At 35.1% G+C, this 45,421-nt stretch carries 39 protein-coding genes; 23 read left to right on the plus strand and 16 right to left on the minus strand.

Translation table 11 applies throughout. The annotated features are described in order from the left end of the window. Positions 1–327 precede the first annotated feature (327 nt). The 3 genes from WBY99_RS05245 to msrA all read left to right on the plus strand — a co-directional run bounded on the left by WBY99_RS05245 (position 328) and on the right by msrA (position 3,414). The gene (locus tag WBY99_RS05245; RefSeq protein WP_423975283.1) at positions 328–1,458 is read left to right on the plus strand and encodes a hypothetical protein; all 1,131 of its coding nucleotides are present in this window, start codon (positions 328–330) and stop codon (positions 1,456–1,458) included. A gap of 142 nt (positions 1,459–1,600) precedes the next feature. Continuing rightward, complete coding sequence (locus WBY99_RS05250) at positions 1,601–2,512, plus strand: T9SS type A sorting domain-containing protein (RefSeq protein ID WP_423975284.1); 912 nt, start codon at positions 1,601–1,603, stop codon at positions 2,510–2,512. A 347-nt stretch (positions 2,513–2,859) separates the two neighbouring features. After that, positions 2,860–3,414: a peptide-methionine (S)-S-oxide reductase MsrA gene (gene msrA, locus WBY99_RS05255; RefSeq protein WP_423975285.1), complete on the plus strand. Its 555-nt coding sequence runs from the start codon at positions 2,860–2,862 to the stop codon at positions 3,412–3,414. Positions 3,415–3,504: 90 nt separating this feature from the next. Here the strand turns inward: msrA and WBY99_RS05260 are convergent, their stop codons facing one another. From WBY99_RS05260 to WBY99_RS05280, 5 genes are all read right to left on the minus strand, one after another. Next, complete coding sequence (locus WBY99_RS05260; protein ID WP_423975286.1) at positions 3,505–5,643, minus strand: S46 family peptidase; 2,139 nt, start codon at positions 5,641–5,643, stop codon at positions 3,505–3,507. A 113-nt stretch (positions 5,644–5,756) separates the two neighbouring features. Further along, positions 5,757–7,106 (minus strand): T9SS type A sorting domain-containing protein, encoded by a 1,350-nt coding sequence (locus WBY99_RS05265; RefSeq protein WP_423975287.1) that lies wholly within the window; start codon positions 7,104–7,106, stop codon positions 5,757–5,759. A 163-nt stretch (positions 7,107–7,269) separates the two neighbouring features. Beyond that, positions 7,270–7,719, minus strand: a complete 450-nt coding sequence (locus WBY99_RS05270; RefSeq protein WP_423975288.1) for a GNAT family N-acetyltransferase — start codon at positions 7,717–7,719, stop codon at positions 7,270–7,272. 25 nt (positions 7,720–7,744) lie between these two features. Beyond that, positions 7,745–8,362, minus strand: a complete 618-nt coding sequence (yihA, locus tag WBY99_RS05275) for a ribosome biogenesis GTP-binding protein YihA/YsxC (protein ID WP_423975289.1) — start codon at positions 8,360–8,362, stop codon at positions 7,745–7,747. A 59-nt stretch (positions 8,363–8,421) separates the two neighbouring features. After that, complete coding sequence (locus tag WBY99_RS05280) at positions 8,422–9,186, minus strand: alpha/beta fold hydrolase (RefSeq protein WP_423975290.1); 765 nt, start codon at positions 9,184–9,186, stop codon at positions 8,422–8,424. Between the two features lie 248 nt (positions 9,187–9,434). Between WBY99_RS05280 and mraZ the strand changes: the two genes are divergently transcribed. From mraZ to WBY99_RS05360, 16 genes are all read left to right on the plus strand, one after another. Next, positions 9,435–9,902 (plus strand): division/cell wall cluster transcriptional repressor MraZ, encoded by a 468-nt coding sequence (gene mraZ / locus WBY99_RS05285; RefSeq protein ID WP_423975291.1) that lies wholly within the window; start codon positions 9,435–9,437, stop codon positions 9,900–9,902. 40 nt (positions 9,903–9,942) lie between these two features. Next, a complete protein-coding gene (rsmH, locus tag WBY99_RS05290; RefSeq protein ID WP_423975292.1) occupies positions 9,943–10,836 on the plus strand; it encodes a 16S rRNA (cytosine(1402)-N(4))-methyltransferase RsmH in 894 nt (297 codons plus the stop codon). 61 nt (positions 10,837–10,897) lie between these two features. Next, on the plus strand, positions 10,898–11,263 hold the full coding sequence (locus tag WBY99_RS05295; RefSeq protein ID WP_423975320.1) for an FtsL-like putative cell division protein: 366 nt from the start codon (positions 10,898–10,900) through the stop codon (positions 11,261–11,263). After that, on the plus strand, positions 11,247–13,238 hold the full coding sequence (locus WBY99_RS05300; protein WP_423975293.1) for a penicillin-binding transpeptidase domain-containing protein: 1,992 nt from the start codon (positions 11,247–11,249) through the stop codon (positions 13,236–13,238). Before WBY99_RS05295 ends, WBY99_RS05300 begins: the two co-directional genes overlap by 17 nt. A gap of 41 nt (positions 13,239–13,279) precedes the next feature. Further along, complete coding sequence (locus WBY99_RS05305; protein ID WP_423975294.1) at positions 13,280–14,740, plus strand: UDP-N-acetylmuramoyl-L-alanyl-D-glutamate--2,6-diaminopimelate ligase; 1,461 nt, start codon at positions 13,280–13,282, stop codon at positions 14,738–14,740. Between the two features lie 29 nt (positions 14,741–14,769). Then, the gene (gene mraY, locus WBY99_RS05310) at positions 14,770–16,011 is read left to right on the plus strand and encodes a phospho-N-acetylmuramoyl-pentapeptide-transferase (RefSeq protein ID WP_423975295.1); all 1,242 of its coding nucleotides are present in this window, start codon (positions 14,770–14,772) and stop codon (positions 16,009–16,011) included. Between the two features lie 93 nt (positions 16,012–16,104). Beyond that, positions 16,105–17,436 (plus strand): UDP-N-acetylmuramoyl-L-alanine--D-glutamate ligase, encoded by a 1,332-nt coding sequence (gene murD / locus WBY99_RS05315; protein WP_423975296.1) that lies wholly within the window; start codon positions 16,105–16,107, stop codon positions 17,434–17,436. Positions 17,437–17,456: 20 nt separating this feature from the next. Then, the gene (locus WBY99_RS05320) at positions 17,457–18,680 is read left to right on the plus strand and encodes an FtsW/RodA/SpoVE family cell cycle protein (RefSeq protein WP_423975297.1); all 1,224 of its coding nucleotides are present in this window, start codon (positions 17,457–17,459) and stop codon (positions 18,678–18,680) included. Between the two features lie 51 nt (positions 18,681–18,731). Further along, positions 18,732–19,889, plus strand: coding sequence for an undecaprenyldiphospho-muramoylpentapeptide beta-N-acetylglucosaminyltransferase (gene murG / locus WBY99_RS05325; protein WP_423975321.1), 1,158 nt, complete (start codon positions 18,732–18,734; stop codon positions 19,887–19,889). Between the two features lie 138 nt (positions 19,890–20,027). Next, complete coding sequence (murC, locus tag WBY99_RS05330; protein WP_423975298.1) at positions 20,028–21,395, plus strand: UDP-N-acetylmuramate--L-alanine ligase; 1,368 nt, start codon at positions 20,028–20,030, stop codon at positions 21,393–21,395. 33 nt (positions 21,396–21,428) lie between these two features. Then, positions 21,429–22,265, plus strand: a complete 837-nt coding sequence (locus WBY99_RS05335; protein WP_423975299.1) for a cell division protein FtsQ/DivIB — start codon at positions 21,429–21,431, stop codon at positions 22,263–22,265. 123 nt (positions 22,266–22,388) lie between these two features. Further along, positions 22,389–23,762, plus strand: a complete 1,374-nt coding sequence (gene ftsA, locus WBY99_RS05340) for a cell division protein FtsA (RefSeq protein ID WP_423975300.1) — start codon at positions 22,389–22,391, stop codon at positions 23,760–23,762. A 17-nt stretch (positions 23,763–23,779) separates the two neighbouring features. Further along, positions 23,780–25,600 carry a cell division protein FtsZ gene (gene ftsZ / locus WBY99_RS05345; protein ID WP_423975301.1) on the plus strand — a complete coding sequence of 607 codons (1,821 nt, stop codon included), beginning with the start codon at positions 23,780–23,782 and terminating at the stop codon, positions 25,598–25,600. A 92-nt stretch (positions 25,601–25,692) separates the two neighbouring features. Next, the gene (locus WBY99_RS05350) at positions 25,693–26,139 is read left to right on the plus strand and encodes a GatB/YqeY domain-containing protein (RefSeq protein ID WP_423975302.1); all 447 of its coding nucleotides are present in this window, start codon (positions 25,693–25,695) and stop codon (positions 26,137–26,139) included. Between the two features lie 276 nt (positions 26,140–26,415). After that, positions 26,416–26,826, plus strand: coding sequence for a BrxA/BrxB family bacilliredoxin (locus WBY99_RS05355; RefSeq protein WP_423975303.1), 411 nt, complete (start codon positions 26,416–26,418; stop codon positions 26,824–26,826). Positions 26,827–26,931: 105 nt separating this feature from the next. Then, positions 26,932–28,446 carry a GH3 auxin-responsive promoter family protein gene (locus tag WBY99_RS05360; RefSeq protein ID WP_423975304.1) on the plus strand — a complete coding sequence of 505 codons (1,515 nt, stop codon included), beginning with the start codon at positions 26,932–26,934 and terminating at the stop codon, positions 28,444–28,446. A 31-nt stretch (positions 28,447–28,477) separates the two neighbouring features. On the opposite strand, the gene WBY99_RS05365 is transcribed toward WBY99_RS05360, so the two are convergent. From WBY99_RS05365 to WBY99_RS05395, 7 genes are all read right to left on the minus strand, one after another. After that, positions 28,478–28,822: a hypothetical protein gene (locus WBY99_RS05365; RefSeq protein WP_423975305.1), complete on the minus strand. Its 345-nt coding sequence runs from the start codon at positions 28,820–28,822 to the stop codon at positions 28,478–28,480. A gap of 55 nt (positions 28,823–28,877) precedes the next feature. Beyond that, entirely contained in the window at positions 28,878–29,243 is a 366-nt protein-coding gene (locus WBY99_RS05370; protein WP_423975306.1) for a hypothetical protein, read from the minus strand. Between the two features lies 1 nt (position 29,244). Continuing rightward, positions 29,245–30,225 (minus strand): endonuclease/exonuclease/phosphatase family protein, encoded by a 981-nt coding sequence (locus tag WBY99_RS05375; RefSeq protein ID WP_423975307.1) that lies wholly within the window; start codon positions 30,223–30,225, stop codon positions 29,245–29,247. 10 nt (positions 30,226–30,235) lie between these two features. Further along, a complete protein-coding gene (locus tag WBY99_RS05380) occupies positions 30,236–30,880 on the minus strand; it encodes a rhomboid family intramembrane serine protease (RefSeq protein ID WP_423975308.1) in 645 nt (214 codons plus the stop codon). A 5-nt stretch (positions 30,881–30,885) separates the two neighbouring features. Further along, the gene (gene mutL / locus WBY99_RS05385) at positions 30,886–32,649 is read right to left on the minus strand and encodes a DNA mismatch repair endonuclease MutL (RefSeq protein ID WP_423975309.1); all 1,764 of its coding nucleotides are present in this window, start codon (positions 32,647–32,649) and stop codon (positions 30,886–30,888) included. Between the two features lie 200 nt (positions 32,650–32,849). Continuing rightward, complete coding sequence (locus tag WBY99_RS05390) at positions 32,850–33,491, minus strand: hypothetical protein (RefSeq protein ID WP_423975310.1); 642 nt, start codon at positions 33,489–33,491, stop codon at positions 32,850–32,852. Positions 33,492–33,603: 112 nt separating this feature from the next. Then, positions 33,604–35,823, minus strand: a complete 2,220-nt coding sequence (locus WBY99_RS05395; RefSeq protein ID WP_423975311.1) for a TonB-dependent receptor — start codon at positions 35,821–35,823, stop codon at positions 33,604–33,606. A gap of 152 nt (positions 35,824–35,975) precedes the next feature. Between WBY99_RS05395 and WBY99_RS05400 the strand changes: the two genes are divergently transcribed. Next, positions 35,976–36,479, plus strand: coding sequence for a superoxide dismutase family protein (locus WBY99_RS05400; RefSeq protein WP_423975312.1), 504 nt, complete (start codon positions 35,976–35,978; stop codon positions 36,477–36,479). Positions 36,480–36,556: 77 nt separating this feature from the next. On the opposite strand, the gene WBY99_RS05405 is transcribed toward WBY99_RS05400, so the two are convergent. Beyond that, the gene (locus tag WBY99_RS05405; protein WP_423975313.1) at positions 36,557–39,076 is read right to left on the minus strand and encodes an ATP-dependent Clp protease ATP-binding subunit; all 2,520 of its coding nucleotides are present in this window, start codon (positions 39,074–39,076) and stop codon (positions 36,557–36,559) included. 318 nt (positions 39,077–39,394) lie between these two features. Between WBY99_RS05405 and WBY99_RS05410 the strand changes: the two genes are divergently transcribed. From WBY99_RS05410 to WBY99_RS05420, 3 genes are read left to right on the plus strand one after another with little or no spacing between them, the layout of a single operon-like run. Then, positions 39,395–40,492 (plus strand): glycosyltransferase, encoded by a 1,098-nt coding sequence (locus WBY99_RS05410; RefSeq protein ID WP_423975314.1) that lies wholly within the window; start codon positions 39,395–39,397, stop codon positions 40,490–40,492. Positions 40,493–40,530: 38 nt separating this feature from the next. Continuing rightward, positions 40,531–40,950, plus strand: coding sequence for a SufE family protein (locus WBY99_RS05415; RefSeq protein WP_423975315.1), 420 nt, complete (start codon positions 40,531–40,533; stop codon positions 40,948–40,950). Beyond that, positions 40,947–41,912, plus strand: coding sequence for a glycosyltransferase family 9 protein (locus tag WBY99_RS05420; protein ID WP_423975316.1), 966 nt, complete (start codon positions 40,947–40,949; stop codon positions 41,910–41,912). Before WBY99_RS05415 ends, WBY99_RS05420 begins: the two co-directional genes overlap by 4 nt. A gap of 60 nt (positions 41,913–41,972) precedes the next feature. Here the strand turns inward: WBY99_RS05420 and WBY99_RS05425 are convergent, their stop codons facing one another. The 3 genes from WBY99_RS05425 to WBY99_RS05435 all read right to left on the minus strand — a co-directional run bounded on the left by WBY99_RS05425 (position 41,973) and on the right by WBY99_RS05435 (position 45,073). Beyond that, positions 41,973–43,055, minus strand: a complete 1,083-nt coding sequence (locus WBY99_RS05425; RefSeq protein ID WP_423975317.1) for a mannose-1-phosphate guanylyltransferase — start codon at positions 43,053–43,055, stop codon at positions 41,973–41,975. 2 nt (positions 43,056–43,057) lie between these two features. After that, a complete protein-coding gene (locus tag WBY99_RS05430) occupies positions 43,058–43,648 on the minus strand; it encodes a SprT-like domain-containing protein (protein WP_423975318.1) in 591 nt (196 codons plus the stop codon). Positions 43,649–43,723: 75 nt separating this feature from the next. After that, positions 43,724–45,073, minus strand: a complete 1,350-nt coding sequence (locus WBY99_RS05435) for a TolC family protein (protein WP_423975319.1) — start codon at positions 45,071–45,073, stop codon at positions 43,724–43,726. Between the last annotated feature and the right edge of the window lie 348 nt (positions 45,074–45,421).

Consider the following 45,421-nt stretch of genomic DNA (forward strand, 5'->3'; position numbering starts at 1 on the left):
CTTGATTTTTCAAATAGTGAAAAAAAATATTAATTTTGGCGGAATATGAAAAAATATCTTAGCCTATTGATTTTGTTGTTTGGAACTGTGTGTTTTTCACAAGACTATACCGCAGAAAAAAAATTATTGATAAAAGCAGAAAAAAACAAACAATTACTGAAAACAGATCCCGAAAAGGCGTTTTTGGAGATTCAGGAAATTATAAAAGATTCGCGGAAAATTAATGCAAATGAAGCTGAGATTAGAGCACTGCGAAACCTATATAATTACTATAGAAATCAAAATGATTTCGAAAACATGATCACTACTGCCAATTCTTTATTCCAAGTGTCTGAAAAATACAAAAAGCCAATATATCAAGCTTTTGCTAAAAGATTCCTTTTTGAATCTTATGCTTTTAGTGGCTTACCAGACAAGGGATTTGAGGAATTGGAAAAAGCATTGGAATTTGTTAACAAATCAGAAATTAAAGATTCGCTTTATTTTATAACCAAAGCTGATATATATATTGATTTTACAAATTATTATTCAATAAAAGAAGACTATAAAAATCAACTTAAATTCCTCAAACTATCTAGGCTAGAATTTGATCAAAATCCAGATCAAAAGAATAGAGATAAATTATTATACACCCATTACTCCAACTTGGCAGTAGTTTATTACCAGATGAAAAAACAGGATTCGGCAAAACATTTTGCGCTTCTTTCTCTTTCGCTGGAAAGAAATTATAAAAATGCAAATGTGCAACTTAATAATTTTCAGGTTTTAGGAGAAATCGCAATGAAAGAGAAAATATACCACAAATCACTTGCATATTTTAAGGAAGCAGAAAAATTAGTCGGATATAAAAATCATAATAATAATGAAAATCTGTATAAGAAGATTATTGAAGTATATAGCTACTTGAAACAAGAAGACTCGGTAGTAATTTATAAAACAAAAATAGATTCTTTAAAATTAAACATCACTGAAAATCAAAATAAATCACTACATAAGTTACTGAATGAAAAGAGCAATATAGATAAAAATTATATATATCTATTTGCCTTTGTGTTGAGCGCCATGCCTATAGCATTATTTTTCTTTATCAGAAAAAACAGAATCTTGAGTCGGCAGGAAAAAATAAATCAAGAATATTTATTACAAGCTTCTACAAGCCAAAACAGTGAAGATTATTCCAAATTAATAGCCATGCTGAAAAATAAGGATTTGGCATTTATGGCTTTTTTTGAAGAGGTGTTTCCTGATTTCACTGCTAAAATTTTAAAAATTTATCCAGAAGCTATTCAGTCTGAAATAGAGTTTTTCGCACTCTTAAAATTGAAATTATCTACCAATGATATTGCAAAGTATAAATTTATCGAACCCAAAACCGTACGGAATAAAAAATACCTCACAAAAAAGAAATTAAAAATTTCAAAAGAAACAGATATTTATCAATGGTTCAACGACTTGTAACCAAACAGTTGCATCGCCGAAAACACAAAGGACGTTTATGGGTCATCGCAAAACAAAGGCTCGGGACGGTTTTGAGTTGGTTGATATTTTTTTTATAAATGATTAAGAAGTAAAATTGCTTCAAATAATTAAATAAATCATTATGAACAAATTTTACCTAACAAAATTACAACTTTTTGTTTTCCTTCTTTTTACAGCAAATGCATTCTCACAATCGATTATTGTAAATCATCCACCCAATCCATCTACTGCAATTAACTCCTCTATTGGAAATGATAACAAAGGAATCTTTAGTGCAGACTCATTTAGTATTCTGCAAGGTTCTTTAGCTTTAGGAGAACTAACGCTATATGGAGCTGACGGCATTGGAGGTTTAGAAGAAGGCATCACCGGTTTTAATATTTATATTTTTAAAAATAATATAAATACTCCTTTAGGAAATCCCTCCGATGCAGCTGATGCGGTGTATGCCATCAAAAACATTCCGCTCTCAGCCTTTACATGGGAAAAAGGAGAGGGCATGGATTTTAAATTTACAATTCCTATGACAGCAGCCAATGGAGGAAACCAAGTTGTTCTAAATCCTGGAGAATATTGGCTTAGTGCTTTCCCAACAGTGGGTTATCCTGTTACCCAAGGTGCTTTCTGGCATTGGTACGGTTCTGCAGGTGCTTCTAATGAATCTGTATTTATAGATCCTGATAATTTGGCCAATGGAGGTTTTACGCAATGGACCCAATTGAGCACAATACTCGGTTATAAAATTTATGGATTAGCTTGGAAGTTAACAAACGAAGCGTTATTGGGGGTTGAGCCAGCAAACCTTGCGTCTGTTTCTGTTTATCCTAATCCAGTAAAAGATGTATTAAATATTACTTCTCAAAAAAAGGTTGAATCTGTTGATGTTTTCAATTTAACTGGACAAAAAGTAATCAATAATACTAGAATAATCAATAATCAAATAAATCTAAGTAATTTAATTTCTGGAACTTATTTCTTCAGAATTATCTTAGAAGGTGGAAAGATTGAAACCGTCAAGATTATAAAAAACTAAATACTCAATCAGATGATTAAAAAAGGAGACTGCAAAAAGTCTTCTTTTTTTGGTTTAAAAATCAATAATTTTAAATTTTATCACATTGAAAATACTTCTCCTCTTCTTATTTGAAATTCAAATGAGATTAAAAGCGAATCGTTTCTGATTATCACAAAAAGACAAAATTAATTTATACAAAGGGTTCTGTTTTACTATAAAGCTCAAATCAATAAACCGTTAGTATAAATTTCAAATTGTGCCCCGACTTACCATTTGATGATTCTAAAAATTTATTACTAATTTTGGCAAGTTGTACTTTTCTCCAGCAACGAGAGAAAGAAGAACCTTTAATTTAAAATCAAAAAATGGACAAACAAAATTTAGAATATATCACCTTTGGTGGTGGATGTTTTTGGTGCGTTGACAGCGTACTTGATTTACTAAAAGGAGTAGAATCTACGACTTCAGGATATGCAGGCGGACATAAAGAAAACCCTACTTATGAAGAAGTTTGCACAGGAGACACAGGTCATGCCGAAGTGGTACAAATGACTTATGATCCCCAAATTATCTCTTACGAGCAGTTGATGGATGTTTTCTTTTTCCTGCATGACCCTACCCAATTGAACAGACAAGGAGAAGATATTGGAACGCAATACCGCTCAGTGATTTTTTATAAAGATGATGCTGAAAAAGCTAAAGCCGAAGAAGCAATGAAAATCTCAGAAGCTTCTGGAAAGTACAGTACAAAATATGTAACTGAAATTACAAAACTCGAAAAATTTTGGCCTGCCGAACAATACCATCAAGGATATTATGAGGCGAATCCTACGCAACCTTTTTGCAGTGCTGTAGTTGGACCAAAAGTTGCGAAATTCAAAAAACATTATGGCGAATTGGGAATGCTAAAGCCCGAATAAGAACAATAATAAACGGATTTCGGATAATAAATAATTGCACAAAAAGCCCACTGAAAATTCATTCAGTGGGCTTTTTATATTTGGATATTTTTATTTTACCAAAGTCATTTCACTAATTAAGTGACCTGCTTTTCCGTATTTTTCAATAGTCCAAAGAACCATTCTCACATCCACGTTTATGGTTTTTTGCCATTTTTTATCGAAGATAATATCTCCACTCAAGGCTTCGCTATTTCCATCGAATGCTAAACCTAGCAAATTACCTTCACCATCAAGAACTGGAGAACCAGAGTTTCCTCCTGTGATGTCATTATCCGTCAAGAAATTTACAGGCATAAACCCTTTTTTATCTTTATACTGACCGAAATCTTTTTTCTTCACCAAATCAAGGAATCTTTGAGGCAAATCAAATTCCTCATCACCTTTTTTATATTTAGCTACCATTCCGTTGATATCTGTGTAGTAGTTATTTTTTTCTTTGATTCCAAAGTAATTTCTATCAGTTCTTTCTGGAAGAGTTGTCACCTTACCAGTAGTCAATCTCATGGTAGAGTTCGCATCTGGATAGAACGCTGTGTTTGGTTGAGATTTTCTAAGACCGTCTAAAAACAATCTGCTATTTTTAGCAAAAGCATCATCAACTTTAGCAAATTTTTCACCGCTTAATTTTTGATCTGTAACAAAACCGTTAGCCAATTTCAATAATGGATCAGCGTCGATTTTCAAACGATCTGGATTATTTACAAAATCCATTGCAGATTCCTTAGTAGCAAAAATTGAAGAAAAAGCTACGTTCGAAAGGTTCTTTGCATCAGCAGCAAACAAGGTTGGTGAACCTACTTCTTTATTAACTCTTTGTTGATAAAGGCTTACCATAGCGTTCAACATATCACCTTCCAGCTTAATGTTTACACCATCATATAACCTATCAATTGCATCAGTTACTTTGGTTTTCATTGCAGCTTTCCCGGCTTCGTCTTGATCAGCATAAGTATGCATCAATGAACCTAATTGGTACGCAACTGTAATATATTTCGCATTTCTCTGCAACTGTGAAGAATAATTTCTTTCTACATTACGATCAGAAACTTGCGCATAGTTCGATTTAATATCTTGTAAAATCCCACCATATACTTCAATATTTTCTGGCATCAAAGCCCAAGTTTGGAATTTTTCTTCTAAAGCTTGTTTCTCTGCAATCGTACCGTTTTTGATCACTGCATCGATGGTACCTTGTCTGTTTTTCCAGTAATTGGCTACAGAAGCATATTGGGAAGCATAATCAAGTTTGGTTGCCTGATCTTTGTCCATGTAAACTTTCATTACATCCATGGCAACTTTAGAAGCTTCTACCCATGCCGGATAATCTTTAGTAACCATTTGTTCAATACCGAAAGAAGTCAAAAATCTATTTGTTCTTCCTGGATACCCTAAGATCATTGCAAAATCTCCTGGTTTATATCCTCTCATTGAAATAGGAAGCGCATGTTTTGGTGTCATTGGAACGTTGCTCGGAGAATATTCTGCAGGATTACCGTTCGCATCTGCATATACTCTGAACACAGAAAAATCTACCGTATGTCTTGGCCACTCCCAGTTATCGGTATCGCCACCAAATTTCCCTAATGCATTTGGAGGAGTTCCCACCAATCTAACATCTTTAAAATCCTGATAAACAAAATAATAGAATTCATTTCCGTTATAGAAATCTTTTACTACAACCGTATATTTTCCGTTTTCTGAGTTTTCAGCTTGGATTAATTTATACTCTGCGTTGATGATCGTATTTCTATCTTCGGCAGACATATTATTGTTGAGTTTGGCATTGATTCTTTTAGAAACATCGTCCATTCTTACCATAAATCTTACAGAAAGTCCTTTTGAAGGAAGTTCTTCGCTTTTTTTCATTGCCCAGAAACCATTGGTTAAATGGTCATTTTCTGGAGTTGAAAGCGCTGCAATATTTCCGTAGCCACAGTGGTGATTGGTAAATAACAATCCTTCTTTAGAAACCATTTCTGCAGTACAGCCTCCGCCGAACTGTACAATAGCGTCTTTTAAACTAGAATTGTTTACAGAGTAAATTTCTTCGGGAGTTAATTTTAAGCCTTCTCTTTTAAGATCTACTCCATTCAGTCTTTTGATCATGCTCAAAAGCCACATTCCCTCATCTGCTTTCAATTGCAGGAAACTCATCATAAATGTGAGTAATAAAAAAATTCTTTTCATTTAATAATTTATTTAAGGCGCTAATTTAAGAAATTCATTTTACTTGGTAGGTAACAAAAAAATGGATGAGATTTTTCTCATCCATTTAAATAAAAAATTAAATAATTTAATGATTAATTTTTAATCAATTTAGTGTTTTCAACAGCTCCATTACCGTAATACACTTGTAAAATATAAGTTCCTTTCGCTAAAGAAGAAACATTAACTTTCCCTGTTGTTTTGGTTGTTTGTACTCTTTTTCCTGAAAGGTCAATAATATTAACAGCCTGAATTTCTTTGTTTGAAGTAACAGTTACAACATCAGATGCTGGGTTTGGATAAACTTTTAAGCTTGATTTAACAGCATTATCAGCAACCGCTAAACTCAAATTACCATTAAATTTAAGGATTCCTTTTGTTCCTGTTGGACCATCAGAAAACTGACCTGCCCAACCTGTAGTAGCATTTAAGAATCCTAAAGTACCTCTTTGTTCACCACTATCAATGTTTATCCAGGTTTTACCACCGTCGGTTGAGTAAGCAGAACCCATGAACTCATCACTACTGGAATTGATTCCCGTTGTAACATAAGTATTTTCTGTTCCTGGGACATAAGTGATATCACCAAAATACCAAGTACCAGTAGTTTCAATTTCTACCCAATTCGCTCCTCCATCTGTACTCGAATAGATTCCTGCACTTGGAGTTGAGCCCGCTGTTTGACCGTCAACAGCAATTAAAATACCATTATTAGCATCTTTAAAAGCCATGCTTCCTGTAGATCCTGTAGTAATCACTCCACCGAAATCAAGAACTGGGCTATAATGTCCAGTCCAAGTAGTTCCACGGTTAGCAGAATGTAAAATACGACCAATACTTGTACCTACCCAAATATTATCTCCCACTACTTTTTTTAATCCTACATAAGTAAATTCATCATCATTCTCAGGTACAAGTGCTCCAGCAACAGATGTCCATGTTGTTCCACCATTGCTTGTTTTAAACATTTCGAATTTTCCATTTAAAGGATCCCCACTAGACCAGCCATTATTAGCATCCCAGAAATAAACATGGTTTGCAAATGAACCAGCAGTATAACCAATGGTTTGCTGAGACCAGCTCGTTCCTCCATTAGTTGTTTTCCACATTCTATTTGCATTACTTCCAGTATTAAACGGTGCAGTAACGACCCAAGCAGTATTACCATCAATTGCAGCAATATCAGAAACTAAAGCATTTGATCCTGGACCAGTAATATTGGTAGCAGTCCAAGTAGAACCGCCATTTGTAGTTCTAGTAACAATTTTAGGATAAGTTCCTCCGCCAGCTCCATCATAAGCAGATGCCCACACGGTATTTGCATCCACAACCACCACTTCTTTAACACCAGTATTAGCAGGGAATTTAGTAGCTTGATCCACCCAAGATTGCGCTTGTGATACCATAGAAACTAGTGCGAAACCAGTTAGTAAAATTTTCTTCATAATATTAAAAGTTAATTGATTTTTTGTAAAAGTATATATTTTACAAACAAAAACCAAAAATATATGTCACTTTTTTAATATTAAAAGAAAAACACTGAGAATGTAGCATTTTCAGTGTTTAAATATTCAAGAGCAAAACAACCTAATTAACAGCCTTTTAAAATTAAACTTTCAGCATTTCAGTATGTGGAATATCATCTTCTAAATAGCTTTTACCTGTCGAAATAAATCCAAATCCTGTATAAAAAGAAAGAAGATAGTCCTGTGCTGAAATCCGTATTGCATTTTTTGGATATCTCGCTTCAATAGTATTTATTGCAAACCTCATCAATGATTTTCCTAAATTCATCTTTCTAAATTTTTGATGAGTTAAGACCCGACCGATAGAACTTTCGGGATATTTTATTCCGGGCTCGAAAATTCTGCAATAAGCAACAACTTCACCTTTGCTTTCTGCCCAAAGATGAATCGCTTGGGAATCATAACCATCAACTTCTGGATAAGGACAGTTCTGTTCTACCACAAAAACATCGATTCTTACCTTTAAAATTTGATATAACTTCTTGGTTGAAAGTTGATCGAACGTCTTAATGTTCCAAATGAAATTCTCCATCTTTAAACTAGCAATAAGTTGATCGTTAAAATTTAATATGATTATGCATCAAGAATTCATTTGTTTTGGTAATGAAATCAAGTATCGCCTCACCTCCCGTTTTTTTCTCGGCAGAGGTCACATAGATTTCAGGCAGATCTTCCCAAGTCTTCAGAAGTTCCGATTTGTAGTGCTCAACATTTTTAGCGATTACCGTAGGCTTCAACTTATCCGCCTTGGTAAATACTATTGAAAAAGGTATTCCGTTTTCACCACACCATTCAATAAATTCAATATCGATAGCTTGGGGAGTATGTCGGGAATCAATTAAAATAAAAAGATTGACTAAGTTTTTTCGATTCAGTATATAATTGGTAATTAATTTTTCGAAATCTTTGCGCATACTTTTTGAAACCCTAGCATAACCATAACCTGGCAAATCGGTAAGAGACCAACTTTCATTAATGATAAAATTATTAATAAGTTGGGTTTTACCTGGAGTTCCAGAAGTTTTTGCTAAATACTTATGATTCATCAACGCATTAATTAGCGATGATTTCCCAACATTTGATCTTCCAATAAATGCATATTCTGGCATGGTTGGTTCAGGACAATCTTGCCATCTATCACTGCTTTTTACAAATTCTGCTGTCTTGATAATCATAATTAGTTTCTTAATAAAATGTAACTCAATAAAAAATGGAAGAATAAACTTCCATTCAACTATTTCTTTTGTTTTTGTAACCAAGAATACAATAGGTCATTAAATTCTTTTGGCTTTTCCATCATTGCCGCGTGTCCACATTCATCAATCCAATACAAGTCCGAGTTGGGTAATGATTTATGCATATCAATTGCCACTTCTGGCGGTGTCACGTTATCTTGCTTCCCCCAAATTAAACAAACTGGTGTTGTGATTTTTGGTAAATCATTCAACATATTGTGTTTAATGGCACTTCTTGCTAACATCACTGTTTTAATTCCTTTCATTCTGTCGTTCACCACAGCGAAAACCTCTTCTACCAACTCATTGGTTGCAACCTTTGGATCAAAAAAAACTTCTTCGGTTTTCTTTCTAATATAATCTTTATCGCTTTTTCGAGGAAAACTATCACCAAACGATCTTTCATATAAACCGGAACTACCAGTAAGGACTAAATTTTTAACCAATTCTGGTCTAGCCAAAGTAAGAATTAATCCTACATGACCTCCCATCGAATTACCCACTATTGTCGCTGGCCCCCCAACTTTTTCTTCAATAAATTTCGCAACATATTTTGCGATTGTTGTAAGATTGGTATTAAGAACCGGCAAATCATATATAGGGAGTACAGGAACAAAAACTTGGTATCCTCTCTCTGAAAAGTAATCAACAGTATCATCGAAATTACTTAAACCACCCATTAAACCATGTAATAAAATTACAGGGTCACCTTCTCCAGCTTCTATAAAAGCGAACTTCTTGTCCTTTTTTGTTTTAAATATCATAAATATTACGCTATAAGCGTTTGCAAAAATACAAATTAAACGCCAAAATCACTTTATTTAGCATTATTTATATATTAAATTTAAGATATTTTCACTGAACTACCAACTTTTACAAAAAAAAATCAAAACAACTTATTAACTTCTTTTTAATCAATACTTTAATCCTAAACCCAAAACTTATTAACATTAAGTCAAAAAGTGGGAAAAAGTGGGAGGCTTTGGAAATTTTTCTATAAATTTGTCACCAAATGAAGAATTTCATCGGAACATATGAATGCAGAATAGACGACAAAGGTCGGCTGAAACTCCCTTCATCACTGGTAAAACAGATGGAGGATTTTGGCGATGACTCCTTTGTGGTTAAACGCGCTGTATTTCAACCATGTCTTGAAGTTTACCCAATGAAAGGCTGGGAACAACTGATGAACAAACTCAATACACTTAACCGCTTCATTAAGAAAAACGCAGATTTTATCCGAATGTTTACGGCCGGAGTAAAAATCGTAGAACCTGATAATGCGGGTCGTTTACAAATCTCAAAAGACCTTACGCACTTTGCAAACCTTCGAAAAGAAATTGTAATTACCAGTGCAGGCGAACTTTTTGAAATCTGGGATAAAGAGGCGTATGAAAAAGTAATCACTACTTCAGAAGAAGATTTTGCAAAATTGGCTGAAGACGTGATGGGAACTATCAGTTTCGAAGAGGAACAGTAAAACGTTCGAAGAAATTTTTAATTAAAAACACCTAGAAAAAATGTATCACAATCCTGTTTTGCTGAAGAAAAGTGTCGATGATCTGGTAACAAATCCAGACGGCATCTACGTGGACTGTACTTTCGGTGGCGGAGGTCACTCGCGTGAAATCCTGAGCAGACTTTCTGAAAAAGGCAAATTGTACGCTTTCGACCAAGATTTGGATGCACTTAAAAATAATATCGATGACCCACGATTTACGCTTATTAATCAAAATTTCAGATTTTTAGAAAATGCATTAATGATGTATGGAGTTTCACAAGTTGATGGGATCTTAGCCGATTTCGGTGTTTCTTCTCATCAATTTGACGAAGCAGAAAGAGGCTTTTCGACAAGAAGCAATGCGCCACTCGATATGCGAATGAACGTGATGCAGCTTCTGGATGCCAAAAAAGTAATTAATGAATATGAAGAAGAGCATCTCGCCGACATTTTTTACCAATACGGTGAAATTCGGGAATCGCGTAAGCTTGCAAGAGAAATCGTTAACCATAGAAAACTGAAACCCATTGAAACGACAGAAGATTTAAAAAAACTCTTCAGTTACATTCCTCAGTTTAAGCAAAATAAAGTTTACGCACAGATTTTCCAAGCAATCAGAATCGAAGTTAACCAAGAACTGGAAGTCATAAAAGAATTGTTGGTTCAGGCACACAAAATATTGAAACCAGGCGGAAGATTAGTTGCGATTTCTTACCACTCTTTAGAAGATCGTTTAGTTAAAAGATTTCTGAAAAACGGAATGTTCGAAGGCGAACCAGCCCGAGATATTTATGGGAATTATCACAAGACATTTGATCTTTTGCAAACAAAAGCGATCGTTCCAGATGGTGAAGAAATTAAAGAAAACTCACGCGCAAGAAGTGCAAAATTAAGAACAGGTATAAAGATATAAGAAATTGGCAATAAGCGATCAGTAATATAATTACCCATTGCTAATGACTCATTACAGTGATATGGCAAAAAGACCAACAAATCGTCCACAGAAAAAACTCACTTTTATTGATATTGTAAAAGGGAATTTTTTGAATCGTGATGAAGTGACCATTCATTACAGGTATTTTTTGCTGGTGTTCTTTTTATTAATGATTATGATTTACAGCAATCACTTAGTAAGCAAGAAAATTGAACATGTTAATGTTTTAAAAGAGCAAACCGAAGAGTTTAAATCGAGAAATGCGTTTGCACAAAGCAGGCTCATTAAAGTAAAATTAGAATCAGAATTAGGAAAAGAAATGGTGCAGGATTCCTTGCTATCATTAGAAAATCATCCTCACAAAATATTGATAAAACTAGATAGTTTAGATGGCAGTACAAAATGAATTTGAAAAAAAACGCTCAAACACATTGAGATGGGGCTACCTTTTTACAGGGTTTGCCTTCGTTTTGTTTGTGGTGTTTCTTGCTAGAATTCTATTTTTACAAAACACCAATGTACAGGAAATCAAAGATGATTACATCAATAAAAATTATCGCGAAGCTACTTTAAAAGCAGCTCGCGGAAATCTCTATGCTTCGGACGGCTCCATCCTAGCGACTACCGTAATGCGTTATGATGTTTATCTGGATTTTAAAATCATTAAAGACACTGTTTACTCAAACAATATTAGCGCTTTAACAGATTCATTATCAAAAATGTTTGGCAAGCCAAGAAGCTATTTCAGAGATCGATTTGATCAGCAGAAAAAAGCAAAAAATCAATACTACCCTTTGGTTAAAGGACTTGATTTTGATGATTACGATCGAATTCGCCAATTCCCAATTTTTAAGAAAGGTAAAAACAGAGGTGGTTTTATCGTTGATCGAAATTATAAAAGAGAATTAGCAACCACCCAAATTGGAGCGGGAACCATCGGGATGGATAATAATATTTCAAAATCAGGTCTTGAAGGTGCTTTTTCTAAATTCTTGACTGGAACCGACGGAACACGATTAGAGCAACGAGTTAATTCCAGCCAATGGAAACCAATCGATTATTGGAAAGTTAATGAACCAATCGATGGCCAGGATGTTTACACCACTATTGACATCCGAATTCAAGATATTGTTCATTCTGCTTTAGAAAAACAATTGGTAAAATTTGAAGCAGAACACGGTACCGTTTTGGTTATGGAAGTCGCCACCGGAAAAATTAAAGCCATGGTAAATCTTCGAAGAACAGAACCAGGGATTTATGTGGATGCTTACAATTACGCGATAAAAGATAATATCGAACCGGGATCTACTTTTAAAACCATTTCATTATTAGCCGCAATGGATGATGGTTTCATAAATGAACATACCACCGTAAACGTTGGAAACGGCGTTTGGACTTACGCTAAACAAAGAATTTCTGATGGACATGGTGGAGGAACTTATGAAATTTCAGATGTTCTGGCAAAATCAAGCAACGTAGGAACAGCTAAGTTGATTACTCAATATTATGCGGATAAACCACAGGTATTTTTAGATCACTTGCGCCGTTGGAAACTCTTTGATAAAATGGACATTGAACTTCCAGGAATTACAAAACCAAGAATTTTAACTCCTAAAAGTACAACTTGGAATGCTGCAACCTTGGCTTCAATTTCTTACGGATACGCAACCAATATTAATCTTTTACAGTTAACCACCTTTTACAATGGTATTGCAAATAAAGGCAAAATGCTGGAACCTCTTTTTATAGAAAAAATAGCAAAAGACGGCAGAACACTTTATGAAGCGAAACCCAAAGTAATGGTCAATAAAATGGCTTCGGAAAATGCGATTAAAATGATGACAAACGCATTAACGCAAGCCGTAGAGAAAGGAACAGGAAAAAGTATTTTCACACCAAATTTAAAAATGGCAGGAAAAACAGGAACTGCAAGATTTGAATATTGGCTTCCTGGACCTATGAAATACCGCGCTTCTTTCGCTGGATTTTATCCTGCCGATAATCCAAAATATACTTGCTATGTAATGATTAGCGAGCCCAATACTTCAATAAGTTTTTATGGAGCAACCGTTGCCGCACCCGTTTTCAAAGAAATCGCTGGGAAAACTTTCTTGAAAACACCACAGAATATCGAGAAAGAAATGTTGGTTGAGAAAAAAGTAGATCTCAGTAAAATGATTGAGCCAACGGTAAACGTTGCAGTAACAGATAGAATGATGCCCAATGTAACTGGCTTAATCGGGAAAAACATTATTCCACAATTAGAAAACCAAGGCTATCGTGTTGATTATAAAGGAGTCGGAAAAATAAAAGAACAGTTCCCACTAGAAGGAACCATTATTAATAAAAACCAAAGAATTTATCTGCAATTGCAGAATTAAATAAGAGCCAAGTAAAAAGAGCCGAGAAGGCAATATTAATTATGTTTTTAAAAGAATTATTAAATAGAATCCCAGTTTTAGAAATAATCGGAAATGAAAATCCCGATGTTTCCGAAATCGTTTTCGACAGCAGAAAAGTTGTTGAGAACTCACTGTATGTTGCCATCAAAGGAACGGTTTCGGACGGGCACTCTTATATTAATTCTTCTATTGAAAAAGGTGCGAAAGTAATTATCTGCGAAGATTTACCAGAAACTTTAAATAACGAAATTACTTTCATTAAAGTAAAAGATGCATCAAAAACCTTGGGACATCTTGCTTCTAATTTTTATGGAAATCCTTCTTCTAAACTGAACCTCATCGGAATTACTGGAACTAACGGAAAAACTTCTGTTACTACTCTTCTGTTCGATATATTCAAAACTTTAGGTTTTAAATCCGCTTTAATTTCAACCGTTGAATATAGAATTGCCGACGAAATTATTCCGTCAACTCATACCACTCCCGATGTTTTAATTTTAAATAAAATCTTGGCAAAAGCGGTAGGAACTGGTTGTGAATATGCTTTCATGGAAGTTTCTTCCCACGGCATTCATCAGCACAGAACCGAAGGTTTACAATTTAAAATCGCAGGTTTTACCAATATTACCCATGATCATTTAGATTATCACAAAACGTTTGAAGAATATCTTAAAACGAAAAAAAGATTTTTCGATGGGTTAAACCCAGAAGCAATTGCTATTACGAATGTTGATGACAAAAACGGAAACGTAATGCTTCAAAATACCAAAGCAAAAAAGAAATCTTACGCTTTGAAAACAATGGCAGATTTCCATGGGAAAATCACAGAAATTGATTTTAATGGGATGCTTCTCAACTTTAATGGAAAAGAATTCTGGACCACTTTAACAGGAAAATTTAACGCTTACAATTTGCTTCTTGCGTATGCAGTTGCGATTGAATGCGGTTTTCATAAAGATGATATTTTACCGGCAATCTCACAATTAAAAAGAGTGAACGGCAGATTTGAAACTTTAAAATCTGACGGCGGAATTTTCTTCGTTGTCGATTATGCGCACACTCCCGATGCTTTAGAAAATGTATTGGATTCTATCAATGATATCCGGACCAAAAACGAAAGGCTGATCACCGTATTTGGTTGCGGCGGAGACAGGGATCATGCGAAACGTCCTGAAATGGGAAAAATCGCAACGAGAAAATCTACGCTGGCCATCATCACTTCCGATAATCCAAGAACTGAAGATCCTGCAGAAATCATCAAAGAAATTGAAGCAGGCGTAGAACCTCAAAACTTCAGCAAATACACTTCTATTCCTGACCGGAGAGAAGCGATTAAAATGGCAATTAAATTTGCAGAACCGAAAGACATTGTCGTAGTAGCCGGCAAAGGACACGAAACTTATCAGGAAATCAATGGCGTGAAAAACCATTTTGATGATAAGGAAACCATTATGGAGCTGGCAAGGCTCATGTCGAAATAATTATCAACTGAAAGATTAAATAAAACATTATGTTATATTACCTTTTCGAATATCTGAACAGCCACGGAATTCACGTTCCTGGAATGGGAATGTTTAAATTCATCTCTTTCCGTGCAGGAATGGCAGTTTTGCTTTCCCTCCTAATCGCTTTGGTTTTTGGTAAGAAAATCATCAACTATCTGCGAAATAAACAGATGGGCGAATTAGTACGCGATTTAGGCTTAGAAGGTCAAAAGCAAAAAGAAGGTACGCCGACCATGGGTGGTTTAATTATCATTTTGGCCACGCTGATTCCGGTTTTACTTTTCACCAGAATTCTGAACGTATATATCGTTTTGCTAATTGTATCTGTACTTTGGATGGGTGCAATCGGCTTTATCGACGACTATTTAAAGAAAATCAAAAAAAATAAAGACGGGCTCAGCGGGAAATTCAAAGTAATTGGACAGGTTGGTCTGGGTTTAATCGTTGGAGTTACCATGTATTTCCATCCTGATATTACGGTGAAAAGAAAATATGCAGATGCCAAAGAAGTCAACCGAAACAACGTGGAAGCCAACTTTATGCCGACCGAAAAATCCACCGTTTCTACCGTTCCATTTGTAAAAAACAACGAGTTTGATTATAGTGGAATTTTATTTTGGATGACTCCGGAAAAAGCACACGAATGGGCTTGGATCGTTTTCATCCCAATAGTAATTTTTATCGTTACTGCGGTTTCCAATGGCGCCAATATTTCCGATGGAATCGATGGTCTCGCCGCAGGAACAAGTGTCGTCATCCTATTAACTTTATCATTTTTTGCCTACCTCTCGGGGAATATCATTTTTGCAGATTATCTCAATATTATGTTCCTGCCAAATATGGGTGAAACCACCATTTTTGCACTCGCTTTAGTTGGTGCTGTTATTGGTTTTTTCTGGTACAATACGTATCCGGCTCAAGTATTCATGGGTGATACCGGAAGTTTAATGTTGGGTGGTGTAATTGCTGTTTTGGCAATTATTCTTAGAAAAGAATTGCTGATTCCTGTTTTATGTGGAATTTTCTTAATTGAAAACCTGTCTGTGGTATTACAAGTAGGAGTCTTTAAATATAGAAAAAGAAAATACGGATTAGAGTACGCTCAGAACAACAGATTGTTCAAAATGTCTCCTCTCCATCATCATTATCAAAAAGAAGGATATCACGAAAGCAAAATCGTAAACCGAATGATCATCATCGGGGTGATGTTTGCCATTATTTGTTTAATCACATTGAAAGTTAGATAAAAGAAAGCAGGAAGTTGGAAGCTTGAAGTCTGTAGTTTAAACATGGAACTTGAAACTTTGAACATTAAACCCTCGAACTTTGAATTAAAAGATATGAAAATAGTTGTTTTAGGTGGCGGAGAAAGCGGCGTGGGTGCAGCATATTTAGCAAAGAAGAAAGGCATGAATGTTTTTCTTTCGGATAAAGGTGCGATAAAAGACGACTACAAAAAACAGTTGATCGAAGCTGGAATTGAGTTCGAAGAAGGACAGCACGACGAAGCAAGAATTCTTCAAGCAGATTGGATTATAAAATCTCCAGGCATTCCCAAGAAAGCCGATATTATTTCTAAAATCAATAAAAAAGGAATTCGCCTCTCTTCGGAAATTGAATTTGCAGCAGAATTTACCAAAGCCAAAATTATAGCAATTACTGGAAGCAACGGAAAAACGACCACCACTTCATTGATCTATCATATTTTAAAAAATGATCATTTGAAAGTTGGTTTAGCAGGAAATATCGGGAAAAGCTTTGCCAGACAAGTTGCAGATGAGGATTTCGATTATTATGTTTTGGAAGTGAGTTCTTTCCAATTAGATGATATTCAGAATTTCCGACCGTTTATTTCTTTGTTATTGAATTTGAGTCAAGATCACCTTGACCAGTATAATTACAATTATGAAGATTATGCAATGGCAAAATTCAGAATTGCAGAAAATCAGGAAAATGATAATTTCTTTATCTACAATAAAGATGATGAAATGAGCATGAATCTGTTGGAAAAATTAGCGATCAGAGCAAAGAAGATTCCGTTTTCTACCAAAGAGCATTTAAGTGAAGGTGGTTGTATTAATGATGACAAAATCACGGTCAACATTGAAGACGAATTTTCAATGAAAATCGCAGAACTTTCTTTAGTTGGAAATCACAATATCGCCAATAGTTTAGCCGCTTCTATTGCCAGTAAAATACTGAATATCAGCAATGAAAGCATTCGAAATTCATTAATGACTTTTCAGGCAGTTGAGCATCGTTTAGAGCAAGTTGCCCAAATTAATGGAGTCACTTTTATTAATGACAGCAAAGCTACAAATGTGAATGCGACTTACTTTGCTTTGGAAAGCATGAATCAACCAACCATTTGGATCGTAGGCGGTGTTGACAAAGGAAATGACTATACCGAGATAGAAAATTTAGTTAAAAGAAAAGTAAAAGCAATTGTCTGTTTAGGACTTGATAATCAGAAAATAATCGATTTCTTTAAAGATAAAAAAGAGACCATTTACAGCACTTCCAGCATAGAAGAAGCAGTAAGCGTTTCGAAATCTTTAGCAGAAAAAGGAGATACCGTTTTGCTTTCCCCATGTTGCGCAAGTTTCGATTTATTCGACAATTATGAAGACCGCGGAAATCAATTTAAAAAAGAAGTATTAAAAAACCAATAGCCATTGGCAAATAGCAAAAAATGCAGGAAAGAGAAAACAAATTCGAACTACTAAAAGGCGACAAAGTGCTGTGGAGTGTGATCTTATTGATTTCGTTCTTCTCGGTATTCCCCGTTTATTCTGCAAGTTCTAATTTGGAATATATTGTGAACAGCGGAACCACCACTTCGCACCTCATCAAGCACACCTTTTTTGTAGTGCTCGGTTTGGCATTTATGCGTGGGGTCGGTCTTTTTAAATATGAATACATCGGAAAACTCAGCAGTATTCTTTTAGGATTTACCGTAATATTACTTGGATTAACGATGGTTACCGGTCAAACAATTGATGGTGCGTCTGCCTCACGTTGGCTGAAAATTCCGGGAACACCGATTTCTTTCCAGCCCTCTTCTTTTGCTTATTTAATGTTGATTATTTACCTCTGCAGATACTTAACAAAGGCCATCAAAAGAGAACGGCTCCCGATTGAAAATATATTTTACATTTTCGGACCAGTTCTATTGGTCTTTGGTTTGGTCGCAAAAGACAATGGCTCAACAGCTTTAATGATATTAATGGTGTCATTAATCGTGATGATTATCGGTCAGTTAAATAAAAAATACATCTTCGGATTTCTCGGGATTTCATCGGTTGCAATAGGAATTTTTATGTTCTTGGCTTTAAAAACAGATCTTATCGGAAGCAACCGTGTTCACACTTGGATGAGCCGTGTAGAAACATTTACCAAAAAAGAAAGTCAAATTGAAGACGAAGCAGATAAAGCAAAAAATTATCAGGTCATGCAAGCCAAAGCCGCCATCGTTCACGGTGGAATTACCGGTATGGGTCCCGGGAAAAGTGCTCTAAAACAAATGCTTCCTCAGTCTGCTTCAGATTTTATTTTCGCCATTATTGTTGAAGAATATGGTTTTATTGGAGCAACAGTTTTAATTGCGCTCTACTTAATAATGATTATCCGAATCGTAATGATTGCCAGTAAAATGCCAGCCTTCTTTGGGAGTCTTCTGGTTCTAAGTCTCGGGACGATGATTTTTGTGCAACTTGCAGTAAATATTGCAGTCGCCATTAATCTGATTCCGGTTACAGGACAGCCTTTGCCATTAATAAGTTATGGTGGAACTTCGATGTTGGTAACCTATATTCAATTAGGAATTATCCTCAATGTAAGTTCAAGAATTCAGGTTTATGACGAAGAAGGAATGGGAAAAAAACAGAGTATTGAAGAAATAAATGATATTGCTTAAATATAATTAATAATTGATTTTTAAAATTTCATTTTGAATAATTTAGAAAACATATCGAAAGCCACGAGCCATTCCGATAATTATCGGAAGCCAAAAGCAATTCGCGTTTTGTTAAGCGGCGGCGGAACAGGAGGACATATCTTCCCGGCAATCGCTATTGCAGACGAAATCAAGAAAAGATTTCCCGACGCCGAGTTTTTATTTATTGGTGCAAACGGAAAAATGGAAATGGAAAAAGTTCCGCATGCAGGCTACAAAATCGTTGGTTTAAATAGTGCCGGCTTCGATCGTGGCAGCTTGTTGAAAAATTTAAGATTACCATTTAAATTGCTTTCAAGTATTACCAAAGCGAGAAAAACCATTCAAGAATTTCAACCAGATTTTGCCATTGGGACAGGAGGATTTGCAAGTGGACCTGCTCTTTTTATGGCAAGCAGTTTAGGCGTTCCGATTTTTGTACAGGAACAAAATTCGTTGCCCGGAAAAACAAACACTTTCTTGGCTAAAAAAGCAAAAGCAGTTTTCACCGCTTATCCTAATATGGATCATTTCTTTCCGAAAACCAAAACCTTCTTTTTAGGAAATCCTGTCCGAAAAAATATTCTTACAGATTTGGTCGAAAAGGATTCAGCAAAAGAGCAGTTAGGTTTAGATAAAAATAAATTAACCATTCTTTCCGTCGGCGGATCTTTAGGTTCCCGAACGTTAAACAACGGCTGGAAAGAAAATTTAGAAAAACTCATTGAAAAAAATTTCCAACTCATCTGGCAAACCGGAAAATTAGATTACAAAAATTTGAAGGAAGAAACAAAGTCTCAAATCTCAAATCTCGAATCTCAAATCTTATTAAAGGAATTCATTTTCGATATGGAACTCGCCTATTCCGCAGCAGATGTAATTGTTTCCCGAGCTGGTGCCATTGCGATTTCCGAGTTAGCGATTGCACAAAAACCAGTTTTGCTCGTTCCTTTTCCGTTTGCGGCAGAAGATCATCAAACCAAAAACGCGATGACTTTAGTTGAAAAAAATGCAGCAAGAATGGTGAAAGACACCGAAATGAAAGAAAAATTTTGGACGACTTTAATGGAAATCTGCGAGAATGAAAACGTAAGAAAAGAAATGAGTGAAAATCTGAAATTCTTCGCAAAACCAAAAGCAACCGAAGAAATTGTGGATGAAATTATGAAAATTGTACAAAGTAAAAAATAGCAAATACAATGTGCAGCCACGAAGTGGCGAAATCATCAGCAAAGGGTGAACCCCTTTGAAAAAAAAAGAGTAAAAAAAGGCTCTAAAAGGGCGAAATCAAAAACTTTGAGTCTTGAACTTTAAACCTTGAATTAAAGAATGAAAAATTTAGAAACCTATCAAAACTTCTACTTCGTAGGAATCGGCGGCATCGGAATGAGCGCTCTGGCTCGCTATTTCCACGCTTCCGGGAAAAATGTTTTGGGTTATGACAAAACCGAAACGAAACTGACTTCTACTTTGATTTTGGAAGGAATTGATATTGTTTTTGAAGATACTATTAATGAAAAAATTCAAAACTTAGATAAAGAAAATACACTCGTAATTTATACGCCCGCAATTAAAAAATTAGATATTCTCAATTATTTTAATGAAACCCAATTCACGGTTCTAAAACGTGCAAAAGTTCTCGGAATGATTACCGAAAACACCAATTGTATTGCCATTGCCGGAACTCACGGAAAAACCACGACTTCATCTTTGGTTGCGCATTTGTGCAAAGAAGCCAATCTTCCGTTTTCGTGTTTTCTGGGTGGAATTGCCGAAAATTTTAAATCGAATTTCTTCTTTAATGGAAACGAGATTTCTGTTGTAGAAGCCGATGAATACGATAGAAGTTTCCTCAACCTTTCACCAGATTGGGCAGCGATTACTTCTACCGATGCAGATCATTTGGATATTTATGGCGACAAAGCAACGATTGAACAAGGTTTCAGTGATTTTGCCAATTTGGTTCCCAAAAACAACCAACTTTTTGTAAGAAAAGGAATAGAAATTGGTCGCCCAGCAAAAACCTACACTGTGAACGAAGAAGCCGATTTTTATTCCGATAATATCAGAGAAATTGGTGATCAAATTTATTTTGATTTTCATACTTCAACAGAAAAAATAAGTGATTTCGTATGGGAAATTCCAGGAATTCACAATGTTGAAAATGCGACGGTTGCGATTGCAATTCTGAATAATTTAGGAGTAGATTTTGAAACTTTAAAACATGGAATTGCCAATTTCAAAGGCATTAAAAGAAGATATACCAAACATAATTTCGAAAACGGAAAAATCTATATCGACGATTATGCACACCATCCGACCGAATTAAATGCAGTGATCGGTTCGATTAAACATTTTTATCCAAGCAAAAAATTGTTGGTTGCTTTTCAGCCGCATTTGTTCAGTAGAACTCGGGATTTTGCAGATGGTTTTGCGGAAAGTTTGGATCAAGCAGACGAATTAATTTTGCTTGATATTTATCCGGCGCGCGAATTACAAGAGAATTTTGAAGGAATAACTTCAGCTTGGCTTTTAGAAAAAATTAAATTAGAGAAAAAGGAAGTTTCAACTTTGGATGAAGCTTTCGATAAAATAAAGGAAAAAGATTTCGATGTCTTGCTCACGGTTGGCGCAGGAAATATCGATACTTTATATGACGGAATCGTTGAATGGTTGAATGAAAATAATAAATCTTAAATCTCAGACCTTTAATCTGGAGTCTTTAAAAATATGAAAAACAAATTCAGAATATTAAAAATTTTAATTACAGTAATTCTATTCGGATTTCTGCTGAGTTTTTCGTTGAAAAGATTCAATAATAAATCGATGGAAAAGGTTTCCGTTAATTTAATTAAAACCAAAAATCCAGTCTATTTCATCGATGAAAAAGACATTAAGGATATTGTGAAAAAATCGAATCCAACGAAAAGAATCGGCGACATTAATATTCCAGAATTAGAAAAGAAATTAAATCAACTTCCAGCGGTAGACAGCGCAAATGTCTATTTAAACTTAAACGGAAACTTGAATTTGGACATTAAGCAAAGAGTTCCGGCTTTCCGTTTAACGAAAGATGACCGGGATTTTTATGTCGATGAAAAAGGAGTTGAATTCCCGATTTCGAAAAACTATTCTTTCCCTTGTATGTTGGTCACCGGAAATGTGAAACAGTCAGAATATGTAAAGTTGGCAGAACTTATTTCTAAAATTGATCGGGATGAATTCAGCAAAAAATATTTCATCGGTATTTCTAAAAAGAAAGACAATTATGAACTCTTGACCAGCGAAGGATATTTTAAAGTCGAAATCGGCGATCTGGAAAAAATAGATTTAAAAGTAAAAGGATTTAAAGCTTTCGTAGAAAAATATCTGATTCATCAAGAGCCAGAAAAATACACGAAAGTTTCGTTGAAGTACGACAATCAAATTGTAACAACGCTGAATCCTAACTTTAAAGAAAATGATAGCATCATTGCAGTCGGTAAAAAAGAATTGGCAATGCTACCAGTTATTAATCAGAAAAAAGCCGATGCTCAAAAAATAGAAAATAAAACAAAAACTAATTAATATACAGAAAAGTCACAAAGTAATCAATTAGCAAAATGAAAGATGAGAATTCTTTCAAAATAAAAATAAGAAAACAAAGGATTTAATTCTTTGAAAATGATAAAAAATCAAATCGACATAATAATGGAAAATCACGAGTATTCAGTAGGCCTCGACATCGGTACCACCAAGATTGTGGCCATTGTCGGACGACGAAACACCCACGGAAAAATTGAAGTTCTAGGCGTAGGAACAGCAAAAAGTTTAGGAGTTCACAAAGGTATTGTAAACAATATTTCCCAAACCATTCAGTCCATAAAAGCTGCTATAACACAAGCACAATCAAGCGCTGGAGTACCAATACATAAAGTAACGGTAGGCATCGCAGGCAAACACATTCGCTCCCTTCAACATTCAGATTATATCATGAGGGAAAATCCAGATCGTTTTATAACAGATGATGATATCGAAAAATTAAAAGATCAGGTTAAACAGTTGGTAATGCTTCCTGGTGAAGAAATTATTCATGTTCTTCCGCAGGAATATAAAGTAGATTCCCAAGGTGAAATTCAGGAACCTGTCGGTATGCACGGAACTCGTCTAGAAGCGAATTTCCATGTGGTAGTTGGTCAAATGGGTAGTATTAGAAATATTGCAAGATGCGTCAGAGAAGCAGGTTTAGAAATGGAAGCCTTAACTCTAGAACCATTAGCATCTTCTGAAGCAGTTTTAACCAAAGAAGAGAAAGAAGCTGGAGTTGCCATCGTAGATATTGGTGGTGGAACTACAGATATTGCAATTTTCAAAGACAATATTATTCGTCACACTTGCGTCATTCCTTATGGTGGCGGAATTATTACCGATGATATTAAAGAAGGCTGTTCCATTATTGAAAAGCATGCAGAAAAACTAAAAGTGAATTTCGGATCTGCAGTTCCCGAATTAGAAAAAGACACCACTTTCGTTACCATTCCCGGTTTGCACGGAAGACCAGATAAAGAAATTTCACTAAAAACTTTAGCACAAATTGTAAATGCGAGAGTGGAAGAAATTTTGGAAATGGTAAATACCGAATTAAAAGCATACGGCGCTTTTGAACAAAAGAAAAAACTAATTGCAGGAATTGTTTTAACAGGTGGAGGTTCTAATCTTCGTCATCTCCGACAATTGGCGAATTATACAACAGGTTTCGACAGCAGAATCGGTTTTGCTAATGAATATGTAACCAATGATAAAAGCCAGCATTTAAAAGGTCCGGAATATGCAACTGCCATAGGATTATTAATGGAAAGTTTAAAAATCCGCGACAAAAAAAATACTCCTGAAAATAGTGAAGAAAAAGTTGAACTTACCGTAAAACCAGATACCAAGTTAACAATAGATGAAATCTTAGTACAAGACGAATCTAATGCTAAAGAGGCCTTGGTGGAGAAAGCTGCAGAAAAAAGACGGAACAAACTGACCATCGGTCAAAAAATAATGGAAAGCGTAAAAAAATTCTTTGAAGAAGTTGAATAATTAAAAAAACCAAGACTATGGAAAATATAAACACCCCTGGATTTTCATTTGATTTACCAAAAGGAAATTCATCAATAATTAAAGTAATCGGCGTAGGTGGCGGTGGAAACAATGCCCTGAAACACATGTATGAACGTGGAATCTATGGTGTAGATTTCGTGATTTGTAATACCGATTCGCAAACTTTAGATAATAATCCGGTTGCAAACAAAGTGCAATTGGGATTAACCATTACTGAAGGATTGGGCGCAGGAGCTGATCCAGATGTTGGTGAAAAAGCTGCGATCGAAAGTATCGAAGACATTAAAGCAGCCATGGGACAAAACACCAAAATGGTTTTCATTACTGCCGGAATGGGCGGTGGTACCGGAACTGGTGCTGCTCCTGTTATTGCAAAAGTGGCTAAAGATATGGGAATCCTTACCGTAGGAATCGTTACCGTACCTTTTAGTTTTGAAGGAAAAAGAAGATTAGACCAAGCTGAATTAGGTTTGGATAAACTAAGAAATAATGTGGATTCGCTAATCGTTATTAATAATGACAAATTACGTCAGCAGTTTGGTAATCTAGGATTTAAATCAGGTTTCTCTAAAGCCGATGAAGTATTAACGAATGCTGCGAAAGGAATGGCAGAAGTGATTACCGGATATTTCGATGTGAATATTGACTTCCGTGATGCGAAATCGGTGTTGGCAAATTCAGGAACTGCATTGATGTCAAACGGAGTTGCTTCTGGTGAAAATAAAGCGGAAGAAGCGGTAAAGAAAGCACTGGATTCTCCGTTATTGAATGATAATAAAATTACCGGAGCGAAAAATGTATTATTGCTTATCAGAAGTGGTTCTGAAGAAGTAACCATGGACGAAATCGGAGTGATCATGGATCATATCCAGCAAGAAGCCGGGCATACCGCAGACATTATCTTCGGAGTTGGAACGGATGAAGAATTAGGAGATTCTGTAAGTGTATTGGTTATTGCCACAGGATTTTCCAAAGAACATCAAAAAAATTCTGGAGTAACAGAAACGGTGAAATTCACTTTGGCAGATTCCATGGAACCAGCTAAGAAAAGAGAAACAGCTTTTAAAGCTGCTATTGAAAATCAACAAGCACCAACGGATTATCCATCTCCCAAAAATCTATTTATTTTAGATGATGAAGATGATTTTTTAACGAATGAATTTCAAGTAAAAACAGTGGAGCAAACTAGAGTTATCGAAAAAGAAACTCCAATTGAGATTAATCGTTTTGTTGAAGAAAATCAAACGTCGCAAAGCTTTATTCAAGAAGAAACACCAGAATTTGATCTTTTCAGTTATGATGGCGAACTTGGTAACGAGCCACTCTCGCAATCTTTTACTTTTGAAACAGAAGATAAAAAGCAAGAAAAATCTGTTGAAAACAAAATTACTTTTTCGGAAGAAAAGCCTATGGAATTCAGTTTTTTCGTAAACGAACCGATTGAAGAGCCGAAAGTTGAAACACCGCAACCTAAAGCAATCATCAAAGAAGAACCGGTTCAAAAGTTAGAACCTAAGGTGGAAGAAAAAGCAGTAGAGAAACCGATATTAAATATTGAAGACGATTTTACTTTCATTACTAAAACTACAAACAACGAGAAAGTTTTAGAAAGAAGAAATAAATTGAAAGAATTCAATTCAAGATATCAAAATTTCGAGCTAGAAAATGAATTTGAAACCATTCCAGCTTTCCGTAGAAAAAATATTTCAATCGGGCAGGAAAATGCTTCAGCACAAAAAATCAGTAATTTCCTTACCGAAAGTGACGGAAAAATGCAAGTGAGAGAAAACCGTTTTTTAAATAAAGACGTAGATTAAATTGCAAATGCCTTTTGGCGAATTGCGAATGACTTTCTAAAAGTTCTAAAAATGCAAATTGCCAAAAGCCAAAAGCTAAAAACAAGAAAATTATGAGTTTAGAAATTATCATCAGTGATGCGATTAAAGACGCAATGCGAGCAAAAGACAAAGTTGCTTTAGATGCTTTGCGTGCAGTAAAATCTCAAATCTTATTGTTGAAAACAGAAGCAAAAGGAGCAGAAGTTTCAGCGGAACAGGAAATTGCAATTTTACAAAGAATGATTAAGCAGCGAAAAGACTCTTATGACCAGTTTATGGCTCAAAACCGAAACGATCTTGCCGAAGTGGAAGAAGCACAAAGCAAAGTTATTGAGAAGTATTTACCGCAGCAAATGACCAGTGAAGAACTGGAAACAGCGATGAAAAACATCATCGCAGAAACGGGCGCAGAAAGCGCAAAAGACTTAGGAAAAGTAATGGGAATGGCAAGTAAACTACTTGCCGGAAAGAGCGACGGAAAGAGTATCTCCGAAATGGCAAAAAAATTACTTTCCTAAACGGTTCCGAATTTCAGGTTTAGAGTTCCGAGTTGAAAAACTTTGAATTAAAAAATCTTAAATTTTGAACTACAAAAAAGGATATTCAACCTTTGCATATCGATTTGATTGAAACCCGGAGCATTTATGTTTCGGGTTTTTTTGTAGACAAAAAGTCCAACTTTAAAAGATGGAACGATTTTGTTGAAAATAGTATTGAACTAGTCTGATTAATAATACTTAAATTTGCAAATCAGAATCGTTCTAAATAAAAGTTTAATTTAAAAAACATACAATATGTATCCAGATGATTTAGTAATGCCAATGAAGCATGAACTAACCGATAAAGGTTTTCAGGATTTAACCACTGCTGAAGCCGTAAACCAAGCAATTAAAAAAGAAGGCACAACGTTATTAATGATCAACTCTGTATGCGGTTGTGCAGCAGGTGCAGCAAGACCAGGCGCTGTTTTCTCACTTACAGGAGATAAAAAACCTACAAATCTTGTAACCGTTTTTGCAGGTTATGATAAAGAAGCGGTTGACGAAGCGCGTAAATTTTTGGCACCATTCCCGCCAAGTTCTCCATGTATCGCACTTTTCAAAGATGGCGAATTGGTACACATGCTGGAAAGACACCACATCGAAGGAAATCCTGCAGGAGCAATTGCTGCTAATTTACAAGGAGCTTACGAAGAATATTGCTAAAACTAAGTTTTTAGTTAAGATTGAAATTCCGCTTTATTACAAGCGGAATTTTTTGTAGTACATAACCTATGATCTTTTAGCAGAAAAATATTATATTTGTTCTCTATGGCAACAAAAGCACTTTTTAATACCGTGGTTAATTGGTTTATCCGTCAGCGGATTGATCAGATTCAGAATTTTATGGATCGTCCGATTGAAACCCAAAACGGGGTGCTATTTTCCCAACTATACTATGCCGAAAATACCGATTACGGAAAGATTCACGGTTTTAGCTCCATTTCGAGTTATGAAGATTTTACCAAAAGTGTTCCTATCGTTACTTATGAAGATTTCGAGCCTTATATCGAGCAGGCAAGACAGGGACAGCGCGATGTTTTCTGGCCAGGTCTGGTGAAAAACTTTGCTAAATCATCTGGAACTACCAATGCCAAAAGCAAATTTATTCCTATTACCGACGAAAGCTTGGAATTATGCCACATGAAAGCAGGCAAAGACCTCGTCTCTATTTACGCCAACAATCATCCAGACAATCAGTTATTCATCAATAAAAATTTGCGATTAGGCGGAAGTGCTGATTTCTATGAAAACTTTAATACAAAATTTGGGGATCTTTCTGCAATCTTAATAGACAACCTCCCTTTTTGGGTAGAAATTACAACCACACCTAGCAAAAAAGTGTCGCTGATGTCGGAGTGGGAAACCAAATTAAAAGCAATCGTTTCTGAAGTTACCAATGAAGAGGTTGGCAGTTTAACCGGAGTTCCAAGTTGGATGATGGTTTTATTACAAAGGATCTTAAACGAAACCGGCAAAGAAAATATCTCCGAATTATGGCCGAATCTGGAAGTGTTTTTTCACGGTGGAATCAGTTTCAAACCTTACCGAGAGCAGTACAAAAAGATTTTAGGAAAAGACATTAATTACTACGAAATTTATAATGCTTCAGAAGGATTCTTTGCAATTCAGGATCAGTTCGAAAGTGACGAAATGTTACTGATGTTAGATTACGGAATTTTTTATGAGTTTATTCCGATGGATCAATTTGATCCCGATAACTTACAAGCCATTCCTTTAGAGGAAGTTGAAATCGGCAAAAATTATGCGATGGTAATTACCACCAATAGTGGGCTATGGCGATATTTAATAGGTGATACCGTTCGATTCACTTCTTTACAACCTTTCAGGATTAAAGTTTCGGGAAGAACGAAACATTACATCAATGCCTTTGGCGAAGAACTCATGATTGACAATGTAGAAAATGCACTTTCAAAAGCATGTGAAGCAACGGATTCCTCAATTTTGGATTTTACAGGTGCGCCGGTTTTTATGCAGCAAGGCGAAAGTGGCGCGCACGAATGGATTTTCGAATTCACAGAACAGCCAAAAGATTTAGAAAAGTTTTCCGAAGTGTTTGACAATCATTTAAAATCTGTAAATTCGGATTACGAAGCGAAAAGGTATAATAATATCACGTTGAAAAAGCCAATTATTCATGTTGCTAAACCTCATCTCTTCTACAATTGGATGTCTGAAAGAGGGAAACTCGGTGGACAAAATAAAGTTCCACGATTAAGCAATGACCGCGAATATATTGAGCCGCTATTAAAGATGAATGAATAAAAAAAATCTGCTGAATGAACAGCAGACTTTCTTATTTCTTCTTCAAATCTTCTTTTACCTTTTCGGCACCTTTTTCTACTTTTTCAGCACCTTTGGCTGCGGCATCTTTAACGTCTTCTCCCGCTTTCTTTAGTTGATGAAGTCCTTGGTCAGTGGCTGCATCAATTTTATTTCCAGCTTCATCTAGTTTTTCTGTTGCATGATCGACTGTTGCATTAATTTTTGCAGAATCAACTGCTATAGAATGCTCACTTTCTGTTGTTGTAGTCGTAACTGTACCATCGGGGTTCTCTACGGTCTCAACTTTTGACTCTGATTTTTTACAGCTTACTAAACTTAATGAAAGTACTGCTGCAACTAAAAAATAATTTTTCATATTGTAAATGTATTTAAGTGAATTTCAAATTTAAATAAAATTACTGATTTATCGGCTATTCAGTTTTAGGAATTGTAGAAGATGCTTTTTCTTTCGCTTTATGAAGTTCTTCGGCAGCTTTATTTTTAATTTCTTCTGCTTTTTTCTCAGCTTTTAACTGTTCGTCTTTGGCTTTTTTTAATACCAATTCTTCCTCATTTTTTAGCTTTATTTGCTTTAAAGAATCTTGCACTTTTTGAGATGACATCCTAATTTTTCTTGCTACATCTACCGAAGTTGCTCCTTGTGAGAAAGAATCAATGGCTATGGTATCATAAGGTGCAATTGCCGTATTTTCTTGAACCACAATCGCTTGTGTGGCTGTTTCTTTTCCGCAAGAAATAAGGAAAAAAAGAATTATTATAATAGATGAATTTTTCATTTTAATCTATTTTAAATTCGGCAATAACTGGGAAATGATCAGAAAGTTTTACCGAACGATCCACATGATAACTGACTGGTTTTATTTCTTTGGAACTAAAGATATAATCAATTCTAATTGGGAATTTATAATCATGGAAACTGGTAGAGCTTCCTCGTCCAGCTTCCACAAAAGCATCATTCAAACCTTTCCCCAAATGATAATACTCGTAAGAATTAGGAACCGAATTAAAATCGCCAGCGAGAATTACAGGATAGGGAGAGTGATCAATGGCTTTTCGAATAACTGCAATCTGCTGCTGATGTATTTTAAAAGTTGGAACCAGTTTTTTGATGACATCTTTAATTTTCGTTTTATTTTTCTCCATGTTTTCTACGGGTTTTACCATTTGTTTATCGAAAGAAAATGGATTTAAATAAACATTCACCACTCGGATTATTTTTCCCTTAAATTGGATATCTGCATAAAAAGCAATCCCTTTCCCCGTGGACTCTAATTTGCCTTGATCCAAAATTTTGGTTTTGGAATTCACTGCGATTGTTCTATAATTGCTGGTTCGGTAAGGGTAATTGGGAATATTAAATTCAGACCCATATTCCTGACCAAAGATAATATCTGCATTGGTCTTTTCTAAATAGTCGTAAATTTTTTCATATCCGCCTATTGAACCGCCTTTAACATTCATGGTAACAATCTTAAGATTGGGTATTTCTACCGTTTTATCAGTCCAATTAATCCATCTTCGAATAGGGGAAATCATCATGAATGTAATTGCGATGAAAAATAATGCTCGTTTTTTCAATAAAATAATCCATAAGAAACAAAGCATAAAATTCAAAATCATCAATGCCGGAAATGCCAAAGAAAGCAAATTGAGGTATGGAAATACTTTCGGCGAAACGTAATCGTTCAGCACCGTTCCACTCAACAAAACAATGATGAAAACATGAATTAAAACTAAGCCAAATCTGAAAATTTTCACGAATACGATTTTAATTAATTCGGTACTGATTGTCCTTCCAGTTTTTCGCTAATAGATATCCTACAACGGCACCTCCAATATGCGCAAAATGGGCAATTCCTTCCATAGAACCGCTGAATCCCAAATACAATGAAATTACAATAATTCCGGGTAATAAATATTTAGCTTTAATCCCAAACGGAATAAACATAAAGAAGAGTTTAGAATCTGGAAACATCGTTGAAAATGCTGCAACTACCCCGAAAATAGCACCTGAAGCTCCCATCATTGGAATAGAATAAATTTCTTCGACATTTGCGCCAAGTTGCGTTATTTGAACAAAGTTCCAGCCACAGTTTAATGCATAAGCCCCAATACCACTAGCAAAATAAAGAATAATATATTTTCTATCGCCCACAACCTGTTCTAAAACCGGTCCAAAACTCATCAGCGTTAACATATTAAAAAGAATATGAGTAATCCCCATACCGCTGTGCAATGGCGCATGCATAAACATGTGAGTGATGATTTGCCAAACCTTAAAATGAGGAGAAGCAATATAATACACAGAAAACATTTCATATAATTTGGGGAACATAATGAAATTAGAGGTCAGATAAAATACAACATTCAGAATGATGATATTTTTAGTGATCGGTGTAAGTCTTGGAAACATAATTTTTAAAATTTATTTTTTAAATCATCTAAAGGAATTTCGATAAAACATCTTTTTCCCGATGGCAAGAATTCTGGGAAACCCAACACAGTGAAATCTTTAATCACTTGTTCGGCATCCATTTTATATAAAAAATCAAAACGGGATTTACTTTGGATTTTATTCCATTGGTTATTATAAAAATCCAGGAATTCATCTTCCGTTCTATATTCTAATATTTCAAAAATGTTTTCGAGGAATTTCATCACTTGCGTTTCTTTCAAACCTTGTGGTACAGCATCAATTCGCAAAACATTATCATTCGCAATAATCATTTCAAAACCTAGTTCCGGCAAATATTTTTTTATCGATCGGAACTTATTTTTTTCGGTTTCATTCATGTGATATTCCAACGAAAAAAGAAGGGTATGCTTTTCATTGCTACGTTTTTTCTGCGAATTTCTTTCACTAACGATCAATCGGTGCATTCTGCCCAAATCGAGCATTAATGTTTTTCCGTTTTTATTAAAAAGCCAATATCCATTCGGAAGGCGCATTAAATCTTCATCGAAATCTTCGTCTTCAAACAAATTAATTTTCGAAGGCTCAGCCTGTATATTTTGCTGATACATTTCGGTCATTGCTACTTTTTCTCCTGCCGAAACCGTTTCTTCACGGAAAGGATTATAATCCCGATCAACTACAATCTCCGGAACTTTAAAACTGCCGCTGGTACTTTTGGTCTGATTTAAAAAAGCATCCATTCCGGAATCCCGTTCAAAATCTAAACTTGGTGATACATTGTAAATCCCCAAAGATCTCTTGATCGTAGAACGAACCAAAGCAAAAATCAAATTGTCATCTTCAAATTTAACTTCCGTTTTTTGCGGATGAATATTAACGTCGACTTTCCCCGGATCCAATTCTAAAAACAAGAAAAAGGTCGGAATATATCCCGGCAAAAGCAAACCTTCAAATGCTTCCTGAACGGCTTTATTAAAATAAGGACTTCTGAAATATCTTCCATTAACAAAGAAAAACTGCTCGCCTCTGGTTTTTTTCGCTCCTTCTGGTTTGGCAACAAATCCGTTGAGCTGAATCCAACCTAAATCTTCTTTAATTGGAATTAAAAGCGGTTGTAATTTTCGTCCAAAAACATCTACAATTCTTTGTAATAAACTGCCTTTTCGTAATCTAAAAACAATATCATCATTATGAAAAAGTTCGAAATCTAAGTTTTCGTGAGCCAAAGCAACTCTTTGAAATTCATCAATAATATGCCGAAATTCGATATTGTTATTTTTCAGAAATTTCCTTCTGGCAGGAACATTATAAAAAAGATTTTTCACCGAGAAATTAGAACCTTCGGTGGTTTGAATCGGTTCTTGAAATTGAAAGCCGCCGCCTTCAATATAAATATTGGTGCCGATTTTGGCATCTGCAGTTTTGGTTTTCAATTCCACTTCTGCCACGGCCGCAATCGAAGCCAACGCTTCGCCACGAAAACCTTTAGTAGAAATTCTAAAGATATCTTCGGTCGTACTAATCTTGGAAGTGGCATGTCTTTCAAACGCTAATCTTGCGTCGGTTTCGCTCATTCCGCTTCCGTTATCCACGACTTGAATCAAGTTTCTTCCGGCATCCCGAATAATCAACTCAATTTTGGTAGCACCGGCATCGATGGAGTTTTCTACTAATTCTTTTACGATAGAAGCAGGTCGCTGAACCACTTCACCAGCGGCAATTTGGTTGGCGACATGATCGGGCAAAAGTTTTATAATGTCTGACATTTAATAAAAGGATCTAATCTGTTTTTTAGTAATTATCAATTTAATTACTTCAATTTCATCTGCTGAATTTCTGATAAAACACGATGCTAAAAGGAATTCGCGGTCATTTTTTCAACTGGTAAAAATAGCGATTTATTTTTTGCTTCAAACAAAAATAACCTCTAGAAATTCCAGAGGTTTTAGGGTAAATTTTAATTGAGTTAAGGTTTATTGGTCAAGAAATATTCTACTTCTCCTTTTCCCCAAGTTGGATCTAATGCCGTTTTCGGTTGATACACTTTGAACTGATCGAGCGATTTTTGAAATAATTCCAAACCTTTCGTTTTACTACCACCGAATTGTTCGGGCGTGTAATAGGTGTCTTCTGCTTTTAATAAAGTAATTCTTGGATTTTCTGGATCCAGCTTTTCTGCTTTTGAAAGTGCTTCTGCACCCAACATTCCTTCGCTCATATATCGAGATTGTGGATCGACCATCATTTTTAAACCGTGAATCATTTTTTGTAAAATCAAGATTTCGGCATTATCTTTACTCAGCGCAATGGATTTGTCTAAAGAAGTTTGTGCTTCTCCCGCAATCGCATCTAATTCTGCAAGTTTTCCGGTACGCATTAAGTTTCTGCCTTTTTCAATGGTGGCTTGTGCAGCATAATAATAAGGAAGCCATTGTGTTTTTTCTTTATCTGCGATTCTTATGAAATCATTCGATAGGGCTGTAAATTCCTCTTGTGTTTTTGCCTGTTCTAGTTTTGCGATTTTTTCAGACATTACTTTTTCGAATGTAGTTTGTGCAAAAACACTTCCTGAACAAACTAGAAGGAATGTTAATAAGAGATTTTTCATTATTTTAAAATTTTTGATTGGTATTATTTTTTTGATGAATCAAAGGTAGTTGAGTTAAATATGATTTGAAATTTATATTTACTGAACGGTCAATTCTCTTTTCTGGACGGTATTAAAGATTATTATTAATTGCATCCTGCGTTCTATCAATCCCGAAATTGATGAAGGCTCCAATAAAAACGAAAGTATTGGCAGATGGTAAAACAGGTTTGCTTCGTAAGCCGTCATTAGAAAATTGATACCCATAAATATTTTTTTGTCCCAAAATATTATTAACAGATAATACCAATACTGTAAACGTTTTAGCATCTTTTTTGCCCAAACTTGGCAAGTAATTTAAACTAAAATTAAGGGCATTAAAATCTTTCAATTTTCCTTGTTGACTCAAATGATAATCGCCATTTCCGTCTGTTTTGAAATTATAAAATGGCCTTCCAGAAGCATAAGTATAAGAAAGATTAAAGCCGGTTTTCCAGTCGGTTACGAATTTTTTGGCGACTACAGAAAGGGTATGTTTTGCTGCAAAATGAGGAAATAAACTTTGGTCATAATTCTGAAAATTTCGCTTGGAATCCAAGTAAGAATAGGAAACCCAATAATCGATATTTTTAATTGATTTCTTATCGCGCCAAAAAACTTCGAAACCTTTTGCAAAACCATCTCCGTTATTATTAATGGCAACTGGGCGATAATCCAAGACTTTTATTTTAATAAGATCGGCGTAGTTTTTATAAAAAGTCTCGAGTCGAAAACTTCTTCCTTCCTCCGATTTCTGAACTTGCAAAATATAATGTTCAGCTTTTTGATAATTTAAAGGATTGCTTCCAAAGTATTTCTGTTCCGGGTTTTGGTAGAAAATTCCGTACGCTAGAGAAGTCGTCCAGTTTTTCGAAATTCGATATGCCATTGCCAATCTAGGCGCAAGATTCCATTGATTAATTTCAGAAGAATATTCAGATCTTAAACCCACTTTCGCCGATAAATGATTGCTGAAACCCAAATCTGTTTCGCCAAAAACCGAGGTAATTTGATTGTTGGATTGAAAAGGAATCGGAGATAATGCTACGTTTGTTTTTTCATGCGCTTGATTAAATTCAACACCACCTCTAACTGCGGATATGCGATTGATCTTTCTTTCTACTACACCTTTCGCATTGAAATAATTTCCTTTAATATCAATTGAATTTGGATTGATTTCTAGATTTTGAAAAGTATCATTAAGGTCAATTAAATTCGCATTAAAAGTATAAGAACTCCCTAAATTCAAAACGTATTCGCCAAATTTCTGTCTGAAAGATAAATTATGAAAAGTGTTTTTCCCTTTTAATGAGGTGTTATCGAAATCGATATTCGGTTCTAAACTTTCTGCTTGCAATCCGATTTTATTGGTATCGAAACTTCCGTAATATTTCAATATTCCTCCATTTTTATTTTTTATTCTAAAGTTAAAATTGGTGCCGAAACTTTCGGGAGCTTTGGTAAAATCGTTATTGAATTTAATTAAATTCGTCATCAATCCCAAATTAGAATAAGAGCCAAAAATCCCAAATGATTGCGATTTTTCTTCATTTACATTTTGAAAGCCCGCAGTTAGAAACAAAGGTGAAATACCCAAATCCACGGAATTCTTCTCTGGAAAATCGATGCTTTCTAAAATCAAAACCGAAGATAATGCCTGACCATAAATCGCAGAATAGCCACCACTGGAAAATACATTTCCTTTAAATAAAGACGTATTTAAGCGATCCATCGATTTGATCCCCGGAATAGAATTTCCGAAAAAATTATTGACCAAATTGCCGTCCATAAAAAATTTAGTTTCCTCACCAGTTCCACCACGAACAAATAAACCTTCAGTTTCGCCAATTTTCTGAACTCCGGGAAGGGTTTCTAGGGCAGAAGAAATCTGACCATTTGCTCCCGCTGTCGTATAAATATCAATTGGAGTTAAAAGTGCAGTTGCTCTTTTTTTGTCGCTTGCCTCGATGGAACCTGCGGAAATAACTACAGCATCAATTTCGGAGATCTGTTCTTTTAAATCGGAATTAACTGTGAGATTATGATTTTCAATCAGGATTGGCTTTTCAATTTCAACAAATTTGGAGTTTGAAAAAACCAAAACCTGCGATCCTTTTTCAGAAGTTTCAAAAGAATAGTTCCCGTTTTCATCTGTTGTTGCGCCGTCGTAAGTATCTTTTAAAGTGACTGAAATATCTTTTAATCCTTTATTTTTGAAATTAACTTTTCCAGAAATGGTGATTTGTGCACTCGAAAAAATTCCCATAAAAAAAAATACAAGAAGCAGCACTTTAGAAATAAGAAAGGTTTGCATGATGATAATTTTATACCACAAATGTATAACGGAATGGCTTTTGCTGAAAATTTAATCCGCCGAATGGTTAAATTTGTAAACCGAATGGTATTTTAAACGATTTCTTCGTTTATTCAAAAACAATTATTCACATTAATCTAAAATTAAATATTATGAAAATCGCTAAACTTTCTATGTTGCTATTTAGCGCAATTTTTGCGGTATCGTGCACGACCACAAAGTCTTATATCATCAATCCTAAAAGCGGAACCGACACTCAGGGAACTGCTCAATTTTCGCAAAAAGGTGAAAATGTTCAAATGAACCTGAATGTTTATAAATTAACTCCAGGGATTCACGCAGTTCATATTCATGAAAAGGGAGATTGCTCGGCTGCTGACGGAAGTTCTGCCGGCGGACATTGGAACCCTACTTCTGAAAAACATGGAAAATGGGAACATGGCGAATTTCACATGGGCGATATTGGCAATTTAGTGGCTGATAAAGAGGGAACTGCGAAATTGGTTTTCAAAACGAATAATTGGTGCATGGGATGTAAAGATGAGAGCAAAAATATTATCGGGAAATCAATTATTATTCATGCAGATGCAGATGATTTTCATAGCCAGCCAACAGGGAACGCTGGTGGCAGAGTGGGTTGTATTGAAATTAAGTAAACGAAACGTTCTTTCTTAAAATAAAAATCCGTCTTATCAAATACTGATAAGACGGATTTTTTTAGTTTTTTGAAAACTTATTCTACGCTCTCTTTCATTTTAGTAGGTTCTCCTTCTAAACCGTCTTTGGCTTCATTTAATTTCAAAACTACTGTTCCGCCTTCGGTTAATACCTTGTTCACCAACATTTCTGCCAATAGATCTTCGATATATTTTTGGATTGCCCGTTTCAAAGGTCTTGCCCCAAAGTCTTTGTCCCAACCTTTTTCAGCGATAAATTCTTTTGCGTCATCGGTTAATTCAACTTTGTAATTTAATTTTGCCAGACGGCTGTATAATTTAGCCAATTCCAAATCGATGATTTTCGAAATATCTTCTTTTTCTAAATTATTAAAGATCACGATATCGTCAATTCTATTCAGGAATTCTGGTGCAAAAGCTTTCTTCAACGCATTTTCAATGGTACTTCTCGCTCTTGCATCGGTATTTGATTTCTTAGCGTTCGTTCCAAAACCAACTCCATCACCGAAATCTTTCAAATCTCTGGTTCCAATATTAGAAGTTAAAATAATGATTGTGTTTCTAAAATCAATTTTTCTACCTAAAGAATCTGTAACAAAACCTTCATCTAAAATCTGCAATAAGATATTGAAAACATCTGGATGCGCTTTTTCAATTTCATCTAAAAGCACTACTGCATAAGGTTTTCTACGAACAGCTTCGGTTAATTGTCCACCTTCTTCATAACCCACATATCCTGGAGGCGCACCTACTAATCGGGAAACTGCAAATTTCTCCATGTACTCACTCATGTCGATTCTAATCAAAGCTTCATCGGAATCGAACAATTCTCTAGCCATCACTTTTGCCAATTCGGTTTTACCAACACCTGTTGTTCCTAAAAAAATAAAGGTCCCGATTGGTCGATTAGGATCTTTCAACCCTGCTCTATTTCTTTGGATGGCTTTCACCACTTTTTTCACTGCATCTGGCTGTCCAATTACTTTTGTGTTAAGGATCTCTTCCATTTGAGCCAGTTTGTCGAGCTCATTTTTGCCGACTTTGGTTACTGGGATTCCACTCATCATTGACACCACCTCAGCGACGCTTTCTTCGCTTACGATTTCTTTTTTCTCTTTTACATCTTTATCCCATTGTTCTTGCGCTGCATTTAATTCCATCTGCAAGCGTTCCTCTTCATCTTTTAGTTTTCGGGCTTCAAGATAATCTTGTTTCTTAACCGCTTGTTGTTTTTGTTCCTTAATCACTTCGATATTCTTTTCATACTCGATGATTTCGGTTGGAACTTTCATGTTTTTAATATACACTCTAGAACCTGCTTCGTCCATTGCATCAATTGCCTTGTCTGGTAAGAAACGGTCGGTAATATATCTTGCGGTTAAATTTACACAAGCCAAAATCGCTTCGTCGGTATAAATTACATTGTGGTGATCTTCGTATTTGTCTTTAATTTGATTTAAAATCTGCACGGTTTCTTCAACGGTTGTTGGCTCTACCATTACCTTTTGAAAACGTCTTTCTAAAGCACCATCTTTCTCAATATACTGTCTGTATTCATCCAGAGTCGTTGCACCAATACATTGAATTTCACCTCTTGCAAGAGCAGGTTTAAACATATTTGATGCATCCAAACTTCCAGTCGAACTTCCTGCACCAACGATGGTGTGCAATTCATCGATGAATAAAATGACATCTCGGTTTTTTTCCAACTCGGTCATGATTGCTTTCATTCTTTCTTCGAATTGTCCACGGTATTTTGTTCCGGCAACTAAGCTTGCCAAATCCAAAGTAATCACCCGTTTTCCATAAAGAACTCGCGACACTTTTTTCTGTTGAATTCTTAAAGCCAAACCTTCTGCAATTGCTGATTTACCAACCCCTGGTTCACCAATCAAAAGTGGATTGTTTTTTTTCCTTCTCGATAAAATCTGTGAAACCCTTTCTATTTCTTTTTCACGACCGATAACGGGATCTAGTTTCCCTTCTCTTGCAAGTGCTGTAAGGTCTCTTCCGAAATTATCCAAAGTCGGGGTTTTGCTTTTTCCGACACCGATGTTTCCGGTAGGTTTTCTCATTTGTCCAAATTCTTCACGCTCATCATCATCTTCATACGCACTCATTTTAGGGTTTTGTCCAGAATTTTTCAACATTGTTTGATATTCCTTAGTCACTCTTTCATAATCGATATCATACGAACTTAAAATACTGGTTGTAGGATCTTCTGATTTGTATAGAATACCAAGCAATAAATGAACGGTATTCACTTCTGAATTTTGGTATTGTCTGCATTCTAACTCAGACCTTTTCACCGCTTGATCCGCCATTTTTGTAAAAGATATCTTTTCACTTTCTACAGAAAACGGATTTAAACTGGCGACCGACATTGTTTCGATTTTTCTTTTGATTTGGGTTAAATCGGCTCCCAAATTATGCATGATTTCCTTGGCAGAGTTGTCTGTTTTAATCATTCCCAAAAGGAAATGTTCTGTATTTAGAAACTCGCTATGCAAGCGTCTTGCTTCGTCTTTACTTTGTTTGAAAACTTGATCCAAACCGTTTGAAAATTGACTATCCATATTATTGTTTCTCGTCTATTAATTAAAGATAATATAAAATCTTTAAATTCTTTAGGTAAGTTACAAATTCTTTACCAAAATTAATTCAAGACTAAATGGCAGAGAAGATTTTTTCATTTCACAGAAAACAATTGCGTTTATCTTCTAAAAAAGAATAACACCCTTTCTGAATAATCAGATCAATCTTAATCGGTTGTTTTCTATTTGTATTATTTGGTATTCACTGTAATTACAGGTGAACAATCATTATTTTTAAAGCTGTTATTTGTTTTATTCAAGAAGATTATTTGGCTAAAAAAGCTTAATTTAGCGTCCATTATGAAAATTATTGTTTCTGCATTTAGCAGCCTATATACCGACCAAAGAATTGAAAAAGTATGTGAAACTTTGTATAAAAACGGATATGAAATCGTGTTAATAGGAAATGATTGGGGAGGTGCAGGTGAAATGCAACGTCCTTATCAATTCAGCCGAATAAGACATTCGTCATCATCGCTAAAGTCTGCATATCCAGAATTTAACTGGAAACTTTATAAAGAACTAAAAAAGAACGCTGATAAAAACACCATCCTTCTCGCCAATGATTTGGATGCTCTGTTACCCAATGTTCTAATTTCTAAAAAATTAAATATCCCACTTGTCTTCGATAGCCATGAAATCTTTACAGAAATGCCAGCAATTCAGGGGAGATTTACACAAAAGATCTGGAGGCTTTTAGAAAAACGTCTCGTTCCGAATATCAGATATATGATGACAGAAAGCCAGAGCTATGCGGAATGGTTTTCAGCTAAATATCATGTGAATCCTGTTGTGGTAAGAAATATTCCCCGAAGAATTACCGAGCCCGTTGAAATCCCAAATAACAATCCCAAAATTATTCTGTATCAAGGCGTCATCAATCAATCACGAGGGATTCCGCAAGCAATATTGGCCACTCATTTTCTAGATAATGTCATCTTTAAAATTGTGGGAGATGGTCCTAAACGGATTGAATATGAAGAGCTCGTTAGAAAAGAAAATCTTGGGAACAAAGTGGAGTTTTTAGGAAAGCTCATTCCAACGGAGCTTCGTAAAATTACCAAAACGGCAGACGTTGCCCTAAGCCTTGAAGAAAATGGCGGCGTAAGTTACCTCTATTCATTACCAAATAAAGTTGCCGATTCTGTTCAGGCGCGCGTTCCCTTGGTGCTTATCAACTTTCCCGAGATGGTGCGAGTTTATCATCAATTCAAAGTTGGTGAACTCATCGAAAATCATGACCCTAAAAATATTGCTGATAAAATTAAAGTAGTCTTAGAAAAAGGAAGAGCATTTTATCAACCCGAATTAAAAAAAGCAGCCGCAGCACTTTGTTGGGAGCAAGAAGAATCGAAGATTATCTCTTTATTTAAAAAAGTAATCGCAGAAAATTTCTAAGACCGAATTTCTTATCTTTGCACAAATTGAATTGACCGATGACCATCAAAGAAAAACAGCAAGAAACCGTAGAAGCATTTGCTTTTATGGAAGATTGGGAACAGAAATATGAATACATTATCGATCTTGGTAAAGAACTGAAAGGATTGCCTGAAGACAAGAAAATAGATGATAATTTAATTAAAGGTTGCCAATCAAAAGTGTGGATTGATGCAGAATTTAAAGATGGCAAACTCTACTTTAACGCAGACTCTGACGGGATTCTACCCAAAGGAATCATTTCTCTTTTGGTCTCGATTTACAGCGGTCATTCCACTCAAGAAATTTTAGATTCTGATTTTAAATTCATTGAAGAAATTGGATTACAAGAATTTCTGTCACCTTCTAGAGCCAATGGTTTAATGGCGATGACCAAGCAAATTAAATTTTACGCAGTAGCATTTCAATTAAAATCTTGACCAGAATCTTAGCATATCGTTTTTCAGCTTTCGGAGATGTCGCAATGACCGTTCCCGTGTTTACCGAGTTTCTTCAGCAAAACCCCGAGGTAGAAGTAGTCATCGTTTCCCGAGATAATTTCAAGGATCTGTTCGAAGGAATCCCCAATTTGATTTTTAAAGGAATTGATGTTGATCATTACAAAGGGATTTTGGGGCTCAGGAAATTGGGCAAACTATTATTAAAAGAATTCAACCCAGATTATATCGCAGATTTGCACGATGTGATTCGAACAAAAACCCTCGATTTATTCTTTATCAAAAATGGATTTAAAGTCTTTAAAATACATAAAGGAAAAGAAGAAAAAGAACACCTGATCGATGTTTGGAATTTAGATAAGAAAAAACTGAAACCAACCAGTGAACGTTATGCAGATGTCTTTCGGGCAATGAATTTCAAACTCGAACTCTCTCACCAATATCCTCAAAAAACTTTAGTCAAAAAAGGAATCGGAATCGCTCCTTTTGCCCAACACAAAGGAAAAATGCTCCCTTTAGAAAAAACTTTTGAGGTCGTAAGAATTTTAGCACAAAACCACAAAATCTATTTTTTTGGCGGTGGGGAAAATGAAGTTACCATTCTCAACGACTGGCAGCAACAAATAGCAAATACCGAAAGTTTAGCCGGGAAATTGACTTTAAAAGAAGAGTTACAAAAGATAGCAGAACTAGAAGTCATGATCTCAATGGATTCTGCCAATATGCATTTGGCAAGTTTAGTAGGCACCCGATGTATTTCCGTTTGGGGATCAACCCATCCTTTTGCAGGCTTTCTAGGTTATGGGCAAAGTGAAAACGACATCGTTCAAGTTAAAGATTTAACTTGTAGGCCATGCTCTGTTTTCGGTGATAAAGAATGCTATCGTGGTGACTGGGCTTGTTTAGAAGAGATTGATATCCAAAGAATTATCGATTTAGTTTAATATAAAACAAAAAATCCTTCCAAATTAATGAAAGGATTTTGCAATTATTTTCTTTTGGTTTTACATGAATTTTTCTCCCTTTTTCAGAGTTTTTAAATCCTGTACATAATCTTTGATCAGTTGGTCATTTTCTCTTGGGCAAATTAAAAGTGCTTTTTCGGTATCTACTACAATATAATTTTCTAATCCATCAATGACTACCGCTTTATTTTCATTTTTTAATTTAATCAAATTACCTTTTGAATTATAAGTAACCGCATGCTTCGTATTGATCGAATTTTCATTTTCACCTTTTTCAGAATTCTCATAAATTGAAGTCCAAGTTCCTAAATCGCTCCAACCCAAATCGGCAGGAATAACATACACATTTTTTGCTTTTTCTAAAATGCCATTGTCAATCGAAATTTTATTCACTTTAGGATAAATCAAATCAATACAGTGTTCTTCATCTTTTGAATTGTATTCGCAACTTTCAAAATTCTGGGTCATTTCTGGCAAATAGCTGTCAAAAGCAGAAAGAATAGATTTCACATTCCAAACAAAGATTCCTGCATTCCACAAGAAATCGCCGCTATCTAAGAATGCCTGTGCAATTTCTAAATCTGGCTTTTCGGTAAAAGTTTTAACTTTAAAATAATCAGAATTATTTTTTTCAACAAACTGAATGTATCCGTAACCAGTATCTGGTCGTGTAGGTGTAATTCCTAAGGTAATTAGATAATCATTTTTTGCAGCCAAATTAAAAGCGAGTTCTACTTTTTGTAGAAAAGTATCTTCCTTTAAAATAAGATGATCTGCTGGCAAGACGATGATATTGGCATCTGCATTTCTACTACCAATTTTTTTTGCCATATAAATATTACATGCAGCAGTATTTTTCATCATGGGTTCACCAACAATGTTCTCGTGATTTATTTCTGGCAATTGCTCTGCAGTAAGCGAAATATATTCTTTATTGGTGATGACATAAATGTTTTCTATAGGTACGATTTTACGTATTCTATCATAGGTTTGCTGAATCATCGTTCTGCCAGTTCCTAAAATATCTTGAAATTGTTTCGGGTATTTTTGAGTGCTCATTGGCCAGAATCTACTTCCGATTCCTCCTGCCATGATAACACAGTAATTATTTGACATAAACATAGTTAACTTATTTTTTCTACTCGTGCCAAAGGTTTAAAAATATATTTTTTATCGGTATCGAGTTGTGTACAAAGATAGTTTTTTTTACGTTTTTCTTCAATGATATAAATCTGCTTTCTGTAAATGAATTGATCTTTTATTTCTAAATCTTCTATATAGGAAGTTTCATCTTCATAATCCTCGATGTGGAAGTATCTCACCAAATCTGGACTCGCCATAAAATTCGCTTTCGGAGATTTTGAAAATTTTAATATAATCGGTTTTAAATCTTCGTCATACACCGAGATACTTTCCAAAAGCATTGTTCTGAAAGTATGCTTCCATTCTACTCCATGTGGCGAAATACGGTGACCAAAGTTTTCAAAAGCCAATAAATGCGCTAATTCATGGGTTAATACAAAAAAGAAAAGCGGTGGTTGCAAGGTAGAATTGATGGTGATCTGATGCGATTTGTCCGGCATTTTCCGATAATCGCCAAGTTTGGAATTTCTCCCTCTCGTGATTTTTATATGAATGGGATAATCGCCAAACCATTTCTTCAAATGTGGCAAACAGTGGTTCGGTAAATATTTTTCTAATAGCGAAATCGACATTTTTTAACTTCCATTTAAGACTAAGAAATTCTCTTTTCCTAGTTTTTACTGGATTAAGAATTTCTCCTAAAATTTTTATAAAGATAAGGGAATCCCGGCATAGAAGTTCAATAGTTTTAAACTAAATATGTAATTAAACTTCGATTGCTCAACACTTCCCTGGGCGTTCGCATAATTATTTCTGGCAGTATTCAAATCGTAAATCGTTGTTTTTCCTGCATTATAGCTTTTCTCGGCAAAATCGAGTGCCAGTTTTGAACTTTTTTCTGACTGTGAAGCAGCGAGATACGATTCGTAATTACTTTCTGCATCAAACTGGGCTTTCTGCACATTCTGTAAAACCTGCTGCTTTTGTTGAAGCAAAACGTTTTTAGCGATATCTTCATTAATTTTCGATTGCTGTACATTTAATTTCGTAATCCCTTTATTGAAAATAGGAATGTTCGCTGAAAGTCCGAGCTGCTGTCCGAAATTATCTTTGTATTGTTTGAAAAAACCACTTTCTTTTATCGGGTTTCCATTAATATCACGACCTACAGTATTTGTCACCAAAGAATTAAAATAGGAAGTTCCCATTCCTACAAATGTGGAAACGCTAGGCCAAAAAGCGGTTTTTGTAATTTCAGTTTGCGCTTCTGCCGATTTCACTCTATTTTCTGCGGATTTTATTTGGGGCTGATTTTCAAACGCCTTATCAATAATCTGATCTGCAGAGAATAATGGCGCCTCAATCTCACTTTGAACATCGATATTCTGTATGTCAAAAGTTTTATATTCCGGAAGCTGCAAAAGCATTGCCAGTGCAAATAAACTTCTCTCTGTATTAATTTGTGCGGTTTTTACATTTTGTTTTTCTCTAGCTAAAGCGGCTTCCGCTTCTGCTAAAATCGTTTGTGGAGTGGTACCGACTTCGGTCGTAATCTTTGCTCTTTTGTAGAGTTTATCGGCATTATCCAAAGCGCTTTCTGAAATTTTGGTAATCTCTCTATTCAATAAAATCGAAAGATATTGTTGCGCAATTTGTAACGAAATATCATTTTTAATTTGTTCTACATCAAATCCACTGGCCTCAACATCAAACTCCGTTTTTCTTATGCTTTTTTCTAAATTACCATTGTTAAAAAGTAAAATATCTGTGCCAACCCTGGAATTATTATTGAAGTTATCATTCCGGTTGGTATTCCCAAAAATATCTGTTCCCTGCCCGAAATTTGCATTATTATTAATAGTACCGGTAACGGATGGAAGATATTGGCGTTTTGCAATTTGTAAAGAATTCACCTGAAGTTTCTTGTTATAGGAATTTTGAATAACCTGTAGATTGTTTTCTACGGCGTAATTCACACATTCTTCCAACGTCCATACTTTTTGAGAAAACATAAAAGTAGAAAGTAAACTCAGAAAAAAAACAGCAGATTTCTTCATTGATAATTTTAAAGAATAAGACGATGTTTTTGATGATTTGTTACAAATTAATTTAATGAAATGCTCTGCTTATTCCACATTGATCTATAAACCGAATCTTTTGCAAGCAATTCATGGTGGTTTTCTTGTTCTATAATTTATCCTAGTATCTGATACAAAATTAGGCTCATTTGAATCGATAAATTATTTTTTAAATAGATTTAGATATTTCTGAAAAACATAGATTTTTCCTCTTTCACCACCGGTAAGCTCTTCAATGATTCCTAAACTTTCGAGAATAGAAATTTGCTTATATGCAGACATGTGAGATTTTTGAATAATTCTACCAACTTTTTTCACGTCTATTAT

Source organism: Kaistella sp., assembly GCF_049588135.1.
Classification (GTDB): Bacteria; Bacteroidota; Bacteroidia; order Flavobacteriales; family Weeksellaceae; genus Kaistella.

Coding starts and splice junctions, on each gene's coding strand:
- WBY99_RS05350 (WP_423975302.1), top strand. CDS start 25,693: ATGAGTTTAGAAATTATCATCAGTGATGCGATTAAAGACGCAATGCGA.
- WBY99_RS05360 (WP_423975304.1), top strand. CDS start 26,932: ATGGCAACAAAAGCACTTTTTAATACCGTGGTTAATTGGTTTATCCGT.
- WBY99_RS05400 (WP_423975312.1), top strand. CDS start 35,976: ATGAAAATCGCTAAACTTTCTATGTTGCTATTTAGCGCAATTTTTGCG.
- WBY99_RS05280 (WP_423975290.1), bottom strand. CDS start 9,186: ATGATATTTAAAACAAAAAAGGACAAGAAGTTCGCTTTTATAGAAGCT.
- WBY99_RS05270 (WP_423975288.1), bottom strand. CDS start 7,719: ATGGAGAATTTCATTTGGAACATTAAGACGTTCGATCAACTTTCAACC.
- WBY99_RS05405 (WP_423975313.1), bottom strand. CDS start 39,076: ATGGATAGTCAATTTTCAAACGGTTTGGATCAAGTTTTCAAACAAAGT.
- ftsZ (WP_423975301.1), top strand. CDS start 23,780: ATGGAAAATATAAACACCCCTGGATTTTCATTTGATTTACCAAAAGGA.
- WBY99_RS05335 (WP_423975299.1), top strand. CDS start 21,429: ATGAAAAACAAATTCAGAATATTAAAAATTTTAATTACAGTAATTCTA.
- WBY99_RS05425 (WP_423975317.1), bottom strand. CDS start 43,055: ATGTTTATGTCAAATAATTACTGTGTTATCATGGCAGGAGGAATCGGA.
- mraZ (WP_423975291.1), top strand. CDS start 9,435: ATGAAGAATTTCATCGGAACATATGAATGCAGAATAGACGACAAAGGT.
- WBY99_RS05355 (WP_423975303.1), top strand. CDS start 26,416: ATGTATCCAGATGATTTAGTAATGCCAATGAAGCATGAACTAACCGAT.
- WBY99_RS05370 (WP_423975306.1), bottom strand. CDS start 29,243: ATGAAAAATTCATCTATTATAATAATTCTTTTTTTCCTTATTTCTTGC.
- WBY99_RS05410 (WP_423975314.1), top strand. CDS start 39,395: ATGAAAATTATTGTTTCTGCATTTAGCAGCCTATATACCGACCAAAGA.
- ftsA (WP_423975300.1), top strand. CDS start 22,389: ATGGAAAATCACGAGTATTCAGTAGGCCTCGACATCGGTACCACCAAG.
- WBY99_RS05305 (WP_423975294.1), top strand. CDS start 13,280: ATGTTTTTAAAAGAATTATTAAATAGAATCCCAGTTTTAGAAATAATC.
- WBY99_RS05295 (WP_423975320.1), top strand. CDS start 10,898: ATGGCAAAAAGACCAACAAATCGTCCACAGAAAAAACTCACTTTTATT.
- WBY99_RS05390 (WP_423975310.1), bottom strand. CDS start 33,491: ATGAAAAATCTCTTATTAACATTCCTTCTAGTTTGTTCAGGAAGTGTT.
- WBY99_RS05415 (WP_423975315.1), top strand. CDS start 40,531: ATGACCATCAAAGAAAAACAGCAAGAAACCGTAGAAGCATTTGCTTTT.
- mraY (WP_423975295.1), top strand. CDS start 14,770: ATGTTATATTACCTTTTCGAATATCTGAACAGCCACGGAATTCACGTT.
- WBY99_RS05265 (WP_423975287.1), bottom strand. CDS start 7,106: ATGAAGAAAATTTTACTAACTGGTTTCGCACTAGTTTCTATGGTATCA.
- murC (WP_423975298.1), top strand. CDS start 20,028: ATGAAAAATTTAGAAACCTATCAAAACTTCTACTTCGTAGGAATCGGC.
- yihA (WP_423975289.1), bottom strand. CDS start 8,362: ATGATTATCAAGACAGCAGAATTTGTAAAAAGCAGTGATAGATGGCAA.
- msrA (WP_423975285.1), top strand. CDS start 2,860: ATGGACAAACAAAATTTAGAATATATCACCTTTGGTGGTGGATGTTTT.
- WBY99_RS05260 (WP_423975286.1), bottom strand. CDS start 5,643: ATGAAAAGAATTTTTTTATTACTCACATTTATGATGAGTTTCCTGCAA.
- WBY99_RS05300 (WP_423975293.1), top strand. CDS start 11,247: ATGGCAGTACAAAATGAATTTGAAAAAAAACGCTCAAACACATTGAGA.
- WBY99_RS05320 (WP_423975297.1), top strand. CDS start 17,457: ATGCAGGAAAGAGAAAACAAATTCGAACTACTAAAAGGCGACAAAGTG.
- rsmH (WP_423975292.1), top strand. CDS start 9,943: ATGTATCACAATCCTGTTTTGCTGAAGAAAAGTGTCGATGATCTGGTA.
- WBY99_RS05395 (WP_423975311.1), bottom strand. CDS start 35,823: ATGCAAACCTTTCTTATTTCTAAAGTGCTGCTTCTTGTATTTTTTTTT.
- WBY99_RS05250 (WP_423975284.1), top strand. CDS start 1,601: ATGAACAAATTTTACCTAACAAAATTACAACTTTTTGTTTTCCTTCTT.
- murD (WP_423975296.1), top strand. CDS start 16,105: ATGAAAATAGTTGTTTTAGGTGGCGGAGAAAGCGGCGTGGGTGCAGCA.
- WBY99_RS05430 (WP_423975318.1), bottom strand. CDS start 43,648: ATGTCGATTTCGCTATTAGAAAAATATTTACCGAACCACTGTTTGCCA.
- mutL (WP_423975309.1), bottom strand. CDS start 32,649: ATGTCAGACATTATAAAACTTTTGCCCGATCATGTCGCCAACCAAATT.
- WBY99_RS05380 (WP_423975308.1), bottom strand. CDS start 30,880: ATGTTTCCAAGACTTACACCGATCACTAAAAATATCATCATTCTGAAT.
- WBY99_RS05435 (WP_423975319.1), bottom strand. CDS start 45,073: ATGAAGAAATCTGCTGTTTTTTTTCTGAGTTTACTTTCTACTTTTATG.
- WBY99_RS05365 (WP_423975305.1), bottom strand. CDS start 28,822: ATGAAAAATTATTTTTTAGTTGCAGCAGTACTTTCATTAAGTTTAGTA.